The sequence below is a fragment of the Labedella endophytica genome (assembly GCF_003990045.1).
GTDB lineage: Bacteria > Actinomycetota > Actinomycetes > Actinomycetales > Microbacteriaceae > Labedella > Labedella endophytica.
The window spans coordinates 448,363-504,134 of record NZ_RZGZ01000001.1 but is presented as its reverse complement, the minus strand read 5'-3'; the positions used below and the strand labels follow the sequence as shown (position 1 = coordinate 504,134).

The 55,772-nt window shown below is 69.8% G+C and carries 53 protein-coding genes and 4 tRNA genes (2 of these 57 only partly in view); 21 read left to right on the top strand and 36 right to left on the bottom strand.

Annotated elements, in window-relative coordinates; genetic code table 11:
• The 4 genes from secE to ELQ94_RS02450 form a co-directional block, all read right to left on the bottom strand.
• Window positions 1-73: the 5' end (the start) of a preprotein translocase subunit SecE gene (gene secE / locus ELQ94_RS02460; RefSeq protein ID WP_127046797.1), read on the bottom strand. Its footprint begins 206 nt before the window's first position; 73 of the gene's 279 nt are visible here — the first part of the coding sequence; the start codon lies at window positions 71-73; the stop codon falls past the left edge of the window.
• Window positions 74-115: 42 nt separating this feature from the next.
• Window positions 116-188: transfer RNA gene (locus ELQ94_RS02455), tRNA-Trp, on the bottom strand.
• Window positions 189-431: 243 nt separating this feature from the next.
• On the bottom strand, window positions 432-581 hold the full coding sequence (locus tag ELQ94_RS17215; protein WP_166404631.1) for a hypothetical protein: 150 nt from the start codon (window positions 579-581) through the stop codon (window positions 432-434).
• Between the two features lie 182 nt (window positions 582-763).
• Window positions 764-943 (bottom strand): hypothetical protein, encoded by a 180-nt coding sequence (locus ELQ94_RS02450; RefSeq protein WP_127046795.1) that lies wholly within the window; start codon window positions 941-943, stop codon window positions 764-766.
• A gap of 229 nt (window positions 944-1,172) precedes the next feature.
• Between ELQ94_RS02450 and ELQ94_RS02445 the strand changes: the two genes are divergently transcribed.
• Window positions 1,173-2,363, top strand: a complete 1,191-nt coding sequence (locus tag ELQ94_RS02445; RefSeq protein ID WP_127046793.1) for a pyridoxal phosphate-dependent aminotransferase — start codon at window positions 1,173-1,175, stop codon at window positions 2,361-2,363.
• A gap of 101 nt (window positions 2,364-2,464) precedes the next feature.
• Here ELQ94_RS02445 and ELQ94_RS02440 read toward each other — a convergent pair whose 3' ends face one another.
• The 8 genes from ELQ94_RS02440 to ELQ94_RS02405 all read right to left on the bottom strand — a co-directional run bounded on the left by ELQ94_RS02440 (window position 2,465) and on the right by ELQ94_RS02405 (window position 10,833).
• Window positions 2,465-4,153: a hypothetical protein gene (locus ELQ94_RS02440; RefSeq protein WP_127046791.1), complete on the bottom strand. Its 1,689-nt coding sequence runs from the start codon at window positions 4,151-4,153 to the stop codon at window positions 2,465-2,467.
• Window positions 4,154-4,237: 84 nt separating this feature from the next.
• Window positions 4,238-5,386 carry a UDP-N-acetylmuramate dehydrogenase gene (locus ELQ94_RS02435; protein ID WP_127046789.1) on the bottom strand — a complete coding sequence of 383 codons (1,149 nt, stop codon included), beginning with the start codon at window positions 5,384-5,386 and terminating at the stop codon, window positions 4,238-4,240.
• Entirely contained in the window at window positions 5,383-5,820 is a 438-nt protein-coding gene (locus tag ELQ94_RS02430; RefSeq protein WP_127046787.1) for a MaoC family dehydratase, read from the bottom strand. Before ELQ94_RS02430 ends, ELQ94_RS02435 begins: the two co-directional genes overlap by 4 nt.
• Complete coding sequence (locus ELQ94_RS02425; RefSeq protein ID WP_127046785.1) at window positions 5,817-6,263, bottom strand: MaoC family dehydratase N-terminal domain-containing protein; 447 nt, start codon at window positions 6,261-6,263, stop codon at window positions 5,817-5,819. Before ELQ94_RS02425 ends, ELQ94_RS02430 begins: the two co-directional genes overlap by 4 nt.
• A gap of 51 nt (window positions 6,264-6,314) precedes the next feature.
• On the bottom strand, window positions 6,315-7,139 hold the full coding sequence (locus ELQ94_RS02420) for a sulfite exporter TauE/SafE family protein (RefSeq protein WP_127046783.1): 825 nt from the start codon (window positions 7,137-7,139) through the stop codon (window positions 6,315-6,317).
• Window positions 7,140-7,196: 57 nt separating this feature from the next.
• Window positions 7,197-7,796 (bottom strand): histidine phosphatase family protein, encoded by a 600-nt coding sequence (locus ELQ94_RS02415; protein ID WP_127046781.1) that lies wholly within the window; start codon window positions 7,794-7,796, stop codon window positions 7,197-7,199.
• 98 nt (window positions 7,797-7,894) lie between these two features.
• Window positions 7,895-9,598, bottom strand: coding sequence for an endo-1,4-beta-xylanase (locus ELQ94_RS02410; RefSeq protein ID WP_127046779.1), 1,704 nt, complete (start codon window positions 9,596-9,598; stop codon window positions 7,895-7,897).
• A 173-nt stretch (window positions 9,599-9,771) separates the two neighbouring features.
• Entirely contained in the window at window positions 9,772-10,833 is a 1,062-nt protein-coding gene (locus tag ELQ94_RS02405; protein ID WP_127046777.1) for a DUF7927 domain-containing protein, read from the bottom strand.
• Between the two features lie 262 nt (window positions 10,834-11,095).
• Here ELQ94_RS02405 and ELQ94_RS02400 point away from each other — a divergent pair, with 262 nt between their 5' ends.
• Window positions 11,096-11,830 (top strand): glutamine amidotransferase, encoded by a 735-nt coding sequence (locus ELQ94_RS02400; protein ID WP_127046775.1) that lies wholly within the window; start codon window positions 11,096-11,098, stop codon window positions 11,828-11,830.
• Window positions 11,831-11,854: 24 nt separating this feature from the next.
• Here the strand turns inward: ELQ94_RS02400 and ELQ94_RS02395 are convergent, their stop codons facing one another.
• The gene (locus ELQ94_RS02395) at window positions 11,855-12,238 is read right to left on the bottom strand and encodes a VOC family protein (RefSeq protein WP_127046772.1); all 384 of its coding nucleotides are present in this window, start codon (window positions 12,236-12,238) and stop codon (window positions 11,855-11,857) included.
• A gap of 91 nt (window positions 12,239-12,329) precedes the next feature.
• Window positions 12,330-13,127, bottom strand: a complete 798-nt coding sequence (locus tag ELQ94_RS02390) for a DeoR/GlpR family DNA-binding transcription regulator (RefSeq protein ID WP_127046770.1) — start codon at window positions 13,125-13,127, stop codon at window positions 12,330-12,332.
• Window positions 13,128-13,171: 44 nt separating this feature from the next.
• Here ELQ94_RS02390 and galT point away from each other — a divergent pair, with 44 nt between their 5' ends.
• The 3 genes from galT to galE are packed head-to-tail and all read left to right on the top strand — an operon-like array spanning window position 13,172 to window position 16,464.
• Window positions 13,172-14,284 carry a galactose-1-phosphate uridylyltransferase gene (gene galT, locus ELQ94_RS02385; protein WP_127046768.1) on the top strand — a complete coding sequence of 371 codons (1,113 nt, stop codon included), beginning with the start codon at window positions 13,172-13,174 and terminating at the stop codon, window positions 14,282-14,284.
• Entirely contained in the window at window positions 14,281-15,447 is a 1,167-nt protein-coding gene (gene galK, locus ELQ94_RS02380) for a galactokinase (protein WP_127046766.1), read from the top strand. Before galT ends, galK begins: the two co-directional genes overlap by 4 nt.
• A 54-nt stretch (window positions 15,448-15,501) precedes the next feature.
• Window positions 15,502-16,464, top strand: coding sequence for a UDP-glucose 4-epimerase GalE (gene galE / locus ELQ94_RS02375; RefSeq protein ID WP_127046764.1), 963 nt, complete (start codon window positions 15,502-15,504; stop codon window positions 16,462-16,464).
• A 236-nt stretch (window positions 16,465-16,700) separates the two neighbouring features.
• Here the strand turns inward: galE and ELQ94_RS02370 are convergent, their stop codons facing one another.
• Window positions 16,701-16,979, bottom strand: coding sequence for a hypothetical protein (locus tag ELQ94_RS02370; RefSeq protein ID WP_166404630.1), 279 nt, complete (start codon window positions 16,977-16,979; stop codon window positions 16,701-16,703).
• Window positions 16,980-17,157: 178 nt separating this feature from the next.
• A complete protein-coding gene (locus ELQ94_RS02365) occupies window positions 17,158-18,117 on the bottom strand; it encodes a L,D-transpeptidase (protein WP_243696849.1) in 960 nt (319 codons plus the stop codon).
• A 100-nt stretch (window positions 18,118-18,217) separates the two neighbouring features.
• On the opposite strand from ELQ94_RS02365, the gene ELQ94_RS02360 reads away from it, so the two are divergent.
• The 6 genes from ELQ94_RS02360 to ELQ94_RS02335 all read left to right on the top strand — a co-directional run bounded on the left by ELQ94_RS02360 (window position 18,218) and on the right by ELQ94_RS02335 (window position 23,759).
• Entirely contained in the window at window positions 18,218-18,841 is a 624-nt protein-coding gene (locus ELQ94_RS02360; RefSeq protein ID WP_127046760.1) for a hypothetical protein, read from the top strand.
• Window positions 18,842-18,987: 146 nt separating this feature from the next.
• Complete coding sequence (locus ELQ94_RS02355) at window positions 18,988-19,719, top strand: YcnI family copper-binding membrane protein (RefSeq protein ID WP_127046758.1); 732 nt, start codon at window positions 18,988-18,990, stop codon at window positions 19,717-19,719.
• A gap of 132 nt (window positions 19,720-19,851) precedes the next feature.
• A complete protein-coding gene (locus tag ELQ94_RS02350) occupies window positions 19,852-20,466 on the top strand; it encodes a TetR/AcrR family transcriptional regulator (protein WP_127046756.1) in 615 nt (204 codons plus the stop codon).
• Window positions 20,467-20,591: 125 nt separating this feature from the next.
• On the top strand, window positions 20,592-22,316 hold the full coding sequence (locus ELQ94_RS02345; RefSeq protein WP_127046754.1) for an MDR family MFS transporter: 1,725 nt from the start codon (window positions 20,592-20,594) through the stop codon (window positions 22,314-22,316).
• A 181-nt stretch (window positions 22,317-22,497) separates the two neighbouring features.
• Entirely contained in the window at window positions 22,498-23,016 is a 519-nt protein-coding gene (locus ELQ94_RS02340) for a DUF421 domain-containing protein (protein ID WP_127046752.1), read from the top strand.
• Entirely contained in the window at window positions 23,013-23,759 is a 747-nt protein-coding gene (locus ELQ94_RS02335; RefSeq protein WP_208007505.1) for a hypothetical protein, read from the top strand. The genes ELQ94_RS02340 and ELQ94_RS02335 overlap by 4 nt, the downstream gene beginning before the upstream one ends.
• Window positions 23,760-23,904: 145 nt before the next feature.
• On the opposite strand, the gene ELQ94_RS02330 is transcribed toward ELQ94_RS02335, so the two are convergent.
• Window positions 23,905-24,396, bottom strand: coding sequence for a hypothetical protein (locus ELQ94_RS02330; RefSeq protein WP_127046750.1), 492 nt, complete (start codon window positions 24,394-24,396; stop codon window positions 23,905-23,907).
• 222 nt (window positions 24,397-24,618) lie between these two features.
• On the opposite strand from ELQ94_RS02330, the gene ELQ94_RS02325 reads away from it, so the two are divergent.
• The gene (locus tag ELQ94_RS02325; protein WP_127046748.1) at window positions 24,619-24,885 is read left to right on the top strand and encodes a hypothetical protein; all 267 of its coding nucleotides are present in this window, start codon (window positions 24,619-24,621) and stop codon (window positions 24,883-24,885) included.
• Between the two features lie 79 nt (window positions 24,886-24,964).
• Here the strand turns inward: ELQ94_RS02325 and ELQ94_RS02320 are convergent.
• The 3 genes from ELQ94_RS02320 to ELQ94_RS02310 form a co-directional block, all read right to left on the bottom strand.
• A tRNA-Met gene (locus ELQ94_RS02320) sits at window positions 24,965-25,038 on the bottom strand.
• Window positions 25,039-25,067: 29 nt separating this feature from the next.
• A tRNA-Thr gene (locus ELQ94_RS02315) sits at window positions 25,068-25,139 on the bottom strand.
• 95 nt (window positions 25,140-25,234) lie between these two features.
• Entirely contained in the window at window positions 25,235-25,639 is a 405-nt protein-coding gene (locus tag ELQ94_RS02310; protein WP_127046746.1) for a DUF6157 family protein, read from the bottom strand.
• Window positions 25,640-25,809: 170 nt separating this feature from the next.
• On the opposite strand from ELQ94_RS02310, the gene ELQ94_RS02305 reads away from it, so the two are divergent.
• Window positions 25,810-26,556: a helix-turn-helix domain-containing protein gene (locus ELQ94_RS02305; RefSeq protein WP_243696822.1), complete on the top strand. Its 747-nt coding sequence runs from the start codon at window positions 25,810-25,812 to the stop codon at window positions 26,554-26,556.
• 6 nt (window positions 26,557-26,562) lie between these two features.
• On the opposite strand, the gene ELQ94_RS02300 is transcribed toward ELQ94_RS02305, so the two are convergent.
• Window positions 26,563-28,215, bottom strand: coding sequence for an amidohydrolase (locus ELQ94_RS02300; RefSeq protein WP_127046742.1), 1,653 nt, complete (start codon window positions 28,213-28,215; stop codon window positions 26,563-26,565).
• A gap of 143 nt (window positions 28,216-28,358) precedes the next feature.
• Between ELQ94_RS02300 and ELQ94_RS02295 the strand changes: the two genes are divergently transcribed.
• The gene (locus ELQ94_RS02295) at window positions 28,359-29,009 is read left to right on the top strand and encodes a YitT family protein (protein WP_243696821.1); all 651 of its coding nucleotides are present in this window, start codon (window positions 28,359-28,361) and stop codon (window positions 29,007-29,009) included.
• Between the two features lie 158 nt (window positions 29,010-29,167).
• Here ELQ94_RS02295 and ELQ94_RS02290 read toward each other — a convergent pair whose 3' ends face one another.
• From ELQ94_RS02290 to ELQ94_RS02260, 7 genes are all read right to left on the bottom strand, one after another.
• A complete protein-coding gene (locus ELQ94_RS02290; RefSeq protein ID WP_127046740.1) occupies window positions 29,168-30,049 on the bottom strand; it encodes a LacI family DNA-binding transcriptional regulator in 882 nt (293 codons plus the stop codon).
• Entirely contained in the window at window positions 30,030-32,492 is a 2,463-nt protein-coding gene (locus tag ELQ94_RS02285; RefSeq protein WP_127046738.1) for a glycoside hydrolase family 2 protein, read from the bottom strand. The genes ELQ94_RS02290 and ELQ94_RS02285 overlap by 20 nt, the downstream gene beginning before the upstream one ends.
• Window positions 32,489-33,280, bottom strand: a complete 792-nt coding sequence (locus ELQ94_RS02280) for an ABC transporter ATP-binding protein (RefSeq protein WP_127046736.1) — start codon at window positions 33,278-33,280, stop codon at window positions 32,489-32,491. Before ELQ94_RS02280 ends, ELQ94_RS02285 begins: the two co-directional genes overlap by 4 nt.
• Entirely contained in the window at window positions 33,277-34,134 is an 858-nt protein-coding gene (locus ELQ94_RS02275) for an ABC transporter ATP-binding protein (RefSeq protein WP_208007523.1), read from the bottom strand. Before ELQ94_RS02275 ends, ELQ94_RS02280 begins: the two co-directional genes overlap by 4 nt.
• Before the next feature lie 41 nt (window positions 34,135-34,175).
• Window positions 34,176-35,135, bottom strand: coding sequence for an ABC transporter permease (locus tag ELQ94_RS02270; protein ID WP_127046732.1), 960 nt, complete (start codon window positions 35,133-35,135; stop codon window positions 34,176-34,178).
• A gap of 9 nt (window positions 35,136-35,144) precedes the next feature.
• Window positions 35,145-36,134 carry an ABC transporter permease gene (locus tag ELQ94_RS02265; RefSeq protein WP_127046730.1) on the bottom strand — a complete coding sequence of 330 codons (990 nt, stop codon included), beginning with the start codon at window positions 36,132-36,134 and terminating at the stop codon, window positions 35,145-35,147.
• A gap of 85 nt (window positions 36,135-36,219) precedes the next feature.
• A complete protein-coding gene (locus ELQ94_RS02260; RefSeq protein WP_127046728.1) occupies window positions 36,220-37,905 on the bottom strand; it encodes an ABC transporter substrate-binding protein in 1,686 nt (561 codons plus the stop codon).
• Between the two features lie 147 nt (window positions 37,906-38,052).
• Here ELQ94_RS02260 and ELQ94_RS02255 point away from each other — a divergent pair, with 147 nt between their 5' ends.
• Window positions 38,053-39,276 carry an ROK family transcriptional regulator gene (locus tag ELQ94_RS02255; protein WP_166404629.1) on the top strand — a complete coding sequence of 408 codons (1,224 nt, stop codon included), beginning with the start codon at window positions 38,053-38,055 and terminating at the stop codon, window positions 39,274-39,276.
• Window positions 39,277-39,303: 27 nt separating this feature from the next.
• Complete coding sequence (locus tag ELQ94_RS02250) at window positions 39,304-41,067, top strand: glycoside hydrolase family 13 protein (protein ID WP_127046724.1); 1,764 nt, start codon at window positions 39,304-39,306, stop codon at window positions 41,065-41,067.
• A 191-nt stretch (window positions 41,068-41,258) separates the two neighbouring features.
• Here the strand turns inward: ELQ94_RS02250 and ELQ94_RS02245 are convergent, their stop codons facing one another.
• The 4 genes from ELQ94_RS02245 to ELQ94_RS02230 form a co-directional block, all read right to left on the bottom strand.
• Complete coding sequence (locus ELQ94_RS02245) at window positions 41,259-42,950, bottom strand: M23 family metallopeptidase (protein ID WP_127046722.1); 1,692 nt, start codon at window positions 42,948-42,950, stop codon at window positions 41,259-41,261.
• A 268-nt stretch (window positions 42,951-43,218) separates the two neighbouring features.
• Entirely contained in the window at window positions 43,219-44,019 is an 801-nt protein-coding gene (locus ELQ94_RS02240) for an inositol monophosphatase family protein (RefSeq protein WP_127046719.1), read from the bottom strand.
• A 136-nt stretch (window positions 44,020-44,155) separates the two neighbouring features.
• Window positions 44,156-44,237, bottom strand: a tRNA-Tyr gene (locus ELQ94_RS02235).
• Window positions 44,238-44,415: 178 nt separating this feature from the next.
• Window positions 44,416-45,348 carry a carbohydrate kinase family protein gene (locus ELQ94_RS02230; protein WP_243696820.1) on the bottom strand — a complete coding sequence of 311 codons (933 nt, stop codon included), beginning with the start codon at window positions 45,346-45,348 and terminating at the stop codon, window positions 44,416-44,418.
• 60 nt (window positions 45,349-45,408) lie between these two features.
• On the opposite strand from ELQ94_RS02230, the gene ELQ94_RS02225 reads away from it, so the two are divergent.
• Both ELQ94_RS02225 and ELQ94_RS02220 read left to right on the top strand, forming a co-directional pair.
• Window positions 45,409-46,704: a GNAT family N-acetyltransferase gene (locus tag ELQ94_RS02225; protein ID WP_127046717.1), complete on the top strand. Its 1,296-nt coding sequence runs from the start codon at window positions 45,409-45,411 to the stop codon at window positions 46,702-46,704.
• Window positions 46,705-46,774: 70 nt separating this feature from the next.
• Entirely contained in the window at window positions 46,775-47,263 is a 489-nt protein-coding gene (locus tag ELQ94_RS02220; protein WP_127046715.1) for a YajQ family cyclic di-GMP-binding protein, read from the top strand.
• On the opposite strand, the gene ELQ94_RS02215 is transcribed toward ELQ94_RS02220, so the two are convergent.
• A complete protein-coding gene (locus ELQ94_RS02215; protein WP_127046712.1) occupies window positions 47,260-47,613 on the bottom strand; it encodes a hypothetical protein in 354 nt (117 codons plus the stop codon). The two genes, ELQ94_RS02220 and ELQ94_RS02215, sit on opposite strands and share 4 nt — an antisense overlap.
• Window positions 47,614-47,841: 228 nt before the next feature.
• Between ELQ94_RS02215 and ELQ94_RS02210 the strand changes: the two genes are divergently transcribed.
• The 3 genes from ELQ94_RS02210 (at window position 47,842) to ELQ94_RS02200 (ending at window position 52,915) form a co-directional block, all read left to right on the top strand.
• Window positions 47,842-51,225, top strand: coding sequence for a PKD domain-containing protein (locus ELQ94_RS02210; RefSeq protein ID WP_127046710.1), 3,384 nt, complete (start codon window positions 47,842-47,844; stop codon window positions 51,223-51,225).
• Between the two features lie 134 nt (window positions 51,226-51,359).
• Window positions 51,360-52,097, top strand: coding sequence for a phosphatase PAP2 family protein (locus ELQ94_RS02205; RefSeq protein ID WP_127046708.1), 738 nt, complete (start codon window positions 51,360-51,362; stop codon window positions 52,095-52,097).
• The gene (locus tag ELQ94_RS02200; RefSeq protein ID WP_127046706.1) at window positions 52,094-52,915 is read left to right on the top strand and encodes a DUF1206 domain-containing protein; all 822 of its coding nucleotides are present in this window, start codon (window positions 52,094-52,096) and stop codon (window positions 52,913-52,915) included. The genes ELQ94_RS02205 and ELQ94_RS02200 overlap by 4 nt, the downstream gene beginning before the upstream one ends.
• Window positions 52,916-53,175: 260 nt before the next feature.
• Here the strand turns inward: ELQ94_RS02200 and ELQ94_RS02195 are convergent, their stop codons facing one another.
• The 3 genes in view from ELQ94_RS02195 to ELQ94_RS02185 are tightly spaced (at most 30 nt apart) and all read right to left on the bottom strand, a layout consistent with a single transcriptional unit that may run on beyond the window.
• The gene (locus ELQ94_RS02195) at window positions 53,176-54,711 is read right to left on the bottom strand and encodes an APC family permease (RefSeq protein WP_127046704.1); all 1,536 of its coding nucleotides are present in this window, start codon (window positions 54,709-54,711) and stop codon (window positions 53,176-53,178) included.
• A 5-nt stretch (window positions 54,712-54,716) separates the two neighbouring features.
• Window positions 54,717-55,589 (bottom strand): universal stress protein, encoded by an 873-nt coding sequence (locus ELQ94_RS02190; RefSeq protein WP_127046702.1) that lies wholly within the window; start codon window positions 55,587-55,589, stop codon window positions 54,717-54,719.
• 30 nt (window positions 55,590-55,619) lie between these two features.
• Window positions 55,620-55,772: the 3' end of a flavin monoamine oxidase family protein gene (locus tag ELQ94_RS02185; protein ID WP_243696819.1), read on the bottom strand. The gene runs 1,212 nt beyond the window's last position; 153 of the gene's 1,365 nt are visible here — the last part of the coding sequence; its start codon lies beyond the right edge, outside the window; it ends in the stop codon at window positions 55,620-55,622.

Sequence of the window (55,772 nt, the reverse complement as noted above, 5' to 3'; positions counted from 1 at the left end):
GTCGCGCCGCGCGGTCCTTCTTCGCGTTCGCGACGACTTCCTCGCTCGGCTCGTCGATAACTTTTCGGGCCACCTCGTTACACCTTTCCCGTGTCGACACCATCGGGCCGACGCGCAGGGCGGACAGGACTTGAACCTGCAACCTGCGGTTTTGGAGACCGCTGCTCTACCAATTGAGCCACCGCCCTTCGATCCCGATCGCTCGAGATCCGCTCCGGGAGGACCGGAGCATCAGCGACGAAATCCACGACACTCCTCCGTGATCGAACCGCATACGAGACCCGGATCGACCCACCCACAAAAATGGGCGCAGAAAAGCTTGGTGGATTTCACCACCTGCACCAGTGTAGACGACGCCCGGCACCCGGTAAAGCCGGACGCCCACCGCTCGGTCTCGTCGCCCCTCGATCGGGGTGGCGACGCGCGGGAGGTCAGTGCGTCGAGACCGCGACGATGACGCTCGCGACGAGCGTCCAGAGCGGCACGGCGAGGATGAGTCCGTGCACGACACCGGCGATCGGGGACGACTCCGAGGCGCGTTCGACGAGATCGTGACGATCATCGCGACCGATGGCGACCATGGAAACTCCCTCCGACGACGAACCTACTGCGTCCAGCTTGCGCGTGCCGCGCCACGAATGACAGGTGGAGGTCCCCGAAAAGGCCGGTGTTCACACGACGTTCCCCCTCCGGTCGCCGGTCAGGGGGCGAGACGGATCAGAGCCAGAGGGTGAATCGGATCAGAGCCAGAGGGTGAATCGGATCAGAGGGAGAGGAGTGCGGCGACGCCGAAACCGGCGCCGACCCAAATCGGGACGACGATGGCGAGGCCGAAGAGGATGCCGCGGATGGGGGCCGAGTCGCGGCGGGCCGCGGCCAGCTCGTGTCCGTCGAGGGCCGTGGGCTCGCCGAGCGGTCGACTGCCGACGTCGTAGGTCGTCATTTCCTGGCCCCCCAGGTCGTGTCGCGTGACCTCCGTGTGCGTCGGAGGTACCCCGAGTGCGTCGGAGCGTGTGATCAGTCTCACGGTGAAGTTCCGCGGCGTCGATACCCGTTTCCGGGCGGGCCCCATTCGGGGGTCACCGCAGCCTCTCCTCGATCCTCTGCCACGAGCGCAGTCCGATCGCGCAACCGGGAGGTCGCCGCAGGGGCAGGAGGGCTACGGTGGACGGGTGACCTCGCGACTCTCCACCAAGATCTCAGCCATCGCCGAATCCGCGACCCTCAAGGTCGATTCGAAGGCGAAATCCCTCCAGGCGGACGGGCGACCCGTCATCAGCTACGCCGCCGGCGAACCCGACTTCCCGACGCCCGAGCACATCGTCGAGGCGGCGCTCGTCGCCGTCCGCGATCCGAAGACGCACCGCTACACCCCGGCGGCCGGCCTGCCCGCCCTCCGTGAGGCGATCGCGGCGAAGACCCTGCGGGACTCCGGCCTCGCCATCGAGCCGTCGCAGGTGATCGTGACCAACGGCGGGAAGCAGTCGGTCTACGAGTCCTTCCAGGTGCTGCTCGACCCGGGCGACGAGGTCATCGTGCCCTCGCCGTACTGGACCACGTACCCTGAGGCGATCGCCCTCGCCGACGGCGTCACCGTCCCGGTATTCGCCGACACCGACGCCGGCTACCTCGTCACCGTCGAGCAGCTCGAGGCCGCGCGCACCGACCGCACGAAGGTGCTCCTCTTCGTCTCGCCGTCGAACCCCACGGGCGCCGTCTACTCGCCCGAGCAGACCCGTGCCATCGGGGAATGGGCTCTCGAGCACGGCATCTGGATCATCAGCGATGAGATCTACCAGAACCTGACCTACGGCGAGCGCGCGGTGTCGATCCTCGAGGCCGTCCCCGAGCTCGCGAAGCAGACCCTGCTCGTCAACGGCGTCGCGAAGACCTATGCGATGACGGGATGGCGCGTGGGCTGGACCGTCGGCCCGGCCGACGCCGTCAAGGCGCTCGCGAACCTGCAGTCGCACCTGTCCGGCAACGTCAACAACATCGCCCAGCGTGCCGCCATCGCCGCCCTCACCGGGCCACAGGACGCCGCCGAGGAGATGCGGAAGGCCTTCGACCGTCGCCGGCACCTCATCCTCGAGGAGTTCTCGAAGATCGAGGGCTTCCGCACGCCCACTCCCGACGGCGCCTTCTACGTCTACCCGGACGTCTCGGCTCTGCTCGGGCGGGAGTGGGGTGGTCGCAGGATCGACACCTCGCTCGAACTCGCGGACTACATCCTCGATGCGGCCGAGGTCGCGGCGGTACCCGGGGAGGCGTTCGGTCCGTCGGGCTACCTGCGCTTCAGCTACGCCCTCGGCGACGACCAGCTCGTGGAGGGCGCACGCCGCCTCGCGCGACTCTTCGGCTGACGCGAGCACCGCTCACGCCTGATCACCACGCGAAAGTGCGGACTTTCGTCGCTCGTCCAGTCGGACGAGCGACGAAAGTCCGCACTTTCGCGTATGGGTGATCAGGTGGTGGCGATGCTCACCCTGTCGACGGCGGCCTCGAAGAGCGACGGGTCCTGCGTCGTCTCGCACGAGAGCGCGAACGACAGGTACGTACCCGACTCCACGAACACCCGTGTCCCGATGAGGAAGTACGCCTCCGTGCCGTCGTCGGCGACGAAATCGACCTGGCTGGTCATGAACTCGATCTCCGTGCCGTCCTCGGCGAGGACCGTGACGGTCCCCCCGGTCTCGACGATGTCCGCCTCGGTGTAGTCGTCCGCGATCGCCTCGGCATCGCGTTCCACGGCCTCGAGGGTCACGGTCTCGTCTCCACCCTCCTCGTCGGTGTCGCCGGCGTCCAGCGAGTCGACGATCGTGTCGAAGGAGCACGGGAGGGCGCTCGCTTCCCAGACGTCCTGTCCGTCGTCGTCCGTGACGGTCTGTACCCAACCGCCCGGCAGGTCCACGATGAAGTCCGGATCAACGTCGAATACGCCGTACTCGTCGAGCGCGACGACGCCATCGTCCGCTGCACCGGTCGGGGTGGGCGTCGGGGTCTCCGACGCACTCGGGGTCTCTGACGCACTCGGGGACTCCGATTCTCCGCCCCCTCCCTCGCCGGTCGACGTCACCGGGGCCATGGAGGCCGAGACGACGAGCGCGATCACGACGATGATCGCGACGAGTGCCAGGGCACCGACACCGATGAGAGCCCATCCCCAGCCGGGGAGTCCCTTCTTCCTCGGCGGCTGCGGGGGTTGCCCACCGTACCCTCCGCCGTATCCGCCGCCCTGGTCGCCAGGGGGAGGCTGCATCGGAGGGGTGCCATAACCGGGCTGCTGACTCCCCGGGTAGCCGACGCTCTGGCCAGAGGCACTCGGGGGCTGCGGCGTCGAGTACGGCGGCTGCGGCGTCGAGTACGGGGGCTGAGGCGTCGAGTACGGGGGCTGAGGCGTCGAGTACGGGGGCTGAGGAGTCGAGCCGCCCATGTTCTGCTGCCCGTGGGGCGCGTTCGGCTGCACGTACGGGTTCGGGATCACGTTCGGGGCCGGTCGGCCGTACTGCTGCGTCTGACCGGGCTGACCGGGCTGCTGCGTCTGGTCGTACTGCCGCGTCTGACCGGACTGACCGTACTGCTGCGCCTGACCGGACTGACCGTACTGCTGCGTTCGGTCGTCCTGCGGACCGGGCTGCTGCGTCCGGTCGTCCTGCGGACCGACCTGCCCCTGCACGGGGTACTGCCCCGGACCGAAGCCGGACGACTGCGAGGCCTCGTCGGCGGACGCGGTGGAGTCGGCGGACGCGGCGGACGCGGCGGACGCGGCGGAGGCGTCGTCGGGAGCTGCCTCCGTCGATCGACGGAGCTCCGGGTCCGGGAGCGACGCGGGAGGTGCCTCCGGCCGGTCGGGAACGTAGACGTCGGCCTCAGCGCCGGCGGGTGGGGTCGGAACCTCGGGGGCGGCCGGCCTCTCGGGGATCCACGGGGCCTCCGGAGCGTCCGGAGCGTCCGGGTCGGTCGAGCCCGAAACGTGCTCCGGCGTCGTCACGGCCTGCTCGGATTCGACGGAGTCCGGACGGAGCCGCGGCTCGACCTGCTCGGGTTCGCGTGCCGGGGGCGGCGGCGGGATGCGCGGAGCGCTCGGCTCCTGAGGAGGCTGGTTCCCCGGCGCCCGAGGCGGCTGCGGTGGCCAGGGCGGGGGCTGCGACATCGTGTGATCCTCCTCGGTCGTGACGAGGACGAGCCTATCCGAGCGGATTCCGTTCGGACGGCGGTCGAATGCCCCCCGTCCGCGTCAGATCTCGAGGTCGACGACCACCGGTTCCGGCCGGAGCATCACACCGAACTCGGCGTGGACACGAGCGCTGACGAACCGCGCCAGAGCGGCGATGTCCTCACCCGTCGCGTTGCCGCGGTTCGTGAGGGCGAGCGTGTGCTTCGTCGAGATGCCGGCCCGGGATCCCGGCAACGCGAACCCCTTGTGCACACCGGCGTTCTCGATGAGCCAGGCCGCGCTGAGTTTCACGAGACGCTCCTCCTCCACGCGCGGCCGAGGGGGGAGGTCGAACCCCTTCGAGCCGTCGAGAGGCAGCACCGTTGCGGGTTCCTCGACGTCGCCGACGGGCCACCGCGGCGCGTCGGCCGGCAGCGTCGTGGCCAATCGTTCGGGGACGATGGGATTGGTGAAGAACGAGCCGGCGCTCCACGTGTCGGGGTCATCCGCGTCGAGCACCATGCCCTTCGAGGAACGGAGCGCGAGCACGGCGTCGCGCACGGAGCGCAGCGGCACCCGCTCGCCGAGCTGCACGCCGAGCGCCCCCGCGAGCTGCGGGTAGGCGATGGGACCACCGAGGCCGTCGACGGATCGGGTGAGGTCGAGATCGACGGACACGACGACGCCCTCGCGCTCGGCCGGGGCACCGCCGTGGCGCTTCAGCACCGATGTGCGGTAGCCGAGTCCGAGCCCGGAGGCGGGGACGTGGACGAGTTCCCCGGTCTCGCGATCGAGCAGCTCGACGGAGGCGAGCACGTCGCCCACCTCGGCGCCGTACGCGCCGATGTTCTGGATGGGCGAGGCACCGGTCGAACCGGGGATGCCGGAGAGGGCCTCGATCCCGCCGAGCCCTGCGTCCACGGCGGCGGCGACGACCTCGTCCCAGGACTCCCCGGCCTGGACGCGGAGGCGTACCGTCCCCGCGGGCAGTCCATCCGCCGGAACGATGTCGATCCCCCGGGTGCGCACCGCGATCGCGATGCCCGGGAATCCATCGGAACCGACGAGCAAGTTCGAGCCCCCGCCCACGACCATCCACTCGTCGAACCGGCGCCAGCCGTCGACGACGGCGTCGAGCAGCTCCTCACGGGTCGATGCCGCGACGAACTCCGCGGGCTCGCCGCCGACGCGGAACGTGGTGAGCGTGGAGAAGGGGACGGGTGCGGTCATCCGATGTAGACGCGGACCTGTGCCTTGCCGAGCACGGTCGTGCCGCCAGCCGTGACCGTGAGGTCGAGTCGGACGGCCAATTCCTCGGGGAGGAGCGCGCCGACCTTGGCCGAGACCGAGACGGTCACGCCGTCCTGCGGATCCACGACGACGGGACGCGTGAAGCGCACCTGGTAGTCGGTGACCCGACCGGGGTCTCCGACGACGTCGACGACGGGCTGCACCGCGAGTCCCATCGTGAGCATCCCGTGCGCGAGCACGCCGGGGAGGCCGACGCTCGCGGCGACGTCGTCGCGGTAGTGGATCGGGTTGAAGTCGCCCGACGCCCCGGCATAGCGGACGAGGGTGTCACGGGTGAGCGCGTACTCGCGCTCGACGACCACGTCGCCCGTCTGGAGGGTCTCGATGTCGAGGCCGGCCTGCTGCTGCGTCATTCGTCTCCCCTGACGACGAGGGTGGAGATGGCGGTCACGACGTGAGCGCCGTCCGGGTCCGTCACGGTCGTCTCGGCCGTGACCATCGAGTGGGCGCCGAGCGACTTGACGCTCGCGACGCGCAGCGTGGCTGTCAGCTCGTCGCCGGCGACGATCGGGCGGCCGAAGGTGAAGCGCTGGTCGCCGTGCACGACACGGGTGAAGTCGATGCCGGTGTCCGGCTCGGCGAGCAGCTGGGCGAGCGTCGCCTCCTGGATGACGACGGCGAACGTTGGCGGAGCGACGACGTCGGCGTACCCGGCGGCGCGAGCGGCCTCCGGGTCCGAGTGGAGGGGCGAGGTCGCGAGGACGGCGCGAGCGAACTCGCGCACCTTCTCACGACCGACGAGGTAAGGGGCGACGGGCGGGAACTCCCTGCCCTGGATCGCGGGGTTCACAGACACACCCTCAGACTACAGCCACCCCCGCCACGGCCAGAGGCCGTGCCGCTCCCCTCAGCCCTCGAGCCCTTCCCGGCCGCGAGCCCGTCGCGCGCGGATCATGTCGGAGATCATCCGAGCGGCGATGAGCACGAGGAAGACGGCGAACAGCACGTTCGCCACGTCGGGCGCGAGGGCGGCGGCCACGAGGGCTCCGACCGTCGTCGTCGTGCAGGCGGCGACACCCACGATCGCCGCCGCCATCAGGTCGACGTTCCTCCGGCGCGTGTTGGCGATGGTGCCGGAGAGCGCCGTCGGGATCATCATGAGCAGCGACGAGCCCTTCGCGACGAGGTCGCTCGAGCCGAACAGCAGGATGAGCATGGGGACGACCACGACGCCCCCGCCGATGCCGAGCAGCCCCGAGAGCACACCCGTCACGAGGCCGAGGGCTACGAGGCCGACGACGACGCCGACCGAGAGCTCGACACCCTCGTCGCGCGAGGGCACGACGAGGAAGAGCTGGACCACGACGACGAGTAGGAACGCGATGAAGCCCCACTGGAGCACGGCCTTCGGGAGCCTGCTCAGGAGGAACGAGCCGATCTGTGCCCCGACGACGGCACCCGCGGCCAGGATGAGCGCCACGACGACGTCGACGTGGCCCTGGATCGCATAGGTCACGACGCCGACGATGGCGGTGGGGAGGATCGCGGCGAGAGAGGTTCCGGCCGCCAATCGCTGCTCGAAACCGGCGAGGATCACGAGCGCGGGCACGATGATGATTCCGCCGCCCACACCGAAGAGGCCCGACATGAAACCGGCGACGAGCCCGATGAGGATCAGGAACGTGATGGTGCGGGGGGAATGACGAGTCGGCACCGGCCTATTGTCCTCCATGCGCGGGCCGCCCTCGCCACGCGCGCACGGCGTCGCCCACGCGACGTCGGCCCGCCGTCAGCGAGCGCTGGGAGCGGGATGCCCGATCCGGACGGCGGCCTCGACGCCGTCGACCGTGACTTCGGCGTCCACGAGGACCCAGCGCTCGCCCTCGCGGTCGATCTCGACGATCGCGGTGTTGGGCAATGACGCGACGACCGTCCCGGTGACGAACCCCACCGCGAGGCGGATGAGGGTCCCGTGGCTGACGGCCAGCACATTCCGTCCGGGGAAGCGCTCCTCGATCGCCGCGATCGCCGCGGCACCGCGGGCCTGGACGTCGGCCTCGCTCTCCATCCCGGGGTACTGACGATCCGGCCAGTTCTCTCGGATGACCTCGGCCGTCGCCCCCTCGGCCTCGCCGTACCCGCGTTCGACGAGCTCGGGGATCGCCGGTCCGAGCTCGAGCCCGAGGCCCGCGGCGAGGATCTCGGCGGTCTCGCGAGCCCGCGAGAGCGGAGAACTGACCACGATGTCCCAGCGCGAGGCGTCGAGTCGGTGGACGATGCCCCCGGCCTGCTCCCGTCCGATGTCGTTGAGCGGAATGTCCGTCGATCCCTGAATGCGGAGAGCGGCGTTCCAGTCGGTCTGACCATGGCGGATGAGGGCGATCGGCATGCTCCGAGCCTACGCGACGGGGAGTGCGAGCCCTCGCTCGGCCAGCCGCCGCTCGGCGACCCGACGCTCGCGCTGGGAGCTCCACAGATACTCGACGATCAGTCCGCGAGCACCTTCCTCACCGCGTCGTATGCTGGCGTCGGCTCTCCGTCGTCGAACAGGAAGTCGTGGCCCTGCTGCAGGCCGCCGTCGTCGTCGATCCACCAGTCGAACCGATCGTCCACTCCCCACGTCGTGTACGAGACACAGGTTTCCGAGCGGAGGCAGGCCGCGAGGACCGTGGCGTACTGCTGCGCCTGGGCGTCCTGACCCTCGCTGTCCGTGACGTCGTTCTCGGAGATCCGAACGATCAGCCCGGCATCCTCGACGTTGTCGAACGTGGTCGCGAGATCATCGGCGGAGAGGGCATCGGTGTCGAGGTCGTAGACATGAGACTGAAGGCCCACGCCGTCGATGTGCCCACCCTGCTCGTTCGTGTCGAGAGCGAGCTGGACCAGGGCGTCCTGGCGGGGACCCGGCACGTCGGCGCCGTTCTCGTTGATGAACTGCCTGACGTCCGGGTCCGCGTCGTGAACCGCTTGCGAGACGATCACCGGGTACGTCGGCCCGAAGACCCGGTGCCAGATGTTCTCCTGCAGATGGGTCCCCTGGTCGACGTCGAACGGTTCGTTCACGACGTCGAGCGAATCGAGCCGACCCCTGAAGTGCGTGACGACGGTGCTCACGTAGTCGAGCAGAACCTCGGCGCTGGCCTGGCGCTCCTGCTCGGAGCCGGTCGGGAGTTCCCTCATCCAGCGGGGCATCGCCTCGGTGAACGCGATGGTGTGGCCGTGCACGGCCATTCCCTTGCTCTCCGCGACATCGAGGAGGGCGTCGGCCTCCTCGAAGGTGTATTCACCCTGCCGAGGAGAGAGCGCCTGCGGCTTCATCGCGTTCTCCGGTGTGAGAGCACCGAAGTCGCCCACGACGTTGTTCGCGTAGTCCGCGTCCGAGGCGAGCGGACCGAGTGCCACTGCCGCGCCGATCAGGAAGTCCGGGCGAGAGCGGGCTGCACGAGCCTGCAGACCGTCCGCGGATCGCTCCGCGTCGGCCGCGGCGGGACCGGCGGTGGCGAGGGACGAGCCACCCGGCGCAGCGGCCGTGAGCGAACCGACGGTGAAGGACCCCTCGTCGCTCGACAACCCCAACCAGAGTTCGCCAGAACCGAAGACGTCGCCGAGGGGCAGGGAGGACACCATCCCGCCACCGCTCGAGATCTCGAGCCGGTCGCCGGAACGGTGCACGGAGAGCTCCGCCTCGGGGTCGAGGACCGTGACGTGCTCGTCCTGCGCCGGCTGCGGGTCGGTCACGTCCTGCTGGAGAGAGCCGTCGAAGACGGCGATCCGGAGGTCGTCGCCGCGGAGCGTGAGCTGGACACCCGCCGGCTCGATCCGGAACTCGTCGGCGATCACCGGCGGGCTCTCGTAGACGGCCAGGGTCGCATCGGCCGTCACGTCGGTGAATGACGCACTGAGCGAGAAGTCCCCCGCGGCCACCAGATGCGTTCCCGCCAGGTTGACCGGCGGGTTCGGCTGGCCTCCCCCGCCGTCCTGCTCGACGATGCGCAGCGCCGTCGCCGTCACCCGCACACGATCGCCGTCCGCAACGATTCCCGGCACGTGCCGCCAATCCTGCTGCAGGAGGTCGATGACGGTACCCCGCTCGGAGGGCGAGTCCGTCGAGCTGCAGCCCAGCAGGGCGAGGAGGAGGCCGGCGGTCGCCACGCTCACGACGCGCCGTCGCCGGGCGGTCAGGGCTGCCATCGGTGAACGTCATCCGCGGGGGCCGGCCGCTCGCAGCCGCCGGTGACGTCCAGTTGCGGGGTGGCTGCCGCGACGGGAGTGGAACAGGGCGAGGAAGTGGTGGCGACGGAGAACCCCACCCACGGCAGAGTGGTCTGCGCGCGGCGGATGAGGGCGATCGGCATGCTGGAAGCTTACGCAACGGGGAGCGCGAGCCCCCGCTCTGCGAGGCGCCGCTCGGCCAGGCGGCGCTCGCGTCGGGAGTCGAAATGCACCGCGGGCGGGAGCGGCCGGATCACGCGTACCGGAAGAGCGTGGTCCGAGGTGGCGCGCGCCGGTTGAACGGGAACCACCGGGCGCGACCGGTCGGAGACAGGACGCGTCGGGAGGACCACCGGTTCGGAGAGGACCCGCCGCGAGCGCCGGCGTCGAGCGCGGTGCACGACCACCAGGAGTGCGGAGATGGCGAGCAGCGCGGCGAGCACCACGGAGAGAGGAACCACGAGGGCGGTTGGGATCGGTCCGACGGCGGCATCGACCGAGGCTCCGTCATCCCCCGCAGCCGAGACCCCGCTCGCATCCGACGAGGACGACGATCGCGCAGAGGCGGCGAGCGACTCCTCGGCTGATACGGCGGCGCGGTCCTCGGCGGACGTCGACCCCGCGGATTCGACGGGCGCTCCGGCGAGCACGATCGCCGTGCAGTCGCCGAGCCCGGAGCCCGTGTCCGTCGCCTCATCGTCCGCGCAGGAGCGGGCCACGTCCGCCGCGAGCGCGACGCGCGACAGGACTCCGTCGCCCCGTTCCGCGTCGGGGCGGATCACGACGGTGTAGCCGACCGTGACGACCTGGCCGGGGTCGAGATACCCGGACAGGGCCAGTCGATCGTGACCGAGTCGGATGACGGTGACGGACGAGGACGACGCCTCGGCCGCGACCTCCATGCGGGCATCGTCGAGGACGCCGGTGACCACCTCGTCGACGAGGACACGTTCGGAGGACGGCCCCGTGTTCGTGAGCGTCAGGTCGACGACCACCGTGTCGCCGGCCGTCGGCTGGTCCGACGAGGCGGTCATGCGCACCGACACCTCGACCCCGGACTCGTCCGGTGACGCCGCCGCGGCGCCGCCGGCCGGCATGACGAGCAGCGCGAGCGCGCCGATCCCGACGGCCAGAGCCGCTACGAGCCCGCGGCCACGTCCGCGGCTCGGTCGTGCGGCGTTCGCGCCCACGACCCGATCTCCCGTTGCATCCATCGAACTCTCCCCCGATCGGTCGAACGACCACGAGGTGTCCTGCGTGGTCCGCGCACACGGACCGCGGCCCCCCGGCCTCGGTCGGCGCAGGTCGACCGGAACGGCTCGACGTGCGCGTGGTGCGTCCTGTGTCCGATTGTGGCGGTGCGCGGTCACCGTGTCGCGACCCAGAACGCGGGGGCGTACGCGATACCGACGACGGCCGGCGCGTTCGGGGGGCACCGCGCCGGCACTGCCCCCGCTCCGGCACTAATCTGGGCGGATGCGACCGTTCCTCCTCCTCACGACCCGAGTCGAGGACGCGACCGCAGCGAACGAGTACGAGCTCTTCGTCGAGCTCACGGGCCTGCCGCGCACGGGCCTCGCCCACCACCGCCTCGACGTCGCGCCGCTGCCTGCCGGGTTCGACCTCGGCGACTACTCCGGCGTGTTCCTCGCCGGGAGCCCCTTCACCTCCACGGACCCGCCGGCGACGAAGTCGGCCGTGCAGGTGCGGGTGGAGCGCGAGCTCCACGACCTTCTCGACCTCGTCGCCCGCGACGACGTTCCCTTCTTCGGCGCGTGCTACGGAATCGGCACGCTCGGCCGGCACGCGGGCGCCGTGATCGATCGGACATACGGCGAACGCTCGGGGGCGGTCGCCGTGAGGCTCACGGACGAGGGAGCGGACGACCCGGTGTTCGGCGCCCTCCCCCGTGTGTTCGACGCCTTCGTCGGCCACAAGGAGGCCGTCGCCGTCCTCCCCGCCGACGCGGTGCTGCTCGCGACGGGCGACGCCTGCCCGGTGCAGGCCTTCCGCATCGGTCGGAACCGGTACGCGACCCAGTTCCACCCGGAACTCACCGTCGAGGCGATGGTCGCGCGCGTGCTGACGTATTCGACCCACGGGTACTTCGATCCGACGGAGACCGCGGCCGTCGCCGAGCGTGTGGCTCGGGCCGACGTCGACGCATCGCACCGCGTGTTGCGGGCGTTCGCCGAGCGCTACGCCAGCTGAGCGCGTCGGAAACGTCCGGTCGCTCTAGTGGCCGGCGTCGTCGCCGCTCTCGATCACGGACAGGATGTTCCCGGCCGGATCGGTGAACCACGCGATGAGGGGCCCGTCCGCCCGCATGATGCCGAGCTCGTCGACGCCGTCGTACCGTTCGAACTCCACGCCGCGGTCGGCGAGCTCCCGAACGGTCGCCTCGACGTTGTCGACGGGGAAGTTCAGGATCGTGAACGATGCGGGAGTGTGCGCCTCGCCCTTCGGGTAGACGAGGATCGGCTGGCTCTCGTGGATCCCGAGGAGGAGCATGCCGTTCTCCTCGCGCACGTCGAGCCCGAGGACATCGGCGTAGAAGGCCCTTGCCGCGGGGATGTCGTCCACCGAGAAACCGCTGAAGGCCGGGGTCGTCGCGAACATGGTGGTCCTCCGATCGTCGGGCGGCGGCGGAGTCGACGGCGCCGTCAGGAAGGAGGCTACAACCCCCGGGGTTCCCCGGCCAGGGCCGCTCTCAGACCTGCGTGACCGACAGGTCGAGGGCGGCGAACTCGTCGAGGGCTCCGGCCGGTGCAGACGCGCTCGTGATGAGCACGTCCACCTCCGCGAGCCGCGCGATCCGGCCGAGATGCACGTTGCCGAGCTTCGATCCGTCCGCGACCACGACGGTGCGGCCCGCGCGTTCCACCATCGCCCGCTTCACCTCGGCCTCCGGGAGGTTGACGTTGGTCACGCCCGCCTCGGGGTGGACCCCGTTGCAGCCGATGATCGCGAGGTCGGCGTGCAGGCCGTCGAGCAGCCGGAGCGCCATGGGGTTCACGAGGGAGTGCTGGAGGGGCCGGAGCGCTCCCCCCGTCACGAGCACGGTGAAGCGGGGGATCGTCGCCTCGAGGGCGAGGGCGATGTTGAGCCCGTTCGTCATGACGACGACGTCGGTGAGGTCGTCGCGTTCCGCCAGAGCCACGGCGACCGCGTTCGCTGTGGTGCCGACATCGAGGAAGATGCTCTGGCCGGAGGAGACGAGGGCGGCAGCCGCTCGGCCGATCGCGCGTTTCTCCCCAGCGAAGGCGTCGGAGGCCTGCTCGAACGACGGTTCCGCGACCGGTCCGAGGGCCGCGACCGCACCGCCGTGCACGCGGCGCACGGAGCCCGTCGCCGCGAGGGCGTCGAGATCACCGCGCACCGTCACATCGGAGACGCCGAACGATCCGCCGAGGTCGGAGACCCGCACGAAGCCGCGATCCCGCACGATCTCGAGGATGCGGGCGCGACGCATGTCGGCAGGGAGGGGCGTTTCGACGGGATCCGACATAGGCCAACCTTGCTTTGCTTGCGTTTGCTTGTCAATATGAAACCATGCCCCTGCTTCCCTCCGTCGCCCTCCAGGACGGTGTCGTGCGCCACGACGACACTCTCGCCGACGGCCGCGACCTGTTCTACTACGACGACCACGGATCGAGCCTCACTGCCGAGCGGGCGAGCGACGCCCGAACACTGGATCCGCGCCCCGCCACGGCCTCGATGCGCCACGACCCCCTCACCGGGGAGTGGATCTCGATCGCGTCCGCCCGCCAGAACCGCGTCTTCCTCCCACCGGCCGACCTCGACCCGCTCGCCCCGGCGAGTGCCACGAATCCGTCCGAGGTGCCCGACCGGTACGACGTCGCCGTCTTCGAGAACCGATCCCCCTCCTTCGGACCCGCAACCGTGACCGACGTGGACACACACGGAGACGCCGAACCCGGCATCGGGAGCAGCCGGCCGTCGGTCGGCCGCTGCGAGGTCGTGTGCTTCAGCCCCGAGCACGAGGGATCGCTCGGGAGCCAGGCCCCTGAGCGCCTCCGCACGGTCGTCGAGGCCTGGGCCGATCGCACGGCGGCGCTCTCCGAGGTGCCCGGTGTCGAGCAGGTCTTCGCGTTCGAGAACCGCGGGGAGGCGATCGGGGTCACCCTGCGCCACCCGCACGGTCAGATCTACGCCTACCCGTACGTGACGCCGCGCACGCAGCGCCTCGTCGCGTCCGTCGAGAAGCACGGACCGGGCCTCTTCGAGGACATCCTCGCGTTCGAGCTCGCTTCCGAGAGGGTCATCGTCCGCGGTGAGCACTGGAGCGCCTACGTGCCCTTCGCCGCGCGCTGGCCCCTCGAACTGCACGTCATGCCGCACCGTCATGTCGCGGACCTCGCGGAGACCGATTCGGCCGAACGCGCGGAACTCGCCGAGCTCCTCCCCCGCGTCCTGCAGGGGATCGATGCGATCTACGGTGACCCCACCCCGTACATCGCAGCCTGGCACCAGGCCCCCGTGAACCACCACCGCGACATCCGGCTGACGCTCCAGATCACGTCCCCCCGCCGGGCGCCGGAACGACTCAAGTACCTCGCCGGCTCGGAGAGCGCCATGGGCGCCTTCATCGGCGATGTGCTCCCCGAGACGCAGGCAGCCGCCTGGAAGGAGGCCGTCCGATGACCGCCACGACCGACGACGAGGCCACCCGCCTCTTCACCGCGCAGTTCGGCGGCGAGCCCGACGGTGTCTGGTCGGCCCCCGGCCGCGTCAACCTCATCGGCGAGCACACCGATTACAACGACGGCTTCGCCCTCCCCTTCGCGATCGACTATCGCGCCGTCGTCGCCGTACGACTGCGGGACGACGACCGCGTCGTCGTCGTCTCGACCGCGGGCGGCGACCCCGTGGAGACGAGCCTCGACGCACTCGACGGTTCGCGCATCTCGTCGTGGGCCGCTTACGTGTTCGGCATCGTCTGGGCACTCGGCGAGGACCACGGTCGCGATCGCCTCACCGGGTTCGAGCTCGCGCTCCACTCCGACGTCCCCGTCGGCGCCGGGCTCTCGTCGTCCGCGTCGATCGAGTGCGCGACCGCCGTCGCCCTCGACGAGCTCTGGTCGCTCGGCGCCGAGCGTGCGTCGCTCGTCCTGGCCGGCCAGCGCGCCGAGAACACCGTCGTCGGAGCCCCCACAGGGATCATGGACCAGACGGCCTCCCTCTTCGGCGAGGCCGACTCCGCCGTCTTCCTCGACTGCCGCACGCAGGAGGCCGTGCCCGTGGGCCTCGGTTTCGCGGAAGCAGGGCTCGAGGTCCTCGTGGTGGACACCCGCGTCTCGCATGACCACGCGACCGGAGGCTACGCGAGCCGTCGAGAGTCGTGCGAACGCGCGGCCAGGGCACTCGGTGTGCCCGCACTGCGCGACGCCGACCTCGACGACCTGCAGGCCGCGTTCACCGACGGCCGACTGGACGAGGAGACCTTCCGCCGCGCGCGGCACGTGATCACCGAGGACGAGCGCGTGCTCGAGACGGTGAGGACGCTCCGCTCCGCCGGGCCGCGGGCGGTCGGCGAGCTGCTCGACGCCTCGCACGCCTCGATGCGCGACGACTTCGAGATCTCGGTGCCCGAGATCGACGCGGCCGTCGCCGCGATGCGTGCGGCCGGTGCTCTGGGCGCACGACTCACCGGGGGCGGCTTCGGCGGTTCCGCCATCGGACTGCTGCCACGGGAGCGGGTCGCCGAGGCGACCGCCGCCGTGCGCGAGGCCTTCGCCGCAGCCGGTTTCGGTGAACCCGGGATCACGACCGTCTCCCCCTCGCCCGGTGCGCGGCGGGACGGCTAGCGTGGGCGACGGACGACCGCACGATCAGAAGACGACGAGACGAACGGGAACATCATGACGTGGTTGATCACCGGCGGGGCCGGGTACATCGGGGCGCACGTCGTCCGCGCGTTCGCGGCGGCGGGCATCGCCACCGTCGTGCTCGACGACCTCTCGAGCGGACACCGCTCCTTCATCTCCGACGACCAGGACTTCGTCGAGGGCACTCTCCTCGACGTGCCGCTGCTCGACCGCGTGTTCTCGGAGTACCGATTCGCGGGAGTCGTGCACATCGCGGGATACAAGTACGCCGGCGAATCGGTGAAGAAGCCCATCCACACCTACGAGCAGAACGTGACGGCCACGACGAACCTGCTCGCCGCGGCCGAGCGCGCCGGTGTGGCCCGCATCGTGTTCTCGTCGAGTGCCGCGGTGTACGGCACACCCGACACCGACCTCGTGACGGAGGCCACGGCCACGCGGCCCGAGTCGCCGTACGGCGAGACCAAGCTCATCGGGGAATGGCTGCTCCGCGATCAAGGCCGCGCGACGGGACTCCGCCACACGAGCCTGCGGTACTTCAACGTCGTGGGGTCGGCTTCGCCCGATCTCCGCGACACGAGTCCGCACAACCTGTTCCCACTGGTCTTTGCCGCGCTCGCGGAGGGCCGGGTGCCGCGCATCAACGGCACCGACTATCCGACCCCCGACGGCACGTGCGTGCGTGACTACGTGCACGTGGCGGACATCGCCGAGGCGCACGTGCGCGCGGCCGAGCGGCTGACCGGCGACGAGGACATCGAGCCGGTCTACAACCTCGGCAGCGGCGACGGCGTCTCCGTCCGCCAGATCATGGACGGCGTCGCCCGGGTGACGGGCACGCCATTCGATCCGGAGATCAGCCCCCGTCGCCCCGGCGACCCGGCGCGGATCGTCGCGAGCGGGGAACTCGCCGCGCGCGACCTCGACTGGCGCATGCGGCACTCCCTCGACGAGATGATCGGGAGCGCCTGGGAGGCCTCGCGCTCCGGCGCTTGACACCGGCCGCTCCGCGCTCGTCACACGGCGCTCCGGCCCGCGCGCCGAACGCGGTCGCTTGTCCAGCGCGACGAGCGCGCTGGACCTCCCCTGCGCCGAGCGCGCCACCGTCAGCCGACCGTCACACGTTTTCGTGTGGCGCTCGGCTGTTCCTGTAGCGCTCGGTGATCCGGACGGGGCAGCGCGGATGGCGCGAGCGGGCTGAGTGGGTGCGGTGGAGCCGGTCGGGGCCCCGGTCAGCGCTGGCGGCCGTACATGCCGAAGGCGGCGTGGCCCGTGACGACGGAGGCCGGGTCGGGGATGTCGTACCGGACGGCGGCGTTCGCCTCGGCGAGCGTGGCGTAGTACCCGACGAGGAGACGATCAGCCGAGTCCGGCGCCCACGTCACGACGCGATAGCGCTCGACGGCGGGCCCGTCCTCGTCTCCGCATCCATCCCCGTCCCGACCGCTTCGCCGCTCGCGCACCGTCACGAGCCGGATGACGGCCTTCGGGAGCACGGGATCGTTGCGCATGCACACCCATTCGACCCGCGAGATGCGGATCGGTTTCGGCGGGGACATGCGCGGCTCCTGGGGGGTCGGAGCGCACCGGCCTGCGCGAGCACGAGTCTACGAACCCCCCACCGACACTCCCCCGCTGAAAATCCCCTCTGTGCGTGGAAATTCGAGCACAGAGGGGATTTCTAGGGGGTCAGGGGAGGATGCGGACGGAAGTGCCGGCCGGCAGCTGGGTGAGGCGATCGATCGTCTCGGTGCCGACGCGCAGGCAGCCGTTCGAGATCGCCCCGGCGTGGGTGTCGTGGTAGTGGAACGCCGTGATCGCGACGTCGATGCCGCCGAAGCCGTCGAGGGTCGGGGACTGGACGGCGAGGTACACGATCGGGTGGCCCCGGGTGTACGCGAGCGACGACGCCGTCCGCACGCTCATGACGAACGTGCGCCCGATCGGCGTCGGGGTCGCCTCCGTGCCCCACGCGAACTCGCCGGGCACCCGCTCCCGTCCCTCGGGGGTGACGATGTCGATCGTGCCGGCGGAGATGCTCACCTCGATGGTGGAGTCGAGCGGCGTGATCTCGACGTCCGCCGTGCGGAGCCAGCCCGTGAGCTGCCCGGTCGTGCCCTGTGACGGCAGGCCGGAGCGACCGACGAGCAGCACGCGCACCCAGTGCTCCTCGCGCTCGATGATCGGGACGACGCTCCCCTCGTACGGCAGCTCCCGCGGGAGGGACCCGACCGGCTCCTGCCCGGGCTCGGCGAAGACGGGGGCGCCGGCGGGGAGCGGCGTCGCGACCTCGCCCGTCGTGCCGCCGTCGGGATCGTCGTCGACCGGGAGGGCCGGGATCACCGCGAACACGTCGACCGTCGGCAGCCCCGTGAGGTCGTAGCCGCGGGCGTCGAGCGCATGCCCCGTCGGTGTGGGCGACGGGGTGGGGGTCGTGGTCGGCGTCGGGGTGGGAGTGGCGGTCTGCGCGACGGGGACCGGTTCCGGCGTGGCGAGCCGCACCGCGACCACGACACCCACGAGGACCACGACGACCACCATCGCGATGAGGAGGAGCCGCATCCGACGCCGCGGGGCGCGCGATCGAGCGGAGTCGCCCGCCGTCCCACCCTCGACCTCGTCCGTTCCGCCCCCACTCATGGTTCCCATGCTGCGGGCCACCCGCCCGGAACGCAAGGCGAGCACCCCGGGGCGCGTCGGAACGGTGGCCCGAAACAGGTAGCGTGGACGCCGGAGGATCCCCGAACCCATGCACTCGCGCACCGATCGCCTGGCCCGCGGCACCGTCGCAGCCGGAATCGCGACGTTCGTCGCGGCGTTCTCGCATGCCATCGGTGGCGGACTGTTCCCCTCCCCCGCTCTGCTCGTCCTCGCGTTCATCGTGAGTGTCGGCTGGTGTACGGCCGTCGTCGGTCGGCGCTTCTCCTGGCCCCGCGTCTCGATCGCCGTCGTGGCTTCGCAGGCCCTGTTCCACTGCACGTTCGGACTCGCCGGCCCCGCGGGAGCGCACGTCGTGGCGCAGCCGGGAACCGGCGGAGCACACGCGGCACACTCCGGGTCGACGACGCTCACTCTCGTGCAGAATGCGGCTGGTCACGGTCACGACGGTGCACCCATGCTCCTCGCGCACCTCGGTGCGGCCGCGCTCACGATCCTGGTGCTGCGTCTCGTGGACAGCTCCTCGCTCGGGATCGCCGCTCTCGCGCGCGTGGTCTCCTCGGTCATCCGCGCGATCGTTCCGGTTCCGGTGCTCGTCACCCGCGGCTCGGCGCGGATCCGCCCGGAGGGAAGCGGCCTCCGGCCCTCACGACTCCCCCTGCTCCTCGGCGGACTCCGCCACCGCGGCCCGCCCGCGTTCGTCACCGCCGCGTAGATCGACCGACGTCCGCTCGAGAGAGCCGGACACCGGTCTCCGTGTGCGTGTCCGCGGCGCAGACGCCCTCGTCGCGCCGCGTCACATCGACGATCCGCCGCCCCGTCCCCAGCCGACGGGCGGCACACCCCCGAAGGACGACAGCAATGACCTCACGCACCACTTCGACCGCGCCCTCCACCCGCTCCCCGCGCCGCCGCACGCTCGCCCTCGGCGGCGTCGCCGGGCTCGCGCTCGTGTTCGCGGCCCCGCTCGCCGCGAGCGCGCACGTCGGCGTCACCCCCGACACGACGGCCGCCGGGTCGTACGCCAACCTCACCTTCGCGGTTCCCCACGGCTGCGACGGCTCGCCGACGACCGAGATCCGCATCACCATCCCGGAGTCCGTCATCACCGTGACCCCCACGGTGAACCCGAACTGGGACGTCACGAAGGTCGCGTCGGAGACGGACCCCGACTACACCGCCGAGGTCGTCTACACCGCGAAGACACCGCTCGCCGACGGCCTCCGCGACACGTTCACGCTCTCCGTGCCGCTGCCGGCGGGTGAGGCCGGGGACGTCGTCGAGTTCCCCGTTCTCCAGACCTGCGAGGTGGGATCCACCGAGTGGAACGAGGAGACCGTCGCGGGCGAGGACGAGCCGGAGCACCCCGCCCCCGCCGTCGTCCTCACCGCGGCATCGGAGGACGCGCACGGCCACGGCGCCGCCGAGCCGAGCGACGATTCCGGAACCGAGGCGGCGAGCGCCGATGCCTCGACGGACGCCGCGGCCGACCCCGCCGTGGGCACGGCGATCGGCCTCGGCGTCGCCGGCCTCGTCGTCGGTCTCGCGGGTGTGGTCCTCGCCGTGTGGGCGCTGCGTCGCCGTTCCTCCTGACGACTCGCGTTCCAATGATTCGAGCCCTCTCTCCGCTCCGGCGGCGAGGGGGCTCGTTGCGTCGGAGGCCGTTCCGCTCCGCACCTCCACAACCCACTTGCACTCGATGCAACTTAGTGCAAATATGCACATATGGCAGATAGTGCAATGGGCGTGCGGGAGCGACGCAAGTCCAAGACGACGAGGGCGCTCGTCGCGGAAGCGCGGCGCCTCTTCACCGAGCGCGGCCTCTCCGGCTTCACGGTCGAGGAGTTGTGCGACGCCGTCGGCATCTCACGACGCACGTTCTTCAACTACTTCGCGTCGAAGGACGACGCCGTCGTCGGGGTCGCCAGCCGCGAACCGGACGACGAACTCGACGACGCCTTCCTCGCGGGCGGCGACCCCTCCTCCGACTCCCTCTCCCCCACCCTGTTCGAGGACTTCCTCCGACTCATGGAGGATCGCTGGATCCGATCCGACGTCGACACCACCGGCCTTCGGGGTGTCGCCACCGCCCTCAAGGCGGAACCTCGCCTGCTCGCCCGGATGATGGAGCTCGCGATGCGCGACGAGGCCATGGACATCGCCCTCGTCGAGAAGCGGGAGGGTCTGCCGGCCGGCGACCTGCGCGCCGCGGCCGTCGTGCACCTCGCGGGGGCATTCGCCCGACCGAGTGCGATGGAGTTCCTCGGCCCCGACAACACCGACCCCATCGGCGAGATCATCGCGCGCCGCATCGCCGCGGCTCGCGCCATCCTGACCTGACTCCACCCTCTCCGGCACCGTCGCCACCCCGTCTCCGCCACGTCAGCACCACCGTGACGGCGGGGTGACACGTGCGCCGCGACTCCCCCATGACACCCGACGACACATCGAGAACGGACAACGACATGACCACGACGACCGGCGCCCCCTCGCCGTTCCTCCTCACGCAGCGGCGCATCTGGATCATCTTCGGCGCGCTCATCGCCGGAATGCTGCTGTCGAGTCTCGACCAGACGATCGTCTCGACCGCGATGCCGACCATCGTCGGCGAGCTCGGCGGGGTGGACCACCAGGTGTGGATCACGACCGCCTACCTCCTGGCGACGACCATCGTGATGCCCATCTACGGCAAGTTCGGCGACGTGCTCGGGCGCCGGAACCTGTTCCTCATCGCGATCGCCATCTTCACGATCGCCTCGGTGGGCGCGGCGTTCGCCGGTGACTTCTGGTCCTTCGTCGCGTTCCGCGCGGTGCAGGGACTTGGCGGCGGCGGGCTCATCATCCTGTCGCAGGCGATCATCGCCGACATCGTTCCGGCGAGCGAGCGGGGCAAGTACCTCGGGCCGCTCGGCGCCGTCTTCGGGCTGTCCGCCGTGGGCGGGCCCCTCCTCGGCGGCTACTTCGTCGACCACCTCACGTGGCAGTGGGCGTTCTACATCAACATCCCGGTGGGGATCGCGGCCTTCGCGATCGCGTTCGTCGCGCTCAAGCTGCCGGCGAAGAAGGCCACGAAGAAGATCGACATCCTCGGGATCGTGTTCCTCTCGATCGCCACCACGACGCTCATCTTCTTCACCGACTTCGGCGGCGACAGCGCCTACGGCTGGGACTCGCTCGCCACGTGGGCGTGGGGTGTCGGTTTCGTGATCGCGGTCGCCGCGTTCATCATGACCGAGGCGCGCGCCGAGGACCCGGTGATCCCGCTCGGACTGTTCCGCAACCCGATCTTCGTCAACGCGACCGCGATCGGCCTCACGCTCGGCCTCGGTATGTTCGCGGCGATCGGCTTCGTGCCGACCTTCCTCCAGATGTCCTCGGGGACCTCTGCGGCCGAGTCCGGGCTGCTCATGCTGCCGATGATGGCGGGACTCATGCTCACGTCGATCACGTCCGGAATCCTGATCTCGAAGACCGGGAAGTACAAGCTGTTCCCGATCATCGGAACGCTCCTCACGGCCGCCGCGATGATCGCGATGACCACGCTCACCGCCGACACGCCCGTCTGGCTGATCTGCGTGTTCCTGTTCTTCTTCGGTGCCGGTCTCGGCCTCATCCTGCAGGTCGTCGTGCTCGTGGTGCAGAACGCGGTCCCGTCGTCGCAGATCGGTACCGCGACGAGCACGAACAACTACTTCCGCGAGGTGGGCGCGAGCCTCGGCGTCGCCGTCTTCGGCACGCTCTTCACGACGCGGCTCACCGAGAACCTGCGGACCGTCTTCGCCGACGCCGGCGCCGACCCGGAGGCCGCGGCGGACGCCACGTCGACACTCGATCCGCAGACGCTCGCCTCCCTGCCGGACAGCGTGCGCGAGGGCATCGTCACCGCGTATGCCGACGCGCTCGCCCCGGTGTTCTGGTACCTCGTACCGTTCATCGGGCTCGCGTTCCTGCTGTCGCTCTTCCTCAAGCAGATCCCGCTCTCGGACGTGGCCGGTCTCGTCGCTCGCGGCGAGGCGGTCGGCGGCGCCGAGGCGGAGGAGCTCGAGTCCGCGCAGCGCGGCCGCCGCACGGCGGTCCCCGTCACCGCCGGCACGCGTCGGGGTGACGGAAGCGAGTCGACCACCGGCTCCGACGAGTCGACCACCGGCTCCGACGAGTCGACAGAGGAACCGAACCGCGACCGCGAGTAGCGCATCGTCGAACATCATCATCGGCCCGTCGGAGCACCTGCCCCGGCGGGCCGATCCGCGTCCCGGGGCGATGCCTCCCCGCCGTCAAGCGGATGCCGAGACACCGGCTCTCGGGCTAGCCTCGACTCTTCCGCCTCGACTGCGACGGACGTCGCGCGGAGACACGACGAAAGGCTCCATCATGTGGTTCGACTCCTGGGGCGACATCGCTCGCATCCTCCTCGTCGGGGTCGCGTCCTACGGCGCGCTCATCGTGGTCCTGCGCGTCTCGGGAAAACGCACCCTGAGCCAGCTCAACGCCTTCGACTTCGTCGTGACGGTGGCCCTCGGATCGACGCTCGCGACCATCCTGCTGAGCTCCGATGAGTCGTGGGCCGAGGGCTTCACGGCCCTCATCCTCCTCGCGGGCCTGCAGTTCGTGATGGCGACGGTCTCCGCACGGTGGCCCCGCACTCGCGCAGCGCTGACCTCCCGGCCCGTTCTGCTCTTCTCGCACGGGACCGTGCACCACGACGCGTTGCGCCGGAATCGGCTGACGGAGTCCGAGCTGCACCAGGCGGTGCGGATGCAGGGCACGGGCGACCTCTCGTCGATCGCGGCTGTCGTGCTGGAGACGAACGGAACGATCAGCGTGCTCCCCTCTTCCTCGTACGGCGACGGATCGGCGCTGCAGGACGTTCGAGGGTGGGAGCGCGCGTGACGGCGCCGACCCTCGGACCGTCGAGGACCGAGCCGCCCGCACCCGAGCCGGTCCGGGTTTCCGAGGACCTGGCACGACGGCTCGACCGACCGATGGGGGTCCTCGGCGTCGTCTTCCTGTTCGTGATCCTCGGCCAGCTCCTCGTGACGGACCCCGTGTGGGGTCTCGTCCTGTCCGTCGCCGGATGGGCGTTCTGGGCCGTGTTCGTGGCCGAGTTCCTCCTCCGCGCGTACATCGCGCGCTTTCAGAAGGTGTTCTGGAAGCGCAACTGGTGGCAGGTGCTCTTCCTGCTCGTGCCGTTCCTGCGGTTCTTCCGGGCGCTGCAGGCGCTCCGACTCGTGCGGCTCGCGCGCCTCAGCCGCGTGGCGCGTGCCGGCGGAATCCTCTCGGCCGGCGTGAGGGGCTCCCGGTCCGCCGGGCGCCTCCTCTCCACGCGGATCGGCGGCCTCATCGCCGTGACCGTCGTGGTCGTGCTCGTCTCGAGCCAGTTGCTCTTCGCGTTCGACGCGCAGCCCGACTACGCGACGGCCCTCCACGAGTCGGCGCTCGCGACCATCACGGGCACCGGCATCACGACGGACGACGGCTTCTCGCGGATCCTGCAGGTGGTGCTCGCGGTGTACTCCGTCGGGGTGTTCGCGACGCTCGCCGGCACGATCTGTGCATTCTTCCTGCGCGGGGAGTCCGCCACACCCACGTCGACCGATCCGGTCCTCGTGAGCGGCGAACCCGGCAGGTCCTGACATGGGGCGCAGGCGCGGAGGGCGGTCACCTCACCGAGAACACGGAAGGGCCCACGAGAGCAATCGCTCCGTGGGCCCTTCCGCCTTTCCGATCGTCACCCGTTACCGGGTCGGCACCGCACCGCGCCGCCCCGAGGTGCGACCGTCAGCTGCAGAGAGTCGCGAGGTCCTGGGCCGACGTCTGGACGTCGGTCACGACCGTCGCCATGTCGCCTGCCGCCTCCATGTCCTGGTCGACGAGCACCTTGGAGAGGAGGTCGCGCATCTCGACGAAGTCGTCGTAGACGGCCGTCACGGCCGCCTTGACCTCGGCGTTGTCCACCGATTCCGCGGCGGCGCCGATGGCGTCGACCGTCTCGGAGAACGCATCGACCGTGCCCTGCGGGTCGCTCGAGGCCTGCGACATGTCGATCTCGGTGACCGCCGTGCTGGCGTCCTCGATCTGCGCCTGCACCGCGGCGCAGGCGTCCTCGACCGACGCGCCCGACGCGGGGGCCTCCTCGACGGGCGCGGAGGCGGAGGGAGCCGAGGAGGCGGCGCTCTCGGAGCCGGTGTCGGCGCTGTCCGCGCTCGAGCAGGCGGCGAGGCCGAACACGGTCGCCACGGCGATGGTCCAGGCTGCGATGGTCTTCTTCATGGGTTTCCTCCCTCAGGGGCACGACGACAGCCGCGCCTCACGCTCCGCGCGGTCGTGTCGCCCATGTGAGGGGGGCGTCCGTCGCGGTGGGCCGTCGTCGGCACCGCCCCTACGTTAGCGGGCACCCGGACGGTTTCCGTATGGGGAGTCCTCCCCCGGTGCGGGGGTCACGACGCCCAGAACCGCGTCGTCACGGACCCGCGGCGCTCTATCGTGGGAGTCATGGCGGAGTGGACGAAGCAGGATCGACTCATCGGGATCGTGTCGGTGGTCGTCGCCTTCGTCGGGCTCGTGCTGTTCGCGATCGCGGTCTCCACTCCCGTCTCATTCGGGTGGTTCGCCTCCGCCGGCGTCCCCGACGACATCTTCACCTCGGACGATTTCGTCATGCTCCGGCACGGCGCCGTGACCGGTGCGGTCCTCTTCGCGGCGGGACTCGTCGGGATCGCCTTCGTACTCGGGATCCGTCGCGGGGCGGGCCGCCGCTGACCCGGGGCCGCTCCCATCGACTGACCTGCCGCACGGACCCCGGATATGACAAAGGCCCGGCGAACCGGGCCTTCTCTTGTAGCAGGAGCGGGGCTCGAACCCGCGACCTCACGATTATGAGTCGTGCGCTCTTACCAGCTGAGCTACCCTGCCGCATGTTTCCACGCTTCCGCGGAAATGCGAGCCCCGAGTCGGGTTTGAACCGACGACCCCTTCCTTACCATGGAAGTGCTCTACCACTGAGCTATCGGGGCGTGACCACCGGAATGGCACCAGTCGAGGATAGCATCCGCGCGCCGCCCCGCCGAACCACCCCTGACGGGAGCGGGTCGTCGGCGGAGATCATCGGTCAGGCGCGGGATGACCGCATGGCCGCCTTGTGCGTCAGGCCCGGGTCACCGAGCAGCCGGTCGTACTCCTCGGTGCCGATTCCGTACAGAGCCACCCGCCCCTGAGCGTCATGGTGGGTTCCCCAGCCGTACCGCTTGCCCAGCGCGGACGCGCGAAGACACGCCTGATCCTTCGCGAAGAAGCGTTCACGTTCGGCATCCAGGTCCGCCTCGGCCACCGAGTTCCTGGTCGCGTGCACGGCGAAGAGGATCTCGTCGGAGGTCATCTCGTACGGATGCTCGGCGACCAACTCGAACTGCAACGCCGCCACGGACGGCTTGGGTGTGAGGGGCGGCGCCTCGGCGCGCGCGACCCGGCAATCGGGGGCCACCGAGATGAAGGTGTCGATGTAGTTCGTCGTCATGGTTCGATTCTCTCGACAGCCCCGTCGCCCGTATTGGAGAATTGCGCCACACCATGAACCCGCGGACCCAGGCCATCGAAGACACGGAGCGATCAGGGGTACTTACGCCCTCGAACCTCCGTCGATTCGAGGCGGAGTGGGTACAACCGTCGGGCGCCGCTTGTGACGTCGTGGGTTCCTACTGGGCTGTTCGCTGGCAGTTCCCCGGCGACGAGGCCGTGGCCCAGCGGATCGTCGATTTCCCCGCCATCACTCTGAGCATCGAGGACGGTGACGTTCCTGCTCCGTTCATGGTGACGACCGTGCGGCCAGACGCCTGGTCACGTGTCATCCGCGGACGCGGCACCGTCTTCGCTCTCCGCCTGAAGCCGGCCGGCCTGCACGTCCTCTCGGATCTGGAGCCGACCTCGCTCACCGTCGAGCAGGCTCTCACGTGTGAGCTCGACCCACGGGCCTTCGAAGCAATGCGCGCCATCGCCGCGGGCCACTCGATCGCCGAGCGAGCGTCGCGCGCGGATCGAATCATCGCTGAGATGATCCGAGAGCGACCGATCGGCACGACGCACGCGCTCGCCAATGCTGCCGTCGATGCGCTCACGTCCAGTGCGCGCGTTCGATCGGGGAGGGCGGTCGCCGACCGGCTGGGGATCAGTGAGAGGACTCTGCAGCGCGCTCTCCGCTCCACGATCGGACTCGGGCCGAACGACGTCGCACGACGCATCCGGCTCCAGGAAGTCGTTCGTCTGCTCTCGACACCGGGAGCCGACACCGCATCCATTGCCGCCGAGCTCGGTTACGTCGATCAAGCGCACCTCATCAACGAGTTCCGCGCCGTCGCCGGCACGACCCCCGGCCGCTACCTCCGTGATCTTCGACGTTCGCTCGAGGGAGTGTCGACCACCGACGGAGGGGCCTGAGCGTGGTCAGGCGGGGGCGGGGCGGTCGTGGGTGAGGACGCCGCCGACCATCGTCGTGCGGATGGCGATAGAGCCGAGCGCCGTCGGAGCGACCGTCGCGGGGTCCACGTCCCACACCACGAGATCGGCGACGGCACCCAGCCGGAGGACGCCGCGATCCGGGTCGCCGAGCGCGAGGGCCGCGGAGCGCGTGTAGGCGACGAGGGCGTCCTCGACCGAGACGCGCTGTTCCGGTTCGAAGACGACGCCGGCCGCGTCCGCGCCGTCGCCGACCGCAACCGCACCCGGCGCCGTGCGCGCGCACGCCCACGCGAGTCCGGTGCGGGGATCGAAGGAAGCCACGGGCCAGTCGGAGCCGAACACCGTGGGGACGCCCGCGTCGAGCACGTCGCGCGCCCGGAACCCGGTCGCCGCGCGCTCCGCCCCGAGCCGCGTGGCCCACGAGTCGGAGAGGTCGGCGTGGCGCCACTGCATGTGCAACGGCTGCATCGACGCGACGACACCGGTGCCGCGCAACTGCTCCACGTCCGCGTCCGACAGCACCTCGAGGTGCTCGATGCGGCGCGGGCGCTCCGGCACGGCGGGCGGCAGCTCGGCGTACGCGTCGAGCACCGCGGAGACCGCGCCGTCGCCGACGGCGTGCGTCGCGAGCTGGAGACCGGCCTCGTCGTAGCGGCGGATGACCGCGCGGTAGCGGTCCCAGTCCGGCCAGAAGCCCGCTCGTCCCGCGCCGCACGTGTCGGGTTCGTGGAGCCACGCGGTGCCCGTGTCGATCACGCCATCGCTGAAGAGTTTGATGCCCGCGACCCGCCAGCTGCGCCCCGACCGGCGACCGGCCGCGATCGTCGCCTCGACGGCCGCGTCGTCGTCCTCCGGCCGGTGCCAGAGGAAGACGTCGAGGCGGAAGCCCAGGTCGGCCGTCTCCTCCATGCGTTCCAGCACGTCGAGGAGCCGTACCGATCCGTCCATCACCGCGCACCCCGTGAGGCCGACGGCCGCGAGGTCGCGGAACGTCGCGCGGAGCATCGCGCAGTCGTCGTCGAGGGAGGGGGCCGGAGCCGCGTTCACCACGAGGTCGTAGGCGGAGGGTTCGCGGAGCTCGCCCGTGAGGACCCCAGCGGAGTCGACCACGATCGAGGACGCGTCGCCGAACTCCCGCGGGCCGTCGATCCCGGCCGCGGCGAGTGCCACCTCCGATGCGAGGGCCGTGTGCAGGTCGTAGAACATGAGAAGGACGGGCCGGCCTCCGGCGGCCTCGTCGAGCACCGCGCGATGAGGGGCCGCCCCGTCGAACGCCACGTAGTCGAGGTTCCAGCCACGCACCCACTCCCCCTCCTCGAGCCGAGCGGCCTCGGCGGCGATCGCCGCACGAACGCCCTCGAGTGTGGCCACCCCCTCGAGATCGATCCCGGCGGAGAGCCGCGCCCCCCATAACGGGTGCAGGTGGGAGTCGATGAGCCCGGGCGTCACGGAGGCTCCCCCGAGGTCCACGACCCGGGTATCCGAGGACGTCGCGGCGAGCACGTCGGTGGTCGAGCCGACGGCGGCGATGCGGCCGTCCACGACGGCGACCGCCTCGGCGAGAGGGGCGTCCGGATCGGACGTGCGCACGACCCCCGAGTGGAAGGTCATATCGGTTCGCCCGGTCCGTGTCGTCATGTGTTCGGTCCATCCGCTCGCGCCGCTCGGTCGACGCGACCGCCGACCGGTTGTCGTCATCCTGCCACGAGGCCCGCGAGCGGGAGGAGACCGACGCCGCCGTCGCGTCGGGCGGACCCGAGCGAGCGGAGTAGCGTGGTCCGGTGACCGCCGAGCCCCCCACCCCGGATACGACCGCGCCTCCCACGAACGATGCGCCCGTCGCCCCGCCGCACTCCCTCCTCGAGGACGTCTTCGCCCTCGTCATCGGCACGCTCATGGTGTCGTTCGGCCTCGCCCTCCTGACAGCGTCCGGCGCCGTGACCGGCGGCGTCGCGGGTATCGCGATCCTGCTGAGCTACGTCTCGGACTGGCCGTTCGGCGTGTGGTTCGTGCTCATCAACGCGCCGTTCTTCCTGCTCGCGCTGCTCCGGATGGGGTGGCAGTTCACCGTCAAGACGATCATCACCGTCGTCCTCGTCTCGCTCTTCTCGAGCATCCACCCCACACTGATCGACCTCGACGGGATCGAACCCGTCTACGGGGTGCTGTTCGGAAGCGCCGTGACCGGCGTCGGCTTCATCGTGCTCTTCCGCCACCGGGCGAGTGTCGGCGGGATCTCGATCCTGTGCCTCTACCTGCAGGACCGCTTCGGCTGGCGGGCGGGCTACGTCCAGATGGGTTTCGACGCCGTCATCGTGCTGTCGTCCGTGGTCGTCGTGCCGCTCCCGATGCTCGCGCTCTCCGTCGCGGGCGCCGTCGTGCTCAACCTCGTGATCGCCCTCAACCACCGCCCCCACCGCTACCTCGCCTGAGTCGGCGACCCGCGCCTCCACCCACCCCCATCCCGGAAAATGCGCACGCAACTGCGTTCCGCGGGTGAAATTTCACCCGCGGGCGGGATTTGCGTACGCAAATGCGGGAAGGATGGGGGGCTGAGGACGCGAGCGAGCGGGCCGGCTCCCGGCGCGGATCAGGGGACGAGCGCGCGCGGGGCGGTGGAGGCGCGCTCCACGAGGCGCGCCGGTCCGAGGTCGACGTGCACCTCCCGCCCCGTCTCGAGGTGTGTGAGGATCGCCGTCGCGGTCGCGCGGCCGTAGCCGGGCAGGTCGTAGGTGAGCGCGGAGAGCGGGGGCGACGCCATCTGGCAGTGCACGGAATCGTCCCAGGCCACGATCGACACGTCGCCCGGAACGTTGAGGCCCGCCTCCCGCACCGTCTCGAGGCCGCCGAGCGCCATCACGTCGTTGTCGAAGATGATCGCGGTGGGGCCGTCCGGCCCATCCGCGAGCAGGTCGCGCGTGGCCGCGGCGCCGCCGGGTCCCGTGAAGTCGGCCTCGACGATCATGACCGAGACGCGGGCACGCGCCCCGGCCTCCTCGAGCGCACGGTTGCGCGACCGAACGTGCTCGAGGTCCGGCGGCCCGGCCACGTGGGCGATACGCTCATGGCCCGCATCGACGAGGAACCGGACGAGGTCGGTCATGACGCTCGCGTTGACGGCGTGGACGGAGGAGAAACCGTCGACGCCGACGGGTCGCCCCATCACGACCGCGGGCAGTCCGACGGAGGACAGTGCATCGATCCGCGGATCGTCGGCGACGAGGTTCGCGACGATGACGGCGGAGACGCTGCCGTCCACGGCCCATCGTTCGTAGGTTGCGAGCTCCTCCGCGACATCCCCGACAACACGCACGAGGAGCGACGCCCCCGCGTCCTCGAGCGTGTCCTCCATGCCGGCGATCACGCGCATCCAGAAGGGTTCCATCGGCACCCGCCGGCGCGGCTGGTGGAGGCAGAGCCCGATCGTCGTCGTCACGGCCGCACGCTGACGGTCAGCCGGTGACGAGATCATTGACCGACGATAGCAGCGGGAATCCGCTCCACGCGGCGTCGCCGACGGCCCCGGTCACGGTGAAGATCCGGCTCTCGCCGGCCTCGAGGGTCACGAGCCCGTCGTCGACGCGCGCCGACGGATCCACCCGGTCCACCTGGAGGACGAGGTCCTTCACGAGGGACGACGCCGTGATGGTCACCGTCGCACCCGAGGACGTCGCGGCGACCTCCACGGCGAGCGCGTCGACCGGTGCGACGAGCGCGAGCTCGGTGTCCTCGACGAGATATCCGAAGGCCCGCGGACCGCCGGCCGTGCCGACCACGAGGTACTCGCTGCGAGGGTCGCCCGCCGTCGTGAGCTCCGCCGGGAGCTCCACCGCCACGATCCCCCGCGCCTCGATGTCGAGGGACACCTCATGCTCTGCGAGGACCGAACCGTCGAGTCGGCGCCGCGACACGCTGAGCGACTCCGTCCAGTCCGAGCCGTGGTCGTTGTGCGCCACGAGCTCGAGCGCGCCGTCGCGCGGCTGGAACGTCAGGAGCCGGTCGGCGTAGGCGCGGCGGAGCGCGAACCAGAGCGGCTTGCGGTGGCCGTGTACGTCGACCGCCGCCCAGGAGATCACGGGCCACTCGTCGTTCAGCTGCCAGATGATGGACCCGGTGTTGAGCGGGTACAGCGACCGGAAGTGCTCGATCCCGAACGCGACGGCGCGCGCCTGGTTGAGCTGGGTCGCCCAATGCCACTCGTCGATCGATCGCCAGTGGGGCAGGTGGGCGCCGAGACCGCGCTCGAGCTTCGCGTTGCCCTCGTAGGCCTTCTGGTGCACGAGCATCTGCGGTCCGTAGGGATCGATCGGGTCGTCGTGCACGACGTCGGCGAGCGTCGACCACGCGGGCGGTCCCTGGAAGCCGTACTCCGACGCGAACCGCGGCCGGTACGAGCGGTACTCGTCGTAGTCGAGGTCGTTCCACACCGTCCAGATGTGCATCGTCCCGTGACGCTCGTCGTTCGGGTGTGCCCAGTGCGTGAAGGAGAAGGGACTGCCGGGTGAGTACGGCCGCGTGGGATCGAGCTCGGCGACGATCCCCGGGAGGATCTCGGTGTAGTAGCCCTCGCCCCACGTTCGGTCGCCGATCTTCCGGCGCCAGTCCCACTCGAGGTAGCCCCAGATGTTCTCATTGCAGCCGTTCCACATCACGAGGCTCGCATGACTCGAGAGCCGCGTGACGTTCTCCCGAGCCTCCGCCTCGACCTCGCTGCGGAGGGGGTCCTCCTCGGAGTACGCGGCGCACGCGAAGAGGAAGTCCTGCCACACCATCACACCGAGCTCGTCGCACACGTCGTAGAACTCGTCGCTCTCGTACACGCCGCCGCCCCAGATGCGGAGGATGTTCATGCCCGACTCGACGGCGTCGACGACGGACGCCCGGTACCGCTCGGGCGTCATGCGCGTGAGGAACGGGTCCCCCGGGATCCAGTTCGCCCCCTTCGCGTAGACGGGCTGCCCGTTGACCGCGATCGTGAACGGAGTGCCGAACACGTCGGGCGCGGTGTCGAGGGCGACCGTGCGGAAGCCCACGCGCGATTCCCAGCGCGCTCCACCTACCGAGACCTCGACCTCGTGGAGCGGCTGCTCCCCGTAGCCGCGCGGGTACCAGAGGGGCACGTCGCCCGCCTCGACGACGACGGTGGCGGTCGTCTGCCCCGAGGCGACGGAAGCGCTCCCGCTCGCACCGGCGACGGTGACCTCGACCTCGGCGCTGTCGAGCGCGCCCGCCCAGTCGAGGTCGACGTGGGCGGTGAGCACACCCGTGCCCGTGCGCGCCCCCGGGATCACGTCGGGCACGTCGACGAGCGGTCGCACCGCGGCGATGCGCACGCCGGACCACGAGTCGATCCCGATGCGCTTCACGATGCCGCTCGACGAGACGTCGATGCCCCAGTCCCACCCGAAATTACTCGCCATCTTGCGAACGGCGTTGAACGGGTGGTGCATCACGGTCGGCAGGGCTCCGAGGATCTGCTCCTGCTCCCGGGCGAACTCGATCGGCGACCGGAAGTCGACGACGAGCTCGTTCGCGCCCTCGCGGAGGAGGGCTCCCACGTCGAAGCGGTAGGAGCGGTGCTGATTGGCCGTGCTCGCCACGACCGTGCCGTTGAGCGTGATCGTCGCGGCGGTGTCGAGCCCGTCCGCGACGAGGTCGTGCCGGTCGTCCCCCGTGGGGACCCAGTCGAAGCTCGTGCGGTAGCGCCAGTCGGAGTAGCCGATCCACTCCTGGACCTTCTCGTTGTCGCCGTCGAAGGGGTCGCCGATGAGCCCGGCGGCCAGGAGGTCGAGCTGCACCTCACCGGGCACGGTCGCCGGTACCTCGCGGCCGGCGACCGCATCGTCGATGGGACCGGCCGAAGCGGTCAGAGTCCAGGTGGCGCCGCCGGCTGTGGCGAGGGAGGTGAAAGTCACGCTCGGATTCTCTTCTCTGGGTTGGGTGCCGCCTCAGCGAGCAGTCGGGTGTAGTCGTGCTGGGGGTTGAGGATGACGTCGTCGGCCGGTCCCCGCTCCACGAGCTCGCCGCGGTACATCACGAGGATCTCGTCCGAGAAGTGCCGTGCGGTGGCGAGGTCGTGGGTGATGTAGAGCACACCCAGATCCTCCTCGTTCTGGAGGTCAGCGAGCAGATTGAGCACACCGAGTCGGATCGACACGTCGAGCATCGACACGGGTTCGTCGGCCACGAGGATCTTCGGCTCCGGCGCGAGAGCGCGCGCGATCGCGATGCGCTGACGTTGGCCGCCCGAGAGCTCGTGCGGCCGACGCTCGGCCATGTCGGGGTCGAGCCGCACGCGCTCGAGGAGCGAGGTCACCTTCGCATCGAGCTCCTCCCGGCCCGTGGCCTTCCCGTGCAGGAGGAGCGGCCTCTCGAGGTGGTGGCGCACGGAGTGGTACGGGTTGAGGGAGGCGAACGGGTCCTGGAACACCATCTGCACGTCGCTGCGATACGCCCGGAGGGCGGCGCCGTGTCGCCCGACCGGGCGACCGTCGAGGAGGATCGATCCGCTCGACGGCCGCTCGAGCTGCATGAGCAGCTTCGCGATCGTCGACTTCCCGCTGCCGGACTGGCCGACGAGAGCCGTGGTCTTCCCGCTCTCGATCGTGAACGATGCGCCAGCCACGGCCGTGAGGGTCCGCGCCCGGAACCCCCCGCGCAGCCGGTACGTCTTCGTCACGTCGCGCAGTTCGAGTGTGCTCATGCGTCCGTTCCCTTCCCGTGCGTTCCGCGTGCGAAGTCGCCGCGGTCCCCTGTGAGGCTGGGGAACGAGGCGAGCAATCGCTTCGTGTATTCGTGCTGCGGTTTCGTGTAGACGTCGAGCGCTTGGCCGAGCTCCACGATCTCCCCCTCCTTCATCACCGCGATGCGGTCGCTGATCTCGAGCAGGAGCGGCAGGTCGTGCGTGATGAAGATCACGGCGAAGCCGAGCTCGGCGCGCAACCGCGTGATCTCCCGCAGGATCTCCCGCTGCACGACCACGTCGAGCGCCGTCGTGGGCTCGTCCATGATCATCACCTGCGGGTCGAGCGCCATGGCCATCGCGATCATGACGCGCTGGCGCATCCCTCCGGACAGCTCGTGCGGGAACGACTTCAGCCGCGACCGGTCGACGCCGACCCGTTCGAGGAGTTCGCCGCACTTCTCACGGCGTTCCTTCTTCGACAGCTCGGGGCGGTGCGTCGAGAAGACATCCTCGAGCTGCGCCTGAATGGAGATGACCGGGTTCAGGGAGTTCATCGCGCCCTGGAAGACCATCGAGATCCTGTCCCAGCGGAACTGACGCAGCTCCTCCCCCTGGAGGGCGCCGAGATCGATCGAGTAGCCCTCGCGCGAGTGGAACGAGATCGTTCCGGAGGAGACCACGGCCGGCGGTTTGAGCAGCCGGTTGATCGCATACGCGAGCGTGGACTTGCCGCAGCCGCTCTCACCGGCGAGACCGAGGATCTCGCCACGTCCGAGCGTCAGCGACACATCCTTCACGGCGTGCACGGTGCGTTGCGCGAGGTAGTCGATGCTCACGTGATCGATCGTCAGGACGGGGTTCGTCTCGTGGATGGGCTTGCCCGCGGAACGATCACCGACGGTGGTGGGGGTGCTCACAGCTCGTCCTCCTTCGCGATGGTCTTCAGCTCGCGGCGGGAGAATCCCCAGCCCTTTCGCGCCGCCCGGGTCTGGGTGCGCAGCTTCGGGTTGATGATCTCGTCGATCGAGAAGTTGATGAGCGACAGGGCCGCTCCGAACAGGGCGATGAGCAGGCCCGGCGGGACGAACCACCACCACGCCTCGAGCCGGAGCGCGAGCCCGTTCTGCGCGTAGTAGAGCATGGTGCCCCACGTGAACGACCCGGACGCCCCGAGCCCGAGGAACGACAGGCCCGCCTCGCCGAGGATCGCGAAGATCACGGCGAAGACCGCCTGGGACGCGAGCAGCGGGATGAGGTTGGGGAGGATCTCCACGCAGAGGATGCGCCACGACTTCTCCCCCGAGACGCGGGCGGCGGCCACGTAGTCGCGGCTGCGCACGCTGAGGGTGAAGCCACGGAGGACCCGAGCGGACCCAGCCCAGCTCGTGATCGCGAGCACGACGGCGATGAGCAGCAGGCTCTTGTCCTGCACGTAGCTCGAGATGATGATGACGAGCGGCAGGCCGGGGATCACGAGCATCACATTGCTGAAGAGCGAGAACCCCTCGTCGACCCAACCGCCCGCGTACGCTCCGACGATGCCGAAGAACGCGGAGAGCGCGATCGAGAGCACGCCCACGACGGCACCGATGATCAGGGAGCCACGCGTCGCGTAGGCGAGCTGGGCGAGCACGTCCTGGCCGGTCTGGGTCGTGCCGAGCAGGAACTCCCCGCTCGGTCCGCTCAATCCGATGTCGTTCACGCGGGACGGGTCCCCCACCACGAGGGGACCGATGAGGCCGAACAGGATGATGGCACCGGCGAGGCCGACCCCCGCGACGAGCTTCGGGGTGAGTGGCGGGAGCGTGCGGGCGCGGCCCACTCGCGTGGCCGCCTCGGCGGCGACGGTGGGGTCCGATGAGACGGTCGTCACGGTGTCCTCCTAGGCGCGCGCACGCGTGCGCGGGTCGATGAGCGAGTAGAGGAGGTCGACGAGCAGGTTCGCTCCGAGGACCGAGAGGGTGATCACGAGGAAGATGCCCTGCATGAGCGCGTAGTCGTTGCTGCCGACCGCCTGGAGGAGCGCCGATCCGATCCCGGGATAGGAGAACACGGCCTCGGTGACGATGGAGCCCGCCACGACGAAACCGAGTGAGATCGCGAAGCCTGCGACCGACGGGAGCACGGCGTTCCGTGCCGCGTACGTCGTCATGATGCGGCGGGGACGCAGCCCCTTCGCCTCGGCCGTGACGATGTAGTCCTCGGAGAGGGTCGAGACCATCATGTTGCGCATCCCGAGCATCCAGCCGCCGATCGAGGAGAGCACGATCGTGAGCGCCGGGAGCGTGCCGTGATAGATCACGCTGCCGATGAACCCGGCGTTCCAGCCGGGACTCGTCTCCCACACGTCGTAACCGCCGTTGATGGGGAAGATCTGCCAGACGCTCCCGAGCAGGAACACGAGGATGAGCGCGAGCCAGAAGTACGGCACAGACTGGAACATCGTCGTCACCGGGATGACGTTGTCGAGCCAGGAGCCGCGCTTCCAGCCGGCGAGCTGGCCGAGGCCGACGCCGAGGAGGAAGGAGATGACGGTCGAGATGCCGATGAGGCCGATCGTCCACGGCAGGGTCTGACTGATCACCTGCGACACCGGAGCGGGGAAGAACGTCACCGAGATGCCGAGGTTGCCCGTGAGCACCTGGCCCATGTATTGGACGTACTGGTCGAGGATCGGCTGCTGCGAGTCGGTGCCGAGCAGGAGTTCGATCGCCTGGCGGGTCTCCGGCGTGACCGGACCGCGCTGGGCGAGCTTCGACAGCATGATGTCGACGGGGTTGCCCGGCATGAGGCGGGGCAGGACGAAGTTGAGGGTCAACGCGGCCCAGAAGGCGACGATGTAGAACACGATCTTTTGCAGCACGTAGCGCATGCGGGATGGGCCTCTCTCAGGGGACACACGGGGCGGCTCCCCCGCCCGCCGGTTCGTGCCGGCGGGCGGGGGAACGTGCGACGCGCTACTCGGCGGGCGTGATGGTCTTGAGGATCACGCCGTTGTCCCACGACTTCCACGCGGCGGCGAGCGCGTACGGGTCGTCGTTCGACGGCCATCCCACGGCGTTCTCCGTGCTGAACTCCGTCAGCATCGAGTTCACGTAGATGGGGATGTAGGGCATGTCACGCACGATCTCGCCCTGGATGATCGCGTACTGCTCGGCCTGCACGGCCTCGTCGGAGGTCGCTCCCGCCGTGAGGACGGCCTCGTCGACGATCGGGTTGCTGTAGCGGGCGGCGTTGCCGGCGCTCGCCGATTCCCCGACCGGAACGGTCTGCGTGCTCGCGTACCACCGGTTGTAGGTGAAGTACGGGTTGTTCGAGGGCTGGAGACCGATCGAGTCGAGCGACAGCTGGAACTGGCCGAGCGTCTGGTTGTTGTTCCACTCGTTCCACGACAGCTGCACCGGGTTCAGCTCCACGCCGATCTCGGCGAGCTGCTGGGTCATCGCGTCGTTGAGCGAGATGTAGTCGCTCCAGCCCGAGACCGTCTGGATGGTGAGGCTCAGGCGTTCGCCGTCCTTCTCGCGGATGCCGTCGGAGCCTTCCGTCCATCCGGCGTCCTCGAGGATCTGCTCGGCCTGGTCCACCTCGGCACCGCTCGGCACCTCGGAGTTCGCGGAGTCGCCGATCCAGCGCGCGTCGCGCTCCGGCAGGATCATCGTCGGCGACGCGGGGCTCGCGAAGCCGCCGCCCGCGAGGTTGTTGAGCTGCTCACGATCGATGCCGTAGTAGAGCGCCTGGCGCACGGCCGCATCGGTCTGGGGGCCCTCGCAACCGAGCTCCGGGTTGGAGCACGTGAAGATCGACGTCGTGAGGGCCGGGGTGTTCACGTACGAGAGCTGCTCGTTGTCAGCCAGGAGCTGCTCGAGACCGGGAAGGAACGAGCTCATCCAGTCGATGTCACCCGCGAGGAGTGCGGCGCTCGCCGAGTCGGCGTTCTCGAGGGAGATGTAGCGGACCTGGTCGATGGCGGGCTTGCCCTCCTCCCAGTAGTTCTCGTTCTTCGTGAGCAGGTAGCTCTGGGGGCTGAAGGACTCGACGGTGTAGGGGCCGGTGCCGACGGGGCTCGAGTTGACCTCGGTGATCGGATCGGCGACGTCCTTCCAGATGTGCTCGGGCACGATGCCGCGGTTGCCGAGGACGCTCGGCTCCTGCATGAAGGACTGCTCCTCGAAGGTGAGCACGACGGTGTTCTCGTCGGTGGCCTCGGCCACGGCCGACAGGCCGGTCGTGTTCAGCTCGGGGGTCTCCGCGACGAGGTTGAACGTGAAGGCGACGTCCTCGGCGGTGAAGTCCTCACCGTCCGACCAGGTCACGCCCTCACGCGTCGTGATGGTGAGCTCGGTACCCTCCTCGTTCCATTCGAAGGCCGTCGCGAGCACGGGGACCGGGTCCTCGTCCTGCGCGGCGTTGTACCAGTAGAGCGACTCGAAGACCACGCCGTTGGTGGGCTGGAGGGCGGTGGAGGAGAACGGGTTGAAGTTCTCGGTGATCGTTCCGGTCGAGCCGTTGAAGACGGTGATCGTGGACTCTCCCGCCTCCCCGGACTCCGGAGAGGACGAGCACGCGCTGAGCAGGAGGGCGGCGGCGGCGAGGGAGCCGACGACGCCGACCGTCCGTCTCCGTCGGGGTGATTTCAGGGACATCGTCGAACCTTTCATCGGTGTGTGGTGCAGGGCTCTGCAACGCCGACGACAGGTGGCCTCATCGCCGGTACCTACTTTCTTAGGTCACTTTATTATGTGTGTCAAGTTAAAAGCGATCCCTCACCTTTCAGCCACTAGGCTGTGGCCGTGGTGGACAAACTGGGACGGCGGAGTTCGTCGAAGGGCACAGCCCTCGACCTCATCCGTTCCTCCGGACCGATCAGTCGCGTGGAGCTCGCGGAGATGACCGGTCTCACCCAGGCCACGATCTCCACGGTGGTCAGGGGACTCATCACCGACGGGCTCATCTCCGAGACCGGCCGGGCGGAGTCCACGGGTGGCAAACCCCGCATGCACCTGCAGATCAATCCGGGCTCGCGCCTCAGCATCGGGGTGCACGTGGGCGCCGACCACATCACGTACGTCGTGACCGATCTCGCCGGCACTGTCATCGGCCGACTCCGCGCTCCCGGCCCGGCAGACACCTCGCCGATCGAGGCGGTCGCGACGATCGCCACGGACGTCGACCGCCTCATCTCCGGCCTCGACATCGACCGGTCGCGCATCGTCGGACTCGGGCTCGTGACCCCCGGGCCGATCGACAAGAGGAGCGGCTCCATCCAGAATGCCCCGACCCTCGCGCACTGGACGGACTTCCCCCTCGCCCGCGCCGTGGGCACCGCCACGGGACTGCCCTGCGTCTTCGACAACGACGCGACGGCCGCAGCCATCGGGGAGTACTGGATGGGTGCGACGAGCGACCACCTCACCTACGGCTCGGTCTACATGGGGATGGGCATCGGCGTCGGCATCGTCATCGACGGATCCATCTACCACGGGGAGCTCTCGAACGTCGGCGAGCTCGGCCATGTGAGCGTGGACGCGCGGGGGCGCGTGTGCCCGTGCGGCAACATCGGGTGCGTCGAGCTGTACGCCGCACCGCCCGCCGTGGTCGCGGCCGCACGCCGGGCATCGGCGGAGGGTCGGCTCGACCTCGCGTTCACCGGAGTCGTCGCGCGGGATTTCGAAGCCGTCGCGACACTCGCCATGGCGGGGGATGCGACCGCGCTCGAGCTCGTCACCGAGTCGGCCGAGTATCTTGCGAGCGCGATCGTCTCGATGGTCAACCTCATCGACCTGCACCTCATCGTGCTCGCCGGGAGCGCGTTCTCGGTGGCCGGTTCGCTCTATGCGACGACGATCTCCCGCATGCTCGCCGAGCGCGTCCTCGCCCGATCCATCAGCGGCGTCGACGTCCGCATCTCGGTCAACGGCGACGACGCCGCCGCTCTCGGCGCGGCCACCATGGTGCTGCAGGAGAACCTCTCCCCGCGCTCTCTCCGCGCCGTCACCCTCGCCACCGCTCCCTGACCCCGGGGCGGCCCGTAAACTCGAGGTATGACGACGGCCGATCTTCCGACGACCACCGCCGACGGCTCGCCCGTCGCCTACGCACCCGGGACCGGCTCAGCCCCCGGCGCCGAATGGTGGCGCAGCGCCGTGATCTACCAGATCTACCCGCGCTCCTTCGCCGACTCCGACGGCGACGGCATCGGTGACCTCACGGGCATCCGTTCCCGCCTCCCCGCCCTCGCGAGCCTCGGGATCGACGCAGTGTGGCTGTCGCCGTTCATGACGAGCCCGCAGAAGGACGCCGGCTACGACGTGGCCGACTACTGCGATGTCGACCCCCTCTTCGGAAACCTCGGCGACTTCGACCTCATGACGGCCGAGGCGCACCGCCTCGGCATCCGCATCATCGTCGATCTCGTCCCCAACCACTCCTCCGACGCCCACGAATGGTTCCAGGCCGCTCTCGCATCCCCCGACGACTCCCCCGAGCGTGCGCGCTACCTCTTCCGCGACGGCAAGGGGCCCGACGGCACCGAGCCGCCGAACAACTGGCAGTCCGTCTTCGGCGGACCGGCGTGGACGCGCACGACCGACGCCGACGGCACACCCGGGCAGTGGTACCTGCACATCTTCGACTCGAGCCAGCCCGACTTCGACTGGACGAACGGCGAGGTGCGCGCGATGTTCCGCGACGTGCTGCGCTTCTGGCTCGACCGCGGTGTGGACGGGTTCCGCGTGGACGTCGCCCACGGCATGATCAAGGCCGACGGCCTCCCCGACTACACCCCGCCGGCCGAGGGCGGCAGCATGGGAGGCGCCGGGGGCGTCCTCGAGCCCGGCATGTCCGACGACGAGACCGAGACGCCTGGCGCGCCGTACTGGGGGCAGGACGGCGTCCACGACATCTTCCGCGACTGGCACGAGGTGCTCGCCGCCTACGACGGGGACCGTGTGCTCTGCGCGGAAGCCTGGGTCGACCCGCTCTCGAAGATGGCACTCTGGGTGCGACCGGACGAAATGCAGCAGGCGTTCAACTTCCCGTACCTCGAGACGCCGTGGGCTGCCGCTCCGCTGCGCGCCGTGATCGACGAGTCGATCGCCGCGTTCGACAGCGTCGGAGCGCCGAGTACGTGGGTGCTCTCGAACCACGACGTCGTGCGCCACGCCTCCCGCCTCGCCCTCTCGTCGGACAACCCTCAGGGTTTCGGCATCGGGCCGAAGACACCGGGGAAGCCCGACCCCGTCACAGGTCTCGCCCGGGCCCGCGCCGCGTCGATGCTCATGCTCGCCCTCCCCGGAGGCGCCTATCTCTACCAGGGTGAGGAGCTCGGGCTTCCCGAGGCGATCGACCTCCCCGACGACGCTCGCCAGGACCCGACGTGGTTCCGCACGAACGGTGAGCGCTACGGTCGCGACGGCTGCCGCGTGCCGATCCCGTGGGAGTCGGCGTCGCCCGCATTCGGCTTCAGCCCAACGGGAGCGTCCTGGCTCCCCCAGCCCGAGGGCTGGGCCGACCTCGCCCGAGATGCGCAGGACGGCGTCCCGGGGACCACGCTCGAGCTGTACCGGACCGCACTGCGCATCCGCCGCGAGCACATGCTCGGCCTCGGACGCATCGAATGGGTCGACGGTCTGCCCGCCGACGTGCTCGGCATCGTGACGGGGGACGTCGTGGTGTTCGCGAACACGGGCACCTCCGACGTCGCCGTTCCCGACGCGTACCTCGACACCGAGGTGCTGCTCGCGAGCGGTCCCTTCGACGGGACGGTCCTCCCCGGAGACACGACCGTCTGGTTCCGCCTGGCCTGACGGCACGCACTCGCTGAGCCTGTCGACGTGCGCCACGGGAGCCTGTGGTCGCCACCCGTCGACAGGCTCAGGGGAACGATCCAACGGGCCCACGACGCACGCCCCCGGTCGCTGAGCGCGTCGAGCGCGTCACGGCGACCCGCGTACGCTCCCCGTCGACGGACTCGGAAACCGCGTCGTACCGCTCGGCGTCAGTTGGTGTTGGCGTAGAGCCAGGCGAGCGGGTCGACGTTGTCGGTACCGTTCAGGAGGATCTCGAAGTGCAGGTGGGCACCGGTCGAGCGGCCCGTGTTTCCGGTCTGGCCGATGACCTGGCCGACCGTCACGGGGTCTCCGACCTGGACGGTGCGCGAGCCCTGGATCATGTGGCCGTAGAGGCTGTGGATGATCTGGCCGTCGATGACGTGCTCGATCACGATCTTCACGCCGAAGGCACCACCGGAATCGGTGGACTGCACGACGACGCCGTCGGCGATCGACTGGATCGGGGCGCCGTAGCCGGGGTTGAAGTCCTGACCCTTGTGGTTCGTGCTGCAACCGATCGGGCAACCGGGGCGAGCGCCGTAGCCGCTGCCGATGTGCACACCCACGGCGAACGGCCACTGGATGGTCCCGTTCGGGTCGTTCGTGAAAGTGGCCTCCGGCTGGATCCCGAGTGCCTTGGCGGCGTCGATCGCGGAGACGGCGCCGTAGGTGTCGCGTTGGACGGTCTCGAGGGCCGTCTCGCCGGAGGCTGCGACGGTCTGGGTCTGGCCGGTGGACCCCGTCTCGCCCTGGGTCACGAGCACCTTCTGCGCGGCGACGTCGTCGGCCGAGAGCAGCGCGTTCGCCGGCAGCGACGTCGCGAGGGTGAGGAGGCCGGCGACGCTGAAGGCCGCGAAGCTGAAGGACTTGGCGGCGACGCGACCCGCGCGACGACGACGAGCGGAGGCCGAGACGGCGGCGGAGGCCATGATCGGCCCGGGTGCGGCGACCGGCGCGTCGAGGACCGTGCGGGGCACGAAGACGGGGCGCTCCGCCTGCTCGGTCAGGTGCGCATCGGCCGTCACCGTCGTGGTCGTGGCCACGGAGACGGGGACCGAGACGAGCGGGTCGGGGATCGATGCGGCGACGGCCTCGGCGGGGTCGAGCACGACGGATGGAGACACGCTCGCGAGCACGGTTTCGACGGCGACGTCGTCGATGAGCACTGAGACGGCCTCACGCTCGTCGGGGATCGCATTGTGCTCGGCCACGTCCGTCGGGTCGTCCTGCACGATGGAGAACGCGGGGCCGACGTGCTCGGATTCCGTGGCGACGACGAGGTCGGACGGGTTCGCGGCGATCGGGGCCGACTGGAGGGTCACGCGCGGTTCAAGGGTGAGCAGCGGCGCGCTCTCGTCCGCGGCAACGCTCGGGCGTTCGCTGCGACGCGAGCGTCGCGTGCCCAAGGTGATGTCGGACGACGGCGAGGCAGGGGCCTCAGCGGCGACCTGGACCCGGCGGGCGCGACGTCCCGCGGCAGACGGCGGCGTGACGGCGTCGGGAGACTGCGCACCCATCCAGTCGCTCACGAGGTCACCGGGAGTCTCGGTCGGGGCTTCGCCAGGCTCCGTCGCGCGGCGTGCGCGTCGACCGGAGGCGGTCTGCGCGGTGGTGGACGAGGCAACGGCGGTCGCCTCCGCAATCCGACGCGACCGGCGCTCCGAACGGGAAGCAGCAGCGGGAGCCGTATCGGCGATCGTGTGGGTCTCGGCCACCCGCGCGGTCGTCGTTTCCGCGGTCGTGGATTCGAGGGTGGATTCGTTCGTCGGCACGGTCACGTCGACCCGGTCGGCCGCCGAGGAGCGGCGCTGGCGAGAACGGCGGAGGGGCGCGTCGTCACCGGGGAGGCTGGCTGGCACGGAGAAATGGATCCTTCGAAGCGTCGGGTCGGGCGTGGTGGTCGGGATCGGAGACGGGCCCCGCATGAACGTCGGGCACGTCGAGAACGAGTGCCGCTGGTGCGTCCGTCGCAGGATTTGAAGACCGTCATACATCACCGATGTGTAACGAATTCCTCAAGAATAACCCCCTTGCGCCGCGAAAGCCAATGGTAGGTTTCCTCGCTTTTGCGTCGCTCCAGCCGCTATGCAGCTATGGAAATCCTGATGAACCACTGTTTCGCGTTGTTCACTGTGCGTTCGCGACACGATCGTGGAGAAAACCGAAAATCTCGGGGGCCGCGGCGATCGTGAACTCGCGATCGGCGGGCGCGCCGCCGCGTCCCTCCACGCGAGCCCCCGCTTCCTGGGCGATGAGGACCCCGGCCGCCTGGTCCCACGGGTTCAGTCCGGACTCGTAGTAGGCGTCGATCCGACCGCACGCGACGGCGCAGAGGTCGAGAGCGGCGGCGCCGATGCGCCGGATGTCCCGTACCTCGGCGATGAGGGACCCGACGACCGCGGCCTGGCGAACGCGCTTCTCGGCGGAGTAGCCGAAACCGGTGCCGACGAGAGCGAGCGCGGGCGACATTCCCGTGTTGACGGCAAGTCGCTCGTCGCCCCGGAATGCGCCGTGACCGGCCGCGGCGGTGAAGAGTTCGCCCTTCGCTGGGGCGAAGACGGCTCCGGCGAGCGCGGTCCACGAGCTCGGCTCGGGCTCCCCCTCCACCACGGCGATGCTCACGCAGTAGTCCGGGATCCCGTAGAGGTAGTTGACGGTGCCGTCGATCGGGTCGACGACCCAGGTGAGGCCGCTCGAGCCTCCTTCGGCGCCCGACTCCTCGCCGAGGAACGCGTCGTCCGGACGCAGCTCGCCGAGGCGCGAACGGATGAGGTCCTCGACCTCGCGGTCCGCCTCCGTCACGACATCCTCGAGCGACGACTTCGAGGCGGCGATCGAGACGCCCTCCGCCCGGCGCCGGGCCGCGAGCTCCCCGGCCTCCCGAGCGATCGTCACCGCGAGGTCCCTGAGCTCCAGCAGTCCGGTCATCGTCGTCTCCCTCGCGTCGTGGCGCTCGTTCCCTGCAGGGCATCGCCCTCGACGGACCAGCGCCGGATGTACAGAGGGCCCGGTCGATGACCGGGCCCTCTGTAGAGATGTACGTCGATCCGCGTGAGCAGATCCGTGGCGAGTGAGGGATTCGAACCCCCGAATGCTGAGCAGTCTGATTTACAGTCAGATCCCTTTGGCCGCTTGGGTAACTCGCCAGATGCGCTTCCGACCGAACTTGATCAGCCAACCGAACGCGCCGCAGGAAATACTACATCCCGGCTGCGGGGCTGCGAAATCCGCCGGCCTCCCCTTTCCCCTGTCGCGCACGTGCGGACTTTCGTCCCCTGTTCGGCGTGACGGACGACGGAAGTCCGCACATCGCGGAGGAACGCGTCAGAGGGCCGTGAATCCGTCCGGTGTCTGCAGCAGAGCGCCCTCCGATCGGCACGTCGCGGCGGCCACGAGCATCGCGCGATCGAGCAGGGTCGACCACCCGGCTGCATCGACGGGCCGGCCGAGCCGGACGATGTCCGAGACGAGGGAGGCGAGCGACGCGTCCCCGGCGCCCATGGTGTCGACGACCGCTCCGGGGAGCGACGCGATCCCGCTCGACACCGTGACGCCGCCGTCGATGATGCGGGCCCCCGCACGACCCTCGGTCGCGAGCACGATCCGCGCCCCGCGTGCCGTGAGGTCGGGGACGAGATCGTCGAGTCCCACGGCGCCGAGGAACGGGGCGTCGTCGTCCCCTACTTTCACAAGGAGGGCACGACCGGAGAGCCGGAGGGCATTGCGCTCGAAACGCTCGCGATCGGCCATCATCGCCTCACGCGGGTTGGGATCCACCACGAATCGAGACCCGTCGCCGATCGCGGCCTCGAGCTCGGCCGTCTGCGCGTCGTCGTCGAACGGGAAGCAGCTCACGACGATGAACGCGGCACCGTCGATCGCCGCCTGCTCGTCCGCACCGAAATCGATGTGGCGATTCTGCGCCGCGGTGTTGAAGACGTAGTGCGGCTCGCCGTCCACCCGCTCGCTCACGGCCCGCGACGATCCGTGCGGCGACGCCGTGGCGATCAGGTCGACGCCGTGGGTGTCGAGGAACGCGCGGATCGACGCCCCGTCCTCGTCGTCGCCGACCATCGCAAGCAGGGTCGTACGCACGCCGAGCCGGGCGAGACCGACGGCCACATTGAGGGCGGCCCCTCCCACGAACTCCCGCGTACCCGTCTCGTCCCGCAACTCGTCGATGAGGGCGTCCCCGATGACGACGACGCGATCGGTGTCCATGCGTGCGTCGGCGGCGACGCGGCCAGCTGTGCTCATGGTTCGGAATGTACACGACGAGCGTGGCCGGGCGGAGGGGCATGCGGCTACCGTTGGAGGATGACCGAGCCGTACCTCTCCCAACCGATCGACGAGACCGCGGCCGCGAAGCTGCGCGAGGCGGGCCTGCGCCTCTCCCTCGTCGACACCTCCGACACCGCGGCCTACGACGCCTGGCTGTCCGCCGACGCCCGGGGTTTCCACGCCAAGCAGCCGTCCGCCGCCGCCCTCGCGCAGGAGCGCGAGCTGCTCGCGCACCGCCGCCTGACCGCCGTGCACGACGACGCGATCCCCGCGTCCGCCGGGATCGTCGGCACGGTGAGCTCATGGGCCGCCCCGCTGACCGTCCCCGGACCCCGCCCGCTCGACGCCTGGCTGATCAGCTCGGTGACCGTCTCCCCCACGCACCGCCGACGCGGCATCGCGAGCGCGCTGCTGCCGGGTCAGCTGCGCGTGGCCAAAGACCTCGGCCTCGCCGTCGCCGCTCTGACAGTGTCCGAGTCGACGATCTACGGTCGATGGGGCTTCGGCCCGAGCACATTCGCGTCCTCGTGGTCGATCGCTCCCCGCCGCGCCGGGTGGATCGGTCCGAAGACGACGGGCCGGCTCTCCTTCACCACTCCCGATGAGTTCCGCGAGACGAGCCGCGAGCTCCTGGTGCGCCAGAACGAGGCCCGCGCGGGCGAGATCCGTCTCACCGACTACCTCGCCGAGCGCCAGATCGCCCCTCTCGAGGGAACGACGGACGCCGAGCGGTACCGCCTCGTGCGCTACGACGGCCCGGACGGCGACCCGCAGGGCTTCATCACCTACGTCATCACCGGCGGCGAGTCGGACTTCACCGACCACACGCTCGACATCGTCGCGCTCGTCTCCACGACCCCCGAGGCGAACGCGGCGCTGTGGCGCTACGTGATCGAGATGGACCTCGTGGGGAAGGTGCGCGCGAACACCCGCGGCGTCGACGAGCCGCTCCCGTGGCTCGTCAAAGACCTCCGGCAGGCGCAGATCACCGGGGTGCAGGACCACCTGTGGACCCGTATCCTCGACGTCCCCGCGGCGCTCGAGGCGCGACGCTACGAGTCCTCCGGGAGCATCGTGCTCGACGTCGAGGACTCCCTCGGGTTCACAGGCGGCCGGTTCCGGCTCGACGTCGCCGCCGACGGTTCGGCCCAGGTGCGCGCAACGGAGGACGCGGCCGACGTGTCGATGCCCATCTCCTCGCTCGGATCCCTGTATCTCGGAGCGTCGGCCGCTCCGGGACTCGCCGCCTCCGGTCGGATCAGCGGAGACGTCGAGACCGTCGACCGCCTCTTCCGCACCGCCGTTGCCCCGCGACTCAGCAGCTGGTTCTGAGACGCAGACGCTCACGAACGGACGGCCCGGGACTCGCATGAGCCCCGGGCCGTCTGCGTACACTGGACGCATGGCAGATTCTTCGTTCGACGTCGTCAGCAAGGTCGAAAAGATGGAGGCGGACAACGCCGTCCACCAGGCATCCAAGGAGATCGAGCAGCGCTACGACTTCAAGGGCGTCGGCGCCTCGGTCGAGTGGAGCGGCGAGAAGATCATGATGAAGGCGAACACCGAGGAACGCGTGAAGGCCGTCCTCGACGTGCTCCAGTCGAAGCTCATCAAGCGCGGCATCTCGCTCAAGAGCCTCGAGGCCGGCGAGCCGTACGCGAGCGGCAAGGAGTACCGCGTGGAGGCCACGCTCAAGGACGGCATCTCCTCCGAGAACGCGAAGAAGATCGGCAAGATCATCCGCGACGAGGCGCCGAAGAGCGTCAAGAGCCAGATCCAGGGCGATGAGCTCCGCGTCCAGTCGAAGAGCCGCGACGACCTCCAGGAGACGATCGCGCTCCTCAAGGGCAAGGACCTCGACATCGACCTGCAGTTCGTCAACTTCCGCTAGACGCCTCCCGCGATCATCGGCGCTCCGACGATGACCACGGGAGCAGCCAGCAGGACGGAGAGCAGCAGCGCCGCGTGCGTCGCGGAGTCGGCGTTGCCGAAGCCGCGCGCTCGCACGATCGCCGCGACGGCGAGGACGAACGCGAGGATCGCGCACCCGCCGGCGGCGATGGCGCCGAGCGGGAACAGGCCGACGACTCCGAGACCGGCCGACCCGGAGAGACCGGCGACCACGCCGACGTAGGCAGCGATGGTCACCACGATGCCGAGCGCGCTCAGGGCGAGCGACGCTCGCGTGAGTCCGGGGACCGGCGCACGCTCGTCCTCCTCCTCCACCTCGTCGCCGATCATGCGCACACGCTATCGCGCCGCCCACGTCGAACGGCAGCGCCCGGACGGGGCACGCGAGCGCGCCTGACCGCCTACTACACACCCCACCCGCGAACGGGGGGATGTGGATAAGTCCGGCCGCCACCGGGCCGTTTCACCGTACGGTGAGGCGATTGTGAGGATCAATCACATTCGCACCACCGGGGGTCTGTCCGCACCGTTCAGCCGGGCAGGGAAACGAGAAAGAGGATGAATTCAGAGATCAGGTCGCCGGGGGGCGACGTGACGACGCACCAGCGCCGATGGCGACGGCTCCTGTCGACCGTGGCGGTCACGATGGCGTTGACGGCGGGGGCGCTCACTCCCGTCGGCCTCAGCACCACCGGCGCACAGGCTGCCGGTGCCGATCCGAGTGCCAATGCGACCACCACCGGACCGGAGACCGTCTCGGCGGAATCGCTCCCTGTGCCTCAGGTCGACGGTGTCGTGTGGGACCAGGTGGTCATCGGCCGCACCGTGTACGTCGGGGGAGAGTTCACGAGCGCGCGACCGTTCACGGCGAAGCGGGGTGTCGACGAGTCGCCTCGGTCGAACGTGCTGGCCTACGACCTCGACACCGGTGAGCTCCTCCCGTTCGCGCCGGTCGTCAACGCGGCCGTCGAGACGCTCGCGGCATCGCCCGATGGCAAGCGGCTCTACATGGGCGGCTACTTCACGAAGGTCGACGATCAGACGCGCTATCGGATCGCCGCCTTCGACCTCCCGTCCGAGAAGCTCGTCTCGAACTTCCGCCCCCTCGTGAACACGCGCGTCGAGACCCTCGTCGCGACGAACGACACCCTGTTCGCCGGCGGTGCCTTCACGAGTGCCGCGCAACAGACGGGAGTCGTTGCCACCGCTCGCACGGCCGCCGCGGCCTTCGCCGCATCCGACGCCACGTTGCTTCCGTGGGCTCCGAACATGACCAAGATCGGGGGGAAGGGGAAGCTCGCCGTGCTGTCGATGGTGATCTCGCCGTCACAGGACAAGATCGTGCTCGGCGGTAATTTTCAGACGCTCAACGGGTCGCTGAACCCCGGAAGTCTTATGGGAGCGGTCGACGCGACCACCGGCAAGACCACCCTTCCGTGGAAGATCAACTCCACGATCCCGCAGCGCGATCTGAAGAAGCGAGTCCCGTCGGACCGCCATGACTTCGCGGTCTACTCCCTGTCCTCCGATGGCGGGTACGTCTACGGCAGCATGGGACCGGGGCTCTTCGAGGGCGTCTTCAAGGCTCGGTGGAGCGATGGCGACCTCGCGTCGTCCGGATGGCTCGCCGATTGCCACGGCGACTCCTATGACGCCGTCGCGGTCGGAGACATCGTCTACACGGCCAGCCACGCGCACGATTGCGGCAATCTGAACAGCTTCGGCGACTACGTGCCACCGGCCGGTTGGTACCGCGCCCTCGCCTTCACCACCGCGACGACGCAGAAGGTCCGGAAGGAAGACGCCGGATACCTCAACTACGCGGGGAATCCCGCGCCGAGCGTCCTCCATTGGTACCCCAACTTCAATGCCGGGCCGAAGACCCTGCAGGGACCGTGGGACATCACCGCCGCCGACGGCTATGTGCTCTACGGTGGCGAGTTCTCGACCCTCAACGGGAGGGGTCAGGAGGGCCTCGCCCGGTTCGCCCCACGCGCGGAGGCACCGAACGAGGTCGGTCCGCAGCTCGCGGGTTCCGAGATGAATCCGACGGTGACGGCCTGGGGTGGCAACGCCGCCAAGCTCGAATGGGGCATCAACTACGACTGGGACGATCGAGCCCTCCGCTACGAGGTGATCCGCAACGGAAACGTCGACAAGCCCGTCTTCACCGTCAGGTGGGACTCCGACTTCTGGAAGTGGCGTAAGGGCACAGGGAAGACCACGATGCACCTCCCGGGTGCGCGTATCGAGACGCTGCGCGGCGTGGATTACGGTCTGACGCCCGGCGAGACCTACACCTACCAGATCCGCACGGTGGACCCTCGTGGCAACGCGACGATGAGCGACCCCGTGTCGCACACCACGGGCGGTACCGCGTCGACGAATGAGTGGACGTCGTACGACAAGACCGTGCTGCAGGACCAACCGTCCACCTACTTCCCCCTCAATGAGACGGGCGCAGTCGGTAACGACTGGGCCGGGAGCAACTCCCTGCGGACCGTGGGGGCTCGCGGTGACGGCATCGAAGGACTCGAGACCAGCCGGTCGTATGCCCTCAACGGCACGACCGCGTGGGCCGCGACGTGGACCGCTGAGACCCCGCCGCAGGTGTATTCGTCCGAGCTGTGGTTCTCGACGACGACGAAGAAGGGCGGACTGCTCATCGGGATGGGCGGCGCGCGTTCGACCGGTGGGAGCATCGATCGGCAGGTCTACATGGACAACGCCGGACGGGTCCGTTCCGCGAATTATGACGGGACGCTCAAGGAACTCGCCTCCCAGAAGTCGTACAACGACGGCGAGTGGCACCACGTCGTCAACACCCTCGGCCCGGACGGTCTCGCGCTCTACATCGACGGCGAACGGGTCGCCACACGGAGCGACGCCACGTACGCATACCGGTACCAAGGCAAGAATGCCCACTGGATCGTCGGAGCCCAGGCCCTCGGGAATCGTGCGGGTAAGCCGTCGAGCAACTTCTTCGCCGGCCAGATCGACAACGTGGGCATCTACCAGCGGGCCCTCGACCCCGCGACGATCGAACGTCACTACGACGCGCGCATCGCCCCGGCCAATGCCCTGCCGACGGCGGCGTTCACGAGCACCACGAACGCTCTGGCCGCATCGGTCGACGCGAGCGGATCGACGGACGCCGATGGCAGCATCGCGTCCTACGCCTGGGACTTCGGCGACGGCGCGAGCGGGACGGGTGCGACAGCGTCCCACACCTACGCGGCCGCTGGTGCGTACACCGTGACGGTGACGGTGACGGACGACCGCGGCGGCTCGGATACGACGTCCGCCATCGTGACCGTCGAAGCCGGTCCCACCACGATCGCTGCCGATTCGTTCGACCGATCGAGCTCGAACGGGTGGGGAGGCGCCGAGCTGGGCGGGCCGTGGACCGTGGGAGGACGCGCGGCCGACGTGTCCGCGGACGGTCTCAGCGGAGTCATCGCGACGCCGCCCGGCGCTACCCGATCGATGATGCTCCCCGAGGTCTCCGCCGCTGCCACCGACACGACCGTGTCCTTCACGATCGCGGAGGAGGCGATCGGGGCGCAGTACGTCTCGGTCGTCGGACGGCAGGTGGGGTCGTCGTCGTACTCCGCTCGGGCGGTCGTCCAACCGGACGGCAGGCTCCAGGTGCAGTTATTCCAGGGCGGCACGCAGCTCGGGAAGACGGTCGGCGTCGGCGGCTATACCGCGGGTGAAACGGTGACCCTGAGGCTCCAGGTCCTCGGAACCGGGACCACGTCGTTGAACGCGAAGGCCTGGTCCACCTCGGTCGCGGAGCCCGCAGAGTGGCACGCGACCGCGACCGACTCGACAGCGGCACTCCAGACCGCCGGATCCGTCGGCCTCAAGGTGTACTCCGCCGCGTCGAATCCCCTGACGACGGTCGCCTTCGACGACTTCCGAGTCGTGCAACCGGAGTAGGGCAGCGACACCCCGAGGGGGTGGTCCATCGGCCGTGGGGTCGATGGACCACCCCCTTCGTCTTCGGCGTCGAGCACGTCGTGCCGTCTCGTCAACGGCCCCGTCCATCCCGCCGATCCGTCTAGGCTCGCGGGATGACAGCAACCGAGCGCGCTCCCCGAGAGCCGCTCCCGCTCCCCCGCTCGATCGAGCCCGATGCTCGGCGCTCCGTCGCCCTCCTCGTGGGGATCGCCGCCATCGTGGCGTTCGTCGCCCTCCGGCTCGTCGTGGCGTCCGGTGGCCACCGCCCGCTCCCGATCGACGTGTGGTGGCGCGATCTCATGCTCGCGTCGGTGAACGATCCGCTCATCGCCCTCGCGTGGATCCCGGGCATCGTCGGAGGCACCCTCGGCATGATCATCGTCGGGCTCGTGATCATCCTCCTGTTCCTCTGGCGGAGACGCCCGTGGGACGCGGTGACGCTCGCGGCCGCCATGGTCGCCGTGGTCGCGATCGGAGCGCCGATGGCGGCGATCATCGCCCGCGCACGTCCCGAGAGCTCCCTCGCCGAGAGTGTGGCGACGTCGTTCCCCTCCGGCCACACGGCCGTCGCCACGACGGCCGCCGTCGTCCTCGGGCTGCTCCTCCGTCACGGGTACGTCTGGGCCCTCGGCTCCCTCTGGGTGATCCTCATGATGTGGAGCCGGACCTACCTTCGCGCGCACTGGTTGAGCGACGTGATCGCGGGCATGCTCGAGGGCGTCGTCGTGGCGACCCTCGTCTGGTGCGTGGTCGAAGCAGTGCGCGATCGTCGCGCCGCGCGATCGACAGACCTCACGACGACCGATCCCCTCACGACCGACACCCCCACCGAAAGGCCCACCGGCGCATGAACACCACCTCCTCGAACGCCTCCCCGTCCGGGGCCGCCCGAAAGGCGCAGAACTCGAAAGCCTTCGAGGTCCTCGCTCGCGTGGGCTACGTCGTCCTCGGCGTCCTGCACTTCCTGATCGGCGCGATCGCCATCTCGATCTCCCAGGGCAGTGGCGGGGGTGAAGCCGACCAGGGCGGTGCGCTCGCCCAGATCCAGCAGTCGCCGGCCGGGGTCTTCCTCCTGTGGGCGATCGTCGTCGGGCTCGCGGCGCTCGCGATCTGGCAGATCGCCGAGGCCTTCCTCGAGCGCAACCCCGACGACAAGAAGAAGTGGGCCCACCGGGCGAAGTATCTCGGCACCGCCGTGGCGTACATCGCCATCGCATCGACGGCGTTCGTGTTCGCGAGCGGCGGGAGCTCGGAGTCGTCCGATTCGTCCCAGTCGCTGAGCGCGCAGATCCTGGCCGTCCCGGCGGGCGTCGTCCTCCTCGTGGTCCTGGGGCTCGGCGTCGCGGCCGTCGGCGTCGCGTTCATCGTGCGGGGAATCGGACAGAAGTTCATGAAGCACCTCGCCGTTCCCGGGGGCTCGGTGCGGAAGGCCGTCGTCGCGCTCGGCGTCGCCGGCTACGTCGCGAAGGGCATCGCGATCGGCGTCGCGGGCATCCTCTTCATCGTGGCCGCGGTCACACACGACCCGGAAGCCGCCGGGGGCCTCGACGCCGCCCTCCGGTCGCTCACGGAGCTGCCCTTCGGCCAGATCATCCTCTGGGTCGTGGGCGTCGGCCTCGCACTCTACGGCGTGTTCTGCTTCGCGCGCGCCCGCTACTCGACCATGTGAGGCGCTCCGCTCGCCGCTCACCTGCTGAAGTGGTTGCGAATCGTCGCCCCGCGAGTACGGAGGCGACGATTCGCGACCACCCGAGATCCTCCACGTCGCCGGGTGGACGCAGAACGTCGCGTCGCGGGTGAGGACGCGACGATTCGCGACCACCCGAGATCTTCTCCCCGCTCAGCCGGATCCCGAGCGAGCGAGGCCCGGCCCGGTCCGGCCCGTCCAGCGTCCGCTGAGACCCGGCGGGCCGGGGCCTCCTACTCCTCCTATTCCGCGAGCTCGACCGCCGCGTCCTCGCGTCCGTCGGACTTCCCGACGGTGATCGTCTCGCCGCGGAAGAAGGCCGGGCGCACGACGCGCTGCACGATCATGATGACGAAACCGAGTCCGATGACGGTGACACCGAGGATGAAGACGAGTCCGACTCCCCCGATGTTCGACCCCGAGCCGTACTCGGGCGCCATGCTGTCGATGATCGTCGTCACGAAGAGCACGGCGAGCACGACACCGCCGACGAGCGGGAAGAGCAGCTGGAAGAAGACGTTCCGCACGGAACGGAACCACTGCGTGCGGAAGTACCAGACCGCCGAGAACGCCGTGATGCCGTAGTAGAAGCAGATCATCATGCCGAGCGCGGTGATCGTGTCCCACAGCACGTTCTCGCTCACGAACCTCATGACCGCGTAGAACGCGGAGGCCGCGACGCTCGCGACGATCGTCGCGAAGCCCGGCGTGAAGAACCGCGGGTGCACCTGCGCGAAACGCTCCGGGAGAGCACCGTAGTGGCCCATCGCGAGAAGGGTGCGCGCAGGCGAGACGAACGTCGACTGCAGCGACGCCGCCGAGCTCGAGAGCACCGCGATGGACACGAGCACGGCGAGCGGACCGAGGATCGGGCCGGCGAGGTGGAAGAAGACGTTGTCCTGGATCTCCTCGTTCCCGAGTCCGAACTCCCCCGTGCCCACTCCCGCGAAGCTCGTGAGGGCGACCGCGAGGAGGAGGTAGAGCACGACGATGACACCCACGGTGATGGTCGCGGCACGACCCGGGGTCTTCGCGCCCTTCGTCTCCTCGTTCATCGTGAGCGTGACGTCCCAGCCCCAGAAGATGAAGATCGAGAGGGAGAGGCCGGCGGCGAACGAGCTGAAGGACTCGACCGCGAACGGATTGAACCACGACAGCTCGATGGGCGTCGCGTCGTAGGCCGTACCGTTCGCGACGTGCACCAGGGCGGCGATCGCGAAGAGTACGAGGACGACGACCTGGAAGCCCACGAGCACGTACTGGATCTTCTGCGTCGTCTGCATGTCGCGGTACGACACCCACGTCGCCGCGAACATGAATGCGAGACACGTGACGACGTTGACGAACGGGTTCGTCGCGATGCCGGCGATGTCGGGGGCCCCCGTGATCTGCGAGATCAGCAGGAACAGGAAATCGACGGCGATACCCGCGAGGTTGGACAGGACGAGGATCGTCGCGGCGATGAGCCCCCATCCGGCCATCCAGCCGATGTACGGACCGAAGGCGCGGGTCGCCCAGGTGAACGACGTCCCACTGTCCGACATCACGTTGTTGAGTTCGCGATAGCCGAACGCGACGAGGAGCATGGGGATGAATCCCACGAGGATGATCGCGGGCACCTGGAGGCCGACGACCGAGGTCGTGCCGCCCAGGGCGGCCGTCATCGTGTACGCCGGAGCGATACACGAGATACCGATGACGATCGCGCCGATGAGGCCGACCGTTCCCGCGCCGAGCCCCTTCTTCGACAGACCCGACGACTGCTGCTGAGTGGACATCGTCGTCACCCTTCGATCGTGATCACCGAGTCGCGGGGAACCACGATCATCGGCACGGGGAGTTCGCGCAGCATTTTCGCCGCGGTGGTGCCGAGGAACAGGTGGCCGGACGCGGCCAGGCGGGACGAGCCCACGAAGACGACCTCCTCCGGGTCCCACGACACCGAGGCGACGGCGTCCTGGACGCGCGAGCCGGAGGCGATGACGACATCGGCGTCGATCCCCTCGGGAAGATGGCGGGTCGCGTAATCGAGCACGGTCGTCGCGTGCTCCTCCGCCGCGGCGAGCGCCTCGTCCGAGGCGTCGGCGGGTAGGTCCACCGCCACGAGCGAGAGGAGCCGGAGAGGTACCCGCGCACTCGACGCGGCGGCGACCGCGGCATCGAGGAGTCGATCGGCGCCCGGACGCCTCCCGATCGCGCACGTCACGCGCGTGATGCCGCTCGTCTCGAGCTTCCGGATCCCGCGTGGAGCGAGGGCGACGGGCACGACGGCCGAGTGGAGGAGCGCGCGGGGCACCGAGCCGATCGTGTAGCGGTGACGGAGGCCGTTGCTCGCGCCTCCCACCACGATCATGGAACCCTCGAGGCGCTTCGACGTGTCGAGCAGCCCCTCGGCGAGGGACTCGGCGTAGACGACGTGGGTGTCGGCGTCCACACCGTCGGGCACACGCGCCGCCGCTCCGGCGAGCCAACTCTCGGCGAGCTCGCGCACGTGCCGGTCGTAGGACGGAGCCGCGGGTACGAGGGTCGCACGGCTCTCACTCGCGAGGACGAGAACGATCTCGAGCCGCGCGCCGCGGGCGCGAGCGAGCCGCACGCCGAGCGCGAGCGCGTCCTTGCCCGCGGGCGTATCGGTGTAACCGACGATGAACCTCATTGTTCCTTCTTCCGTGTCGCGACCCCGAGGTCAGGCCAGAGTGGCCGCGATCTCGTCGGCCGTCAAGCGCCCCATCCGGATGGCCCCGTCGACGTGCTGGTAGCCCTCGGCGGCCACATCGCTGCACGACCAGTAGATCGGGCCGACGGGCGTGCGCTGGTCGGCACCGTAGCGGCTCAGGCC

What these genes read in the sequence shown, in the direction of transcription:
- ELQ94_RS17215 (WP_166404631.1), bottom strand. Translation starts at nt 581, where the DNA reads ATGGTCGCCATCGGTCGCGATGATCGTCACGATCTCGTCGAACGCGCC.
- ELQ94_RS02450 (WP_127046795.1), bottom strand. Translation starts at nt 943, where the DNA reads ATGACGACCTACGACGTCGGCAGTCGACCGCTCGGCGAGCCCACGGCC.
- ELQ94_RS02440 (WP_127046791.1), bottom strand. Translation starts at nt 4,153, where the DNA reads ATGTCGCAGCCCCCGCCCTGGCCACCGCAGCCGCCTCGGGCGCCGGGG.
- ELQ94_RS02435 (WP_127046789.1), bottom strand. Translation starts at nt 5,386, where the DNA reads ATGACCGCACCCGTCCCCTTCTCCACGCTCACCACGTTCCGCGTCGGC.
- ELQ94_RS02430 (WP_127046787.1), bottom strand. Translation starts at nt 5,820, where the DNA reads ATGACGCAGCAGCAGGCCGGCCTCGACATCGAGACCCTCCAGACGGGC.
- ELQ94_RS02420 (WP_127046783.1), bottom strand. Translation starts at nt 7,139, where the DNA reads ATGGAGGACAATAGGCCGGTGCCGACTCGTCATTCCCCCCGCACCATC.
- ELQ94_RS02415 (WP_127046781.1), bottom strand. Translation starts at nt 7,796, where the DNA reads ATGCCGATCGCCCTCATCCGCCATGGTCAGACCGACTGGAACGCCGCT.
- ELQ94_RS02410 (WP_127046779.1), bottom strand. Translation starts at nt 9,598, where the DNA reads ATGGCAGCCCTGACCGCCCGGCGACGGCGCGTCGTGAGCGTGGCGACC.
- ELQ94_RS02405 (WP_127046777.1), bottom strand. Translation starts at nt 10,833, where the DNA reads ATGGATGCAACGGGAGATCGGGTCGTGGGCGCGAACGCCGCACGACCG.
- ELQ94_RS02400 (WP_127046775.1), top strand. Translation starts at nt 11,096, where the DNA reads ATGCGACCGTTCCTCCTCCTCACGACCCGAGTCGAGGACGCGACCGCA.
- ELQ94_RS02395 (WP_127046772.1), bottom strand. Translation starts at nt 12,238, where the DNA reads ATGTTCGCGACGACCCCGGCCTTCAGCGGTTTCTCGGTGGACGACATC.
- ELQ94_RS02390 (WP_127046770.1), bottom strand. Translation starts at nt 13,127, where the DNA reads ATGTCGGATCCCGTCGAAACGCCCCTCCCTGCCGACATGCGTCGCGCC.
- galT (WP_127046768.1), top strand. Translation starts at nt 13,172, where the DNA reads ATGCCCCTGCTTCCCTCCGTCGCCCTCCAGGACGGTGTCGTGCGCCAC.
- galK (WP_127046766.1), top strand. Translation starts at nt 14,281, where the DNA reads ATGACCGCCACGACCGACGACGAGGCCACCCGCCTCTTCACCGCGCAG.
- galE (WP_127046764.1), top strand. Translation starts at nt 15,502, where the DNA reads ATGACGTGGTTGATCACCGGCGGGGCCGGGTACATCGGGGCGCACGTC.
- ELQ94_RS02370 (WP_166404630.1), bottom strand. Translation starts at nt 16,979, where the DNA reads ATGCGCAACGATCCCGTGCTCCCGAAGGCCGTCATCCGGCTCGTGACG.
- ELQ94_RS02365 (WP_243696849.1), bottom strand. Translation starts at nt 18,117, where the DNA reads ATGGGAACCATGAGTGGGGGCGGAACGGACGAGGTCGAGGGTGGGACG.
- ELQ94_RS02360 (WP_127046760.1), top strand. Translation starts at nt 18,218, where the DNA reads ATGCACTCGCGCACCGATCGCCTGGCCCGCGGCACCGTCGCAGCCGGA.
- ELQ94_RS02355 (WP_127046758.1), top strand. Translation starts at nt 18,988, where the DNA reads ATGACCTCACGCACCACTTCGACCGCGCCCTCCACCCGCTCCCCGCGC.
- ELQ94_RS02350 (WP_127046756.1), top strand. Translation starts at nt 19,852, where the DNA reads ATGGCAGATAGTGCAATGGGCGTGCGGGAGCGACGCAAGTCCAAGACG.
- ELQ94_RS02345 (WP_127046754.1), top strand. Translation starts at nt 20,592, where the DNA reads ATGACCACGACGACCGGCGCCCCCTCGCCGTTCCTCCTCACGCAGCGG.
- ELQ94_RS02340 (WP_127046752.1), top strand. Translation starts at nt 22,498, where the DNA reads ATGTGGTTCGACTCCTGGGGCGACATCGCTCGCATCCTCCTCGTCGGG.
- ELQ94_RS02330 (WP_127046750.1), bottom strand. Translation starts at nt 24,396, where the DNA reads ATGAAGAAGACCATCGCAGCCTGGACCATCGCCGTGGCGACCGTGTTC.
- ELQ94_RS02325 (WP_127046748.1), top strand. Translation starts at nt 24,619, where the DNA reads ATGGCGGAGTGGACGAAGCAGGATCGACTCATCGGGATCGTGTCGGTG.
- ELQ94_RS02310 (WP_127046746.1), bottom strand. Translation starts at nt 25,639, where the DNA reads ATGACGACGAACTACATCGACACCTTCATCTCGGTGGCCCCCGATTGC.
- ELQ94_RS02300 (WP_127046742.1), bottom strand. Translation starts at nt 28,215, where the DNA reads ATGACGACACGGACCGGGCGAACCGATATGACCTTCCACTCGGGGGTC.
- ELQ94_RS02290 (WP_127046740.1), bottom strand. Translation starts at nt 30,049, where the DNA reads ATGATCTCGTCACCGGCTGACCGTCAGCGTGCGGCCGTGACGACGACG.
- ELQ94_RS02280 (WP_127046736.1), bottom strand. Translation starts at nt 33,280, where the DNA reads ATGAGCACACTCGAACTGCGCGACGTGACGAAGACGTACCGGCTGCGC.
- ELQ94_RS02265 (WP_127046730.1), bottom strand. Translation starts at nt 36,134, where the DNA reads ATGCGCTACGTGCTGCAAAAGATCGTGTTCTACATCGTCGCCTTCTGG.
- ELQ94_RS02260 (WP_127046728.1), bottom strand. Translation starts at nt 37,905, where the DNA reads ATGTCCCTGAAATCACCCCGACGGAGACGGACGGTCGGCGTCGTCGGC.
- ELQ94_RS02250 (WP_127046724.1), top strand. Translation starts at nt 39,304, where the DNA reads ATGACGACGGCCGATCTTCCGACGACCACCGCCGACGGCTCGCCCGTC.
- ELQ94_RS02240 (WP_127046719.1), bottom strand. Translation starts at nt 44,019, where the DNA reads ATGACCGGACTGCTGGAGCTCAGGGACCTCGCGGTGACGATCGCTCGG.
- ELQ94_RS02230 (WP_243696820.1), bottom strand. Translation starts at nt 45,348, where the DNA reads ATGAGCACAGCTGGCCGCGTCGCCGCCGACGCACGCATGGACACCGAT.
- ELQ94_RS02225 (WP_127046717.1), top strand. Translation starts at nt 45,409, where the DNA reads ATGACCGAGCCGTACCTCTCCCAACCGATCGACGAGACCGCGGCCGCG.
- ELQ94_RS02220 (WP_127046715.1), top strand. Translation starts at nt 46,775, where the DNA reads ATGGCAGATTCTTCGTTCGACGTCGTCAGCAAGGTCGAAAAGATGGAG.
- ELQ94_RS02215 (WP_127046712.1), bottom strand. Translation starts at nt 47,613, where the DNA reads ATGATCGGCGACGAGGTGGAGGAGGAGGACGAGCGTGCGCCGGTCCCC.
- ELQ94_RS02210 (WP_127046710.1), top strand. Translation starts at nt 47,842, where the DNA reads ATGAATTCAGAGATCAGGTCGCCGGGGGGCGACGTGACGACGCACCAG.
- ELQ94_RS02205 (WP_127046708.1), top strand. Translation starts at nt 51,360, where the DNA reads ATGACAGCAACCGAGCGCGCTCCCCGAGAGCCGCTCCCGCTCCCCCGC.
- ELQ94_RS02200 (WP_127046706.1), top strand. Translation starts at nt 52,094, where the DNA reads ATGAACACCACCTCCTCGAACGCCTCCCCGTCCGGGGCCGCCCGAAAG.
- ELQ94_RS02195 (WP_127046704.1), bottom strand. Translation starts at nt 54,711, where the DNA reads ATGTCCACTCAGCAGCAGTCGTCGGGTCTGTCGAAGAAGGGGCTCGGC.
- ELQ94_RS02190 (WP_127046702.1), bottom strand. Translation starts at nt 55,589, where the DNA reads ATGAGGTTCATCGTCGGTTACACCGATACGCCCGCGGGCAAGGACGCG.